Raw genomic sequence first — 56,568 nt, 5'->3', positions numbered from 1 at the left:
CCTCTTCCAGACGGGCGCGCACGAACATGCCCGGCAGCAGAGTCTGATCCGGGTTAGGGACGATAGCGCGCAGGGTAATGGAGCCGGTGGTTTCATCAACCGTGACGTCAGAGAACTCCAGCGTACCGGTCTGCGGGAAAGTTGCGCCGTCGTTGGTAAGCAGCTCAACTTTTGCTTTGCCGTTCTCTTGCTTCAGGGTGCCTTTCTCCAGCTCCTGCTTCAGACGCAGGTAATCATTGCTGGACTGGGTCACATCCACATAGATCGGATCGAGTTGTTGCACGGTTGCCAGAGCATTGGTCTGGCCGGTCTGCACCAGTGCGCCTTCCGTTACCGACGACTTACCAATGCGGCCGCTGATAGGGGAAATCACTTTGGTATAGGCCAGATTGATGCGTGCGGTCTCAACGGCGGCCTTCGCGGCCACGACTGAGGCATTCGCCTGCTGCGCTTCCGCCTGGGCGTTATCGAAATCTTGCTGACTGATATATTTAGTACCAATCAGGCTCTGGTAGCGCTTAAGGGTAACTTGAGCAATATTTGCCGCAGCCTGGGCGCGGGCTAAATCGCCTTTTGCGCTCTCATAGGAGGCTTGATAAGTGGCCGGATCGATTTGATAAAGCGAGACACCCGCTTCGACATCGCTACCCTCGGTGAAGTTACGTTTTAAGATGATGCCGCTAACCTGCGGTCTGACTTCAGCAACGCGATAGGCGCTGGTGCGGCCTGGCAGTTCAGTGGTCATCTGCAGAGGTTCGGATTTGAGTGTAACAACCCCAACTTCTGGCGCCTGCTGTGCTCCTTGTTGAGCCGGTTTATCATCACATCCTGTTAGCGCTAAGCTGCCCGAAAGCATCAGAACGGCCGCCAGAGGGGTAAATCCTCTGTTTTTGTTCATAGGTAAACCTCGAGTGTCCGATTTCAAATTAATCAGTGGATCAAACGCCCACAAACCCATTGCTGCGTTTATATTATCGTCATGCTATGGTACATACATTCATAAATGTATGTAAATCTGACTCCCTTAAAATCACCAACATATGGCACGAAAAACCAAACAACAGGCCCAGGAGACACGTCAGCATATTTTAGATGTCGCTATGCGGCTGTTTTCAGCGCACGGCGTCTCCAAAACGTCTCTGGCAGACATTGCGCAGGCTGCGGGTGTAACGCGTGGCGCAATTTATTGGCACTTCAAAAATAAGTCAGATTTATTTGGTGAAATTTGGGAGTTGTCAGAGTCCAGTATTGGCGATCTCGAGCTTGAGTATCAGGCAAAATTCCCTGATGATCCACTCTCCGTTTTACGCGAAATTTTGGTCTATATCCTTGAAGCAACAGTTGTCGAAGAGCGTCGCCGTTTAATGATGGAGATCATCTTCCACAAGTGTGAGTTTGTCGGTGAAATGGCCATAGTGCAACAGGCACAGCGTAATTTATGCCTCGAAAGTTACGATCGTATTGAACAGACTCTCAGCCACTGTATTAAAGCGAAAATGCTGCCTGCTAACCTCCTCACCCGCCGGGCGGCTATTCTGATGCGCAGCTACATCTCCGGCATTATGGAGAACTGGCTCTTTTCCCCACAAACGTTTGATCTCAAAAAAGAAGCCCGCGACTACGTTGCCATCCTGCTGGAGATGTTTCAGTTCTGCCCAACCATGCGTGCACAGCCTGGGCTACTCAGCGCCTGATTTTACTCCATGACGCCAGGAAATATCCTGGAGGCTATGCGCATTGCTATGTTGTCCCAGACGGGCGTGATATTCTCTGCGCGTGGCCAGTCCCGGCCCGCTTTCCCGTAAAGAAACCATTCATCTAAAAATTATGCTGCACTCCATACGCTCGCAAAATCCGCTATCCGCTTTTGCTCTGGTGCTGATGCTTGTCGCAAGCCTGTTTTCGACGGCTTCGCAGGCCCGTGCCAGTACCGATCTGCCTGTCCGGGCAGAGGTGCAAAGCCAGCTTGATGCGCTCAATAAGCAAAAAGATCACACCCCGCAGGATAAGCTCGTCATTGACGATCTGACGCAAACCCTGGATACCCTCGATAAGCTCGAGCGGGTCAAGCAGGAGACCACCCAGCTTCGCCAGAAGGTCGCCCAGGCACCGGATAAGATGCGCGAGGCGACGGACGGGCTTAACGCCCTGAACGATAAAGACAACGATGACGAAACGCGCAAAACGCTGGCGACGCTCTCGCTGCGCCAGCTGGAGTCGCGGGTCTCGCAGCTGCTGGACAATCTTCAGACCGCGCAGAACGATCTGGCAGCCTACAACAGCCAGCTAGTGGCGCTGCAAACCCAGCCGGAACGGGTGCAGAATGCCATGTACACCGCCTCGCAGCAGCTACAGCAGATCCGTAACCGCCTGAACGGTACTGGAGCAGGAGAGGGCGCCTTGCGTCCGACTCAGCAGACGCTGCTGCTGGCCCAGCAGGCGCTGCTAAATGCCGAGATCGACCAGCTGCGTAAAAGCCTGGAGGGTAACACCACCCTGCAGGATACCTTGCAGAAGCAACGCGACTACGTAACGGCTAACAGTAACCGTCTGGAGCATCAGCTCCAGCTCCTGCAGGAGGCGGTCAACAGTAAGCGCCTGACGCTGACCGAAAAAACTGCTCAGGAGGCGGTTACGCCGGATGAGACCGCGCGTATCCAGGCCAACCCGCTGGTGAAGCAAGAGCTGGATCTCAACCATCAGCTCAGCCAGCGGCTGATCGACGCCACGGAAAACGGCAACGCGCTGGTTCAGCAGAATATCAAAGTTAAAAACTGGCTCGATCGTGCCCTGCAGTCCGAGCGCAATATTAAAGAGCAGATCTCAGTGCTGAAGGGAAGCCTGCTGCTGTCGCGCATTCTCTATCAGCAGCAGCAGACGCTGCCCTCCGCTGACGAGCTGGAGGATATGACCAACCGCATCGCCGATCTGCGTCTCGAGCAGTTTGAGATTAACCAGCAGCGTGATGCTCTGTTCCAGAGTGACGCTTTCGTCGGCAAGCTGGAGGAGGGGCACGAGAGCGAGGTGAACGATGAGGTGCACGATGCGCTGTTACAGGTTGTTGATATGCGCCGCGAACTCCTCGATCAGCTCAACAAGCAGCTCGGCAATCAGCTGATGATGGCGATTAACCTACAGGTTAACCAGCAGCAGCTGATGAGCGTCTCTAAAAGCCTGCAGGAGGTGCTGACCCAGCAGATTTTCTGGGTAAACAGCAACAAGCCGATGGACTGGGAGTGGATCAAAGCTTTCCCGCAGGCGGTAAAAGAGCAGTTCCGCACCATGAAGATCACCGTGAACTGGGAGAAAGCATGGCCTGCGGTGGCGATTGCGTTTCTGGCCGGGCTGCCGCTGCTGCTGATTGCGGGCCTGATCCGCTGGCGTCTGGGCTGGCTGAAACAGTACCAGGCCCGGCTGGCGGATGAGGTGGGGCAACTGCGCAACGACAGCCAGGGCCATACGCCGAAGGCAATCCTTATTGACCTGATCCGTGCTCTGCCGGTCTGCCTGCTGATCCTCGCGGCAGGGCTGATCCTGCTCACCATGCAGCTTAATATTAGCGAGCTGCTGTGGGCCTTTAGTAAAAAGCTGGCGCTCTTCTGGCTGGTATTCGGCCTGTGCTGGAAGGTGCTGGAGAAAGACGGCGTCGCGGTGACCCACTTCTCTATGCCTGCGGAGCTGACCAGCCACTGGCGCCGGCAGATTGTACGCGTCAGTCTTGCATTACTGCCGCTGCACTTCTGGTCGGTAGTCTCTGAGCTATCGCCGCTGCACCTGATGGACGATGTCACCGGACAGATTGTGATCTTCCTGAACCTGCTGGTGATTAGCATTCTAATGTGGCCGATGTGCCGCGACAGCTGGCGCGATAAGGAGTCGCATGCCCTGCGGTTGCTGACGGTCACGGTGCTCTCCATTGTGCCGCTGGCGCTGATGGTCCTGACCGCCACTGGCTACTTCTATACCACGCTGCGCCTCTCTGGCCGCTGGATTGAGACCGTCTACCTGGTGATTATCTGGAATCTGCTCTACCAGACGGTGCTGCGCGGACTGAGCGTGGCGGCACGCCGTATTGCCTACCGCCGTGCGCTGGCCCGTCGGCAGAATCTGGTGAAAGAGGGCGCGGAGGGCGCGGAGCCGCAGGAAGAGCCAACCATCGCTCTCGAGCAGGTCAACCAGCAGACGCTGCGCATTACCATGCTGGTGATGGTGGCGCTGTTTGGCGTTGTCTTCTGGGCGATTTGGTCCGATCTGATCACCGTATTTGCCTACCTCGACAGCATTACGCTCTGGCACTACAACGGCATGGAAGCAGGGGCTAGCGTGGTGAAAAGCGTCACCATGGGCAGCCTGCTGTTTGCAATCATCGCGGCGATGGTGGCCTGGGCACTGATCCGCAACCTGCCGGGGCTACTGGAGGTGCTGGTGCTCTCGCGTTTGAAGATGCGCCAGGGGGCTTCCTACGCCATCACCACCATTCTTAACTATGTAATTATTGCCGCCGGGGCAATGACGGTGTTTGGTTCGCTGGGGGTATCGTGGGATAAACTCCAGTGGCTGGCGGCCGCGCTGTCGGTCGGTCTCGGTTTCGGCTTACAGGAGATTTTCGGTAACTTTGTTGCCGGTATTATCATCCTGTTCGAACGCCCGGTACGCATCGGCGATACGGTAACCATCGGTACCTTCTCCGGGACGGTCAACAAGATCCGCATCCGTGCCACTACCATTACCGACTTTGACCGTAAAGAGGTGATCATTCCGAACAAGGCCTTCGTAACCGAGCGCCTGATCAACTGGTCGCTCTCCGATACCATCACCCGCGTGGTGGTGCGACTTGGGGTGGCCTATGGCTCCGATCTGGACAAAGTGAAGGAAGTGCTGCTGAAGGCGGCAATGGATCATCCGAAAGTCATGCACGATCCGGAACCGGCAGTCTTCTTTACGACTTTCGGGCCGAGCACGCTGGATCACGAGCTGCGTCTCTACGTGCGTGAGCTGCGCGATCGCAGCTATACCGTAGATGAACTGAACCGTACCATCGATCGGCTGTGTCGGGAAAACGGTATCGATATTGCGTTTAACCAGCTGGAAGTGCACCTTCGCAATGCGAAAGGTGAGGAGCTGACCGAGGTGAAGCGCGACCTGAACGGCGACGATCCGGCGCGCTCCGTCGCCTGATGCGCTTTTAAGAACGCGTATCCTGAAGCGGGACTTTTTTCTCAAAGTCCCGCTTTACTATCTCCAGCGCCTTCAGTACCGTCTCCGGCGCGATTGCATGTTCCTCCAGCAGCATGATCAGATCCACCGCCAGCTTGATCTCTTCCGGCGCATTTTCCAGCGACATAGTTACTCCTGAAATTCATTACCGGGTTAACCGGGCGAGTACGTTTTCAATCCGCGCCAGCGCATGGCGACAGCGGGCCAGCCTACCCTCCAGCGCCACCACTTCTCGCTGTAAATTTTGCTGCTCCTCAAAACCGGTGGCCCTGGCGAGTAGCAGCTCGCGAGCCTGTTTCATCTCCTGCAGGCGACGCTCATACTGCTGGTGCTGTAGCCGCTGGCGCTGCCATTTGGTCACCGCTGGCGAGGCGCTGTCCCACTCCCTCAGCGACCATGTGGCCGTCTCCCGGGTAAGGGCGGCGAGCTGTGACGAAAGATGTTCCGCCAGCCAGGCCACCTGCGGCTGCTGTCCGGCATTAACCGCATGACGCAGGGCGGCCAGATTATGGTCGGCCTCGTCCAGGCAGGCACGCATTAAGGTGCTGCGGGTCTGGAACAGATGGCGGTCAAAGCGTGCGCTAACGGTGGCGTGGTGGGCCAGCGGCGCAGCCCGCTCGCGCAGGGAGGCGAGCTGTTTCTCCAGCGAATCTAAAAGCAAAACCGTTTTCAACAATCTTTCCCCTGTATTCATCGGGGCTATGTTACATTAGCCAAAAAAGCCCGATAACGATCCTATTATGCAACGTACTCTGTTAATTATCACCGGCTGGCTGGCGGTTGCGCTCGGCACGCTCGGCGTGGTACTGCCGGTACTGCCTACGACGCCTTTCATTCTTTTAGCCGCCTGGTGCTTTGCCCGCTCGTCACCGCGATTTCACGCCTGGTTGCTCTATCGCTCCTGGTTTGGCGGCTATCTTCGCCACTGGCAGCAGTATCGTGCCATGCCGCCGGGCGCAAAGCCCCGGGCCATCGCGGTTATCATATTGACGTTCGCGATCTCATTATGGCTGGTTAAGCTCATGTGGGTACGTTTTCTGCTGCTGGCGATCCTCGCCTGCCTGCTACTCTTTATGTGGCGCATCCCGGTGGTTGATGAAAAGCAACAAAAGCAGTGAAGCGCACTCAAGCTTATTGCATTTGTCCCGTTCTGCCAGTACATTCGACCGTTTTCGAGCACGGGCACGCTTGGTTAAATGTTAAACAATAGTTACATGGCCCCGTAAAGCGTGCAGTGAGTATGACCGTTTCTAGCAGGCAAAAAACCATGACAGCAACTGCTCAGCAGCTTGAGTATTTAAAAGACAGCATTAAAAGCATCCAGGACTATCCAAAACCGGGGATCCTGTTCCGGGATGTCACCAGTTTGCTGGAAGATCCGAAAGCGTATGCTCTCAGCATTGAACTGCTGGTCGCGCGTTTCAAAGACGCAGGCATTACCAAAGTCGTCGGGACAGAAGCCCGTGGCTTCCTGTTCGGTGCGCCGGTGGCCCTGGCGCTGGGTGTTGGCTTTGTGCCGGTGCGTAAGCCGCGCAAGCTGCCGCGTGAAACTATCGCCGAGAGCTACGAGCTGGAGTACGGCACCGACCAGTTAGAGATCCACGTTGATGCCATCAAGCCAGGCGATAAAGTGCTGGTGGTAGACGATCTGCTGGCAACCGGCGGCACTATTGAAGCTACCGTTAAGCTGATCCGCCGCCTGGGTGGGGAAGTCACCGACGCTGCCTTTATTATCAACCTGTTTGATATCGGTGGCGAAGAGCGTCTCGTGAAGCAGGGTATCACCTGCTACAGCCTGGTCCCGTTCCCGGGCCACTGATCGCCATCCGTCAGTACACAGTCTCGCTGTTAGGGCGAGGCTGTGGTAGCATTGCCCCTCGTATATCCACCTTCCAGCGTTCCAGAGCCTGCCCATGAGTTATCAGGTCTTAGCCCGTAAGTGGCGACCACAAACTTTTGCTGACGTCGTCGGTCAGGAGCATGTGCTGACTGCACTGGCGAACGGCTTATCGTTAGGACGCATTCACCATGCGTACCTCTTTTCCGGCACCCGCGGCGTCGGAAAAACCTCTATTGCCCGTTTGCTGGCGAAGGGGCTGAACTGCGAAACCGGCATCACCGCGACGCCGTGCGGCGTGTGCGACAACTGCCGCGAAATCGAGCAGGGACGCTTTGTCGATCTGATTGAGATCGATGCCGCCTCGCGTACTAAAGTTGAGGATACCCGCGATCTGCTGGATAACGTCCAGTATGCACCGGCCCGCGGCCGCTTCAAAGTCTACTTGATAGACGAAGTGCATATGCTGTCGCGCCACAGCTTCAACGCCCTGCTGAAGACCCTTGAGGAGCCGCCAGCACACGTGAAGTTCCTGCTGGCGACCACCGATCCGCAGAAGCTGCCGGTGACTATTCTCTCCCGTTGCCTGCAATTTCATCTTAAGGCGCTGGACGTGGATCAGATCCGCCAGCAGCTTGAGCATATTCTCGACGAAGAGAAGATCCATCACGAGCCGCGCGCTCTGCAGCTGCTGGCCCGCGCCGCCGACGGCAGCCTGCGCGACGCCCTTAGCCTGACCGATCAGGCGATTGCCAGCGGCGACGGTCAGCTCACTGCCCAGGCGGTGAGCCAGATGCTCGGCACGCTGGACGACGATCAGGCGCTGTCGCTGATTGAGGCGCTGGTGGAGGCCAACGGCGAACGCGTCATGTCGCTGGTCAACGAGGCTGCCGCCCGCGGCGTAGAGTGGGAGGCGCTGCTGGTTGAAATGCAGACTCTGCTGCACCGTATCGCCATGGTACAGCTCTCTCCCTCCGCGCTCGGCAGCGATATGGCCGCTATTGAGCAGCGCCTGCGCGAGCTGGCACGCACCGTGCCGCCGGGCGACGTTCAGCTCTACTACCAGACGATGCTGATTGGCCGTAAAGAGCTGCCGTTTGCGCCGGACAGGCGGATGGGCATCGAGATGACCCTGCTGCGTGCGCTGGCGTTCCATCCGCGTATGCCGCTGCCGGAGCCGAGCGTGCCGGCGCAGGACTTCTCCCCGGTCGCACCGACGGCGGTGCTGACCCCAGAGCAGGTGCCGCCATCGCCCCCCGCCGCGCCGCCGCGTAGCGATGCGCCTCTGTCGGACACCACCAGCCAGGTGCTGGCCGCCCGCAGCCAGCTGCAGCGTGCTCAGGGAGCGACCAAAGCAAAAAAGAGTGAACCGGCAGCGGCAACCCGCACGCGGCCGGTGAATAACGCCGCGCTTGAGCGGCTGGCATCGGTTACCGAACGCGTCCAGGCGCGCCCGGCTGCCGCTGCCAGCGAGCAGGCGCCGGTAAAAAAAGAGGCCTACCGCTGGAAGACCACCCTGGTTACCGAAGAGGTAAAAGAGGTGGTGGCTACGCCGAAGGCGCTGAAGAAAGCCCTTGAGCATGAGCGCACGCCGGAGCTGGCGCAAAAGCTGGCTGAAGAGGCTATAGCCCGCGATCCGTGGGCGGCAGAGGTGAGTCGGCTCAGCCTGCCTAAACTGGTTGAGCAGGTGGCGCTTAACGCGTGGAAGGAGCAGGACGGCAGCCGCATCTGTCTGCACCTGCGCACCACCCAGCGGCACCTTAATTCGGCTGGGACGTTAAAAGTTTTAGGTGAGGCGCTTAATACCCTGCACGGTTCGGCGGTTGAAGTGTCTATCATTGAAGATGATAATCCCGCGATGCGCACTCCGTTGGAGTGGCGTCAGGCGATTTACGAAGAGATGCTTGCGCAGGCGCGTGAGTCGATTATTGCGGATAGCAACATTCAGACCCTGCAGCGGTTTTTCGATGCGGATCTGGATGAAGAGAGCATTCGCCCTATTTGATCGTAAGTTTGACTTACGGTTGTCATTTTTAACGTGAATGAAGAGAGAAGCCTATGTTTGGTGGTAAAGGCGGTCTGGGTAACCTGATGAAGCAGGCCCAGCAGATGCAAGAGAAGATGCAGCAGATGCAGGAAGAGATTGCGAAGCTGGAAGTGACCGGTGAGTCCGGTGCCGGTCTGGTGAAGGTCACCATCAACGGTGCGCACAACTGCCGTCGCGTGGAGATCGACCCAAGCCTGCTGGAAGACGATAAAGATATGCTGGAAGATCTCGTTGCTGCGGCCTTCAACGATGCGGCGCGCCGTATCGAAGAGACCCAGAAAGAGAAGATGGCAGGCGTCTCCTCCGGTATGCAGCTGCCGCCGGGCTTTAAGATGCCATTCTAATGGCTTTGCGCAGCTAGCCATTATCAGCGCTACGCGATCTCAAACGATCCTGTCAGCAAGGCAGATCTTGAGAGTGAGCGTAGCGCATCATAAGTGAATCAAAATCAGTCAGTTTTAACTACCCTACCTCCACTCATTTCCGTTGTTCTCTTAGTCCCATAATGGGATATCATTTGCTAAAGTCCCATGATGGGACTAGAGTGGTGCTATGAAAATCATATCCGTTAAAACGCTGAAGGAGTTTTGGGCGGTACACCCTGATGCAGAGCAGTCGCTTAAAGCGTGGCATGATGAAGTTTTGCAGGCTGAATGGAAAACGCCAGCCGATATTAAGGCCCAGTACCGAAACGCCAGCATTCTTAAAAACAGGCGGGTAGTTTTTAACATTAAGGGAAACGATTACCGCTTAATCGTCTCCATTGCCTATCTGCGCGGATGGGTATACGTGAAATTTATCGGAACACATAAAGAGTACAATGCCATCAATGCTGAAAGTGTTGAACGGGGGTAAGTAAGATGCAAATTAAACTCATCAAAAATGAACAGGATTACGAAGCTGCTTTAAGAGCTGTGGCACCCATGTTCGATGACGAACCCTTGATGAATACACCGGAAGGGGATTTTTTTGAAGTGATGTGCCTTCTTATAGAAGAGTATGAGAAGAAGCATCACGCTATCGCTCCGCCCGATCCCATTGAAGCGATTAAATTCAGAATGGAACAGCAGGGGTTAAGCGTTGGCGATCTAGAGTCTGCAATAGGGAAATCTAATCGCGTCTATGAAATTCTTAATCGTAAACGTAATTTAACGTTGCCTATGATTAGAAAGCTTCATGCTCAATTTGGTATTCCTCTTGAAAGTCTGGTGGGTCAGTAAGCGTCGAGACTTTCCGTCAGCTCTCAGGCTCCATTAAGATTCAATATCGAATAAATTATTTTAAGTGATTGATATGTTTAATTTTAAATATTGTAAGGGGCCGTTCTAATGCAGACCAGTCCGCTGCTGACGCAGCTTATGGAAGCCCTGCGCTGCCTGCCGGGCGTTGGCCCGAAATCGGCGCAGCGCATGGCCTTTACGCTCCTGCAGCGCGATCGCAGCGGCGGAATGCGCCTTGCCCAGGCCCTGACGCGGGCGATGTCGGAGATTGGCCACTGTGCCGACTGCCGTACCTTCACCGAGCAGGAGGTGTGTAACATCTGCTCGAACCCGCGTCGTCAGGAGAACGGTCAGATCTGCGTGGTAGAGAGTCCAGCGGACATCTACGCCATTGAGCAGACCGGGCAGTTCTCCGGCCGCTACTTCGTGCTGATGGGGCACCTGTCACCCCTCGACGGCATCGGCCCGAACGATATCGGTCTCGACCGGCTGGAGCAGCGGCTGGAGCGTGAGCAGTTAAAAGAGGTGATCCTCGCCACCAACCCCACGGTGGAAGGGGAGGCGACCGCCAACTACATCGCCGAGCTGTGCGGGCAGTATGGCGTTGATGCCAGCCGCATCGCCCACGGTGTGCCGGTGGGCGGCGAGCTGGAGATGGTCGACGGCACAACGCTCTCCCACTCGCTGGCCGGACGCCACAAGATCCGCATTTCGTGAAAAAACGGGGGCATTTTTCTGCCCCCGCTTGAAATCCTTTCGCCATATCCCCATCTTCCCCTCAACACCAAATGGCATTGTTGAGGTATTTTTTCGATGAAAGGACAAGAAACACGCGGCTTCCAGTCAGAAGTAAAACAGCTTCTGCATCTGATGATCCATTCTCTCTACTCCAACAAAGAGATCTTCCTGCGTGAGCTTATCTCTAACGCCTCGGATGCGGCAGACAAGCTGCGTTTCCGTGCGTTGTCAAAACCCGAGCTGTACGAGGGTGACGGTGAGCTACGCGTGCGCGTCTCCTTTGATAAAGAGAAGCGTACTCTGACCATTGCCGACAACGGTATTGGTATGAACCGCGACGAAGTGATTGACCATCTGGGTACGATTGCTAAATCCGGTACTAAAGCATTTTTACAGTCGATGGGCTCCGACCAGGCGAAAGATAGCCAGCTGATCGGCCAGTTCGGCGTCGGCTTCTATTCGGCGTTTATCGTTGCCGATAAAGTCACCGTGCGCACCCGAGCCGCGGGCGACAGCGCAGAGAATGGCGTGTTCTGGGAATCCGCAGGCGAGGGCGACTACACCGTTGCCGATATCACCAAAGAGGATCGCGGAACCGAGATCACCCTGCACCTGCGCGAAGGCGAAGATGACTTCCTCAACGACTGGCGCGTTCGCTCCATCATCAGCAAATACTCCGATCATATCGCGCTGCCGGTAGAGATCGAGAAGCATGAAGAGCAGGATGGCGAAACCGTTATCAGCTGGGAGAAGATCAACAAGGCCCAGGCACTCTGGACCCGCAGCAAGTCTGAAATCAACGACGACGAATACAAAGAGTTCTATAAGCACATTGCCCATGACTTTACCGATCCGCTGGCCTGGAGCCACAACCGCGTAGAGGGCAAGCAGGAGTACACCAGCCTGCTCTACATTCCGGCCCAGGCACCGTGGGATATGTGGAACCGCGATCACAAGCATGGCCTGAAGCTCTACGTGCAGCGCGTCTTCATCATGGACGAGGCCGAGCAGTTCATGCCGAACTACCTGCGCTTTGTGCGTGGCCTGATTGATTCCAACGATCTGCCGCTGAACGTCTCCCGTGAGATCCTGCAGGACAGCTCCGTCACCCGTAACCTGCGTAGTGCCCTGACCAAGCGCGCATTGCAGATGCTCGACAAGCTGGCGAAGGATGATGCCGAGAAGTACCAGGGCTTCTGGAAACAGTTTGGCCTGGCGCTGAAAGAGGGTCCGGCGGAAGATAGCGCCAACATGGAAGCGATCGCCAAACTGCTGCGCTTCGCCTCTACCCACACCGACTCTTCCGAGCAGACGGTGGCGCTGGCAGACTACGTCTCCCGCATGAAAGAGGGCCAGGAGAAGATCTACTACATCACCGCCGACAGCTACGCCGCCGCGAAGAGCAGCCCGCATCTTGAACTGCTGCGTAAGAAAGGCATTGAAGTGCTGCTGCTCTCCGATCGCATCGACGAGTGGATGATGAGCTATCTCACCGAGTTCGACGGCAAATCTTTCCAGTCCGTGGCGAAAGCCGATGAGTCGCTGGATAAGCTGAACGACGAGGTAGACGAGAGCGCGAAAGAGGCTGAAAAAGCCCTGGAGCCGTTCGTTGAGCGCGTGAAAACCCTGCTGGGCGAGCGCGTGAAAGAGGTGCGCTTTACCCACCGCCTGACCGATACGCCGGCGATCGTCACTACCGACAACGACGAGATGAGCACCCAGATGGCGAAGCTGTTTGCCGCTGCGGGCCAGGCCGTGCCGGAAGTGAAGTACATCTTTGAGCTTAATCCGGACCACGTTCTGGTGAAACGCACTGCGGATATCCAGGACGAAGCGCAGTTCAAAGCATGGGTTGAGCTGCTGCTGGATCAGGCTCTGTTTGCCGAGCGCGGCACGCTGGAGGATCCTAACCAGTTTATCCGCCGCATGAACCAGCTGCTGGTTTCTTAACCTCTCTTCGCACCGTTCCCTCCTACCCCCTGGTAGGAGGGAACGATTCAGCTGCTCAACTTCCCGCCGAACCCGCCTGCATAAGCCTCGCTTCCTTGTGGTGATACTGACTTTAGTGGTATGGTTTTCGCTTCAAACAACGTTGTATACCTGTCATCAATTATCTGGGTATAAAAATTCAAAACGTAGAGGAATTACGCAATGCGTATCATTTTGCTCGGCGCTCCGGGCGCAGGTAAAGGCACTCAGGCTCAGTTCATCATGGAGAAATACGGTATTCCGCAGATCTCCACCGGTGACATGCTGCGCGCCGCGGTTAAATCTGGCAGCGAGCTGGGCAAACAGGCAAAAGACATCATGGATGCCGGTAAACTGGTGACTGATGAGCTGGTTATCGCGCTGGTAAAAGAGCGTATCGCCCAGGAAGATTGCCGCAACGGCTTCCTGCTGGACGGTTTCCCGCGCACCATTCCTCAGGCAGATGCGATGAAGGACGCGGGTATCAACGTTGACTACGTGCTGGAGTTTGATGTGCCGGACGATCTGATCGTCGATCGCATCGTGGGCCGTCGCGTGCACGCTGCCTCTGGCCGCGTCTACCACATCAAATACAACCCACCGAAGGTGGAAGGTAAAGACGACGTGACTGGCGAAGAGCTGAGCACCCGTAAGGACGATCAGGAAGAGACCGTGCGTAAGCGTCTGGTAGAGTACCATCAGCTGACCGCGCCGCTGATCGGCTACTACCAGAAAGAAGCCGAAGCCGGCAACACCAAATATGCGAAGGTTGATGGCACCCAGGCCGTCAGCGCCGTTCGCGCCGAGCTGGAGACGATCCTCGGCTAAGCGCTCTCGGTTAAAACGCGCATCCCCGGTGCCTGCGCCGGGGATGTTCTCCTCTTCTCCCTCTCCCCAAGATTTTCCCTTTCGCAGCAATGGGTTTCGTTTACGCCCGTTTCAGTTACAATTCTTACAGGCTTAAATGAATATGAGGCACGAATGAGTCAGGCTAAAACCGGCATCCTGCTGGCGAATCTGGGTACCCCCGATGCTCCCACCCCCGCAGCGGTAAAACGCTATCTTCGCCAGTTTTTAAGCGATCGTCGCGTAGTGGATACCCCGCGTCTGCTGTGGTGGCCGCTGCTGCGCGGCGTGATCCTGCCGATTCGTTCTCCGCGCGTGGCAAAACTCTACCAATCCGTCTGGATGGAAGAAGGCTCACCGCTGATGGTCTACAGCCGCCGCCAGCAGCAGGCGCTGGCCGCCCGACTGGACGACGTCCCGGTATCGCTGGGCATGAGCTATGGCTCGCCTTCACTGGAGAGCGCGGTTGACGATCTGATCTCCCAGGGCGTAGAGCATATTGTGATTCTGCCGCTCTACCCGCAGTACTCCTGCTCGACCGTGGCCGCCGTCTGGGACGAGCTGGGGCGTATTCTGCAACGCAAACGCAGCATTCCCGGTATCTCGTTGATCCGTGACTATGCCGATAACCCGGCGTATATCGACGCGCTGGCTAACAGCGTGCGTGCCTCCTTTGCCCGACACGGTGAGCCGGATCTGCTTCTGCTTTCCTATCACGGCATTCCCCAGCGCTATGCGGAAGAGGGTGATGTCTATCCCCAGCGCTGCCGTGATACCACTCGTGAGCTGGTCTCAGCCCTTGGCATGCCGCCGGAGAAGGTAATGATGACCTTCCAGTCACGCTTTGGCCGCGAGCCGTGGCTGACCCCTTACACCGATGAGACGCTGAAGATGCTCGGTGAGAAGGGCGTGAAGCACATTCAGGTCATCTGTCCGGGTTTTTCCGCCGACTGCCTGGAGACGCTGGAGGAGATTGCGGTGCAGAACCGGGAATTTTTCCTCGAAGCGGGTGGCGAGAAATATGAATACATTCCGGCGCTTAATGATTCCGCCGATCATATCGACATGATGCTGGACCTGACGGCCCCCTACCGCTAATCGCGCCCGGTGCCGGGAGTGTGCTACCATTCCCGGCCCAATAGGTTATTCGTAATAAGCGCGCATGAAATTTCCCGGTAAACGCAAATCCAAACACTATTTCCCCGTTAACGCCCGCGATCCGCTATTACAGCAGATCCAGCCGGAGAGCGATGCCAGCGCCTCCTGGGTAGTCGGTATCGATCAGACGCTGGTGGATATTGAAGCGAAGGTGGACGATGCGTTTATCGAGCGCTATGCCCTTAGCGCCGGGCACTCGCTGATTATCAGCGATGAGGCTGCCGATGCGCTCTATAAAGAGCTGGTTCGCGACAACCTTATTACTCACCAGTTTGCTGGCGGCACCATCGGCAACACTATGCACAACTACTCCGTGCTGGCGGATGACCGCTCGGTGCTGCTGGGCGTCATGTGCAGCAACGTGGAGATCGGCAGCTACGCCTACCGTTACCTCTGCAACACCTCCAGCCGTACCGATCTCAACTATTTGCAGGGCGTTGACGGGCCAATCGGCCGCTGCTTTACGCTGATTGGCGAGGCGGGCGAGCGTACCTTCGCCATCAGCCCTGGCTATATGAACCAGCTGCGCCCGGAGAGCATTCCTGAGTCGGTGATTTCCGGGGCCTCCGCGCTGGTGCTCTCCTCCTATCTGGTGCGCTGCAAGCCAGGTGAGCCGATGCGTGAGGCGACCATGAAGGCGGTGGAGTACGCTAAAAAGCACAACGTGCCGGTGGTGCTGACCCTCGGCACCAAGTACGTGATTGCTGATAACCCGGCGTGGTGGCGCGACTTCCTCAAGGAGAACGTCTCTATCCTGGCGATGAACGAGGAGGAGGCCGAGGCGCTGACCGGGCTGAGCGATCCGCTGCTGGCGTGTGATAAGGCGTTAGACTGGGTCGATCTGGTGCTCTGCACCGCCGGTCCGGTAGGGCTGTACATGGCAGGCTTTACCGAGGAGTCGGCGAAGCGCAAAACCCAGCATCCGCTGCTGCCGGGGGCCATCGCCGAATTTAACCAGTACGAGTTTAGCCGGGCGATGCGTCACCAGGACTGTGAGCAGCCGCTGCGTATCTTCTCCCATATTGCGCCGTACATGGGCGGGCCGGAGAAGATCATGAACACCAACGGCGCAGGCGATGGCGCCCTTGCCGCGCTGCTGCACGACATCACGGCCAATAACTTTCACCGCACTAACGTGCCGAACTCCAGTAAGCACAACTATACCTGGCTGAGCTACTCGTCGCTGGCCCAGGTGTGTAAATATGCTAACCGCGTCAGCTACCAGGTACTGAACCAACATTCGCCGCGCCTGACCCGTGGCCTTCCGGAGCGAGAAGATAGCCTGGAAGAGGCATACTGGGAGCGTTAATAGATAGCCCGCCAGCGGCGGGCTTGAATTTCTCTGTTAAACACGCACACCTTATTTTGAGCTAACGTAAAGAAATGAAAAAACCCGATAAATAAAATGGGGTTATGCCAAAATAAGGGCGTGTTTAACTACTGAGGACAATTTTTCATCCACACTGAGGAAAAGCAACAACGTGGATAAGTTGTAAAATTATGAACAAGATGTTCGCACCCATGATTATTATCCGCTCCTGCCTTCACACCTTATCCCACTGTTCGATCTGCGACCAGCACTGGCGCTCTGCGCTATAGCTCCGTTCTCTCCTTTACTCACAATTTAATTTCACTCTGCTGACACGCTTATTTTGCGTGGCGGATACCTATTTCTCATTAGGAGAGAAATGATGCGTTATTGGATCCTGTTAGTTCTGGCTATTGCGGCTGAAATAACCGGCACCCTTTCGATGAAATGGGCGAGCGTCAATAATGACACAGCTGGTTTTATTTTTATGCTAATGATGATTGCACTTTCGTACATTTTTTTATCTTTTGCTGTAAAACGTATTGCCCTGGGTGTGGCGTATGCCATCTGGGAAGGCCTTGGTATTTTGTTCATTACCTTGTTCAGCGTAATGCTGTTTGATGAAACCTTATCGACGATGAAAATCGTGGGCTTACTTACCCTGGTTACCGGCGTTGCGCTGATCAAATCCGGTACGCAGGCACGCAAGGAGCAGCAGCATGGCTACGTTTAATGCAGTGCATATTGCCTGGCTGGCCCTGGCGATTGGCCTTGAGATCGTCGCTAACATCTTTCTCAAATATTCTAACGGCTTTCGTCGGCCCCTATACGGCGTGCTGTCGCTGGTCGCCGTGCTAGGCGCGTTCAGCGCCTTGTCACAGGCGGTTAAAGGGATCGATCTGTCAGTGGCTTATGCGCTATGGGGTAGCTTCGGCCTGATTGCCACCGTCGCAGCAGGTTGGGTACTATTTGGTCAGCGGCTGAACAGCGTGGGCTGGGTGGGCGTGGCGCTACTAACGGCGGGCGTGGTGCTGATCAAACTTGCCTGAGAGAAATAAACTCACTTGCATCTCGATCATGAAGGTTCTTCATGTTGAATGAAATTATATCACTTTTACTCACGCAGTGACTCAGGCATAAAGTGATCATGTTTTTAACAATTGATCATACAGATGACGATGAATAAAGCGATTACATTTAACGTGAAGAGTCTCTGCTTTGACGAGAATTATAATCCCTCGGAGAGCACGCGTATCACTACCAATTTTGCTAATTTAGCGAGAGGTGAAAAGCGCCAGGAGAACCTGCGCAATGCTTTAACGATGATCGACAACCGGTTTAATTCGCTGGCGCACTGGGACAACCCTACAAGCGATCGCTACGCTGTTGAGCTGGAAATTATCTCTGTCGAGATGAATATTACAGCTGAAGGCAAGAGCGATGTTTTCCCGGTGATTGAGGTTTTAAAAACAGCAATTGTCGATCGTCAAACTGACGAGCGTATTGAGGGCATCGTCGGCAATAACTTCTCCTCATACGTTCGGGACTATGACTTTAGCGTGCTGCTGTCAGAGTATAATAAAAATAAAGCCGAGTTTGGCACGCCTGATGACTTTGGCGATCTGCACGGCAACATATTTAAGCGCTTTGTTGCATCAGACAGCTATAAAGAGAAGTTTAACAAAGCACCGGTTATCTGCCTGAGCGTATCAAGTAAAAACGTCTACCATCGGACAGGCAACGAGCATCCTGTATTGGGCATCGAATATCAGCAGGATAGCGCCTCCCTGACGGATCGCTATTTTGCAAAAATGGGATTGCAGGTTCGCTACTTTATGCCGCAGGGTAGCGTTGCACCGTTGGCCTTCTATTTTGCTGGCGATCTGCTGCGTGATTACAGCGATCTGGAGCTAATCGGCACCATCAGCACGATGGAGACATTCCAGAAGATCTACCGGCCTGAAATTTATAATGCTAATTCTGCCGCCGGAAAAGTCTACCAGCCAAGCCTCAATTATCAGGACTATTCACTAACGCAGATTGTTTACGATCGCGAGGAGCGTACCAGATTAGCTATTGAGCAGGGAAGGTTTACTGAAGAGTACTTTATCAAACCTTATCAGGCCATTCTTGAGCAATGGTCTACCCGCTCCGCTCTTTGATCAACAAAAAATAATAAGGTCACCTGCTATGAAAAAATTATTACCCACGTCCACCGCGGGCAGCTTGCCCAAACCGGCCTGGCTTGCACAACCTGAAACCCTGTGGTCCCCCTGGAAATTGCAGGACGGAGAGCTTATTGAGGGCAAACAGGATGCACTGCGTTTGTGCCTGCAAGAGCAGGAGCAGGCAGGTATTGATATCGTCAGCGATGGTGAGCAGACGCGCCAACACTTTGTTACCACGTTTATTGAGCACCTTAGCGGCGTGGACTTTGAGAACCGCCAGGTTGTTAAAATTCGCAATCGCTACGATGCAAGCGTACCGTCCGTAGTGGGAGAGGTGAGTCGCCAGAAGCCGGTGTTTGTTGAGGATGCCAAATTCTTACGCCAGCAAACCGATCGGCCAATTAAATGGGCCTTGCCGGGGCCGATGACGATGATCGATACGCTCTATGATAATCACTATAAAAGCCGTGAAAAGCTGGCCTGGGAATTTGCCAAAATTCTCAATCAGGAAGCAAAAGAGCTGGAGGCTGCGGGGGTCGATATTATCCAGTTTGATGAGCCAGCGTTTAATGTCTTTTTTGATGAGGTGAATGACTGGGGTATTGCTGCGTTAGAAAGAGCCATTGAAGGGCTTCAGTGTGAAACGGCAGTGCATATCTGTTATGGCTACGGCATCAAGGCCAATACGGACTGGAAAAAGACGCTGGGATCCGAGTGGCGTCAATATGAAGAGATCTTCCCCAAGCTGCAAAAATCTAACATCGATATTATCTCCCTGGAGTGTCAAAACTCTCGCGTGCCAATGGATCTCATTGAACTGATTCGCGGAAAGAAAGTGATGATTGGGGCTATTGATGTGGCAACCAATACCATTGAGACACCGGAAGAGGTCGCCGATACGTTACGTAAAGCGCTTCAGTTTGTTGACGCCGACAAGCTCTATCCCTGCACCAACTGCGGCATGACCCCGCTGTCACGCCGGGTGGCCAGAGGCAAGCTCAATGCGTTAAGCGCAGGCGCAGAGATTGTCCGCAGAGAGCTGCTGGGTAAATAACCTCGTCACTACGTGAAGACACCCTGGTCAAGGCGACCAGGGTTAAAATAATGACTTGTTCGTTACCAGCATCAGCGCCTCGCGCAAGATACTCTGCTGTACCTCTCCAGACGACAGCTTCATTCTGACAATCAGCACCAGCTGAATCTCTTTAAAGGTCAGGCATTTACCGGACTTAAGCAACTCCGCTGATATGGCTCCGATAGCTTCTTCCGGACTGGCATACTCTGGCTGTAAAACAATCGCTGAAGCGCTATGGTCCGCTTCAACCACGATTTGGCAATTGATAGTATTCCCTTCATTTTTGTGGATTATTTTATTCATGACGTGCCTTTACTGCATTGGCAAGCGGGCCATTCGTCCTCGAATAACGCTGCTTAGGTTTGATATCTGTACTGCCAATGCCGTGAGAAATCCTTGCGAACTATCGCACACCAGCGCTATCGAGCGCGCCGCATTAGGCTAGATGAAAATAGGTGGAAGCTGCTTAATCAGCTTATTGGGATGAGGTGCACCCGCATCGATTCGAGGGCATCAAACCTGCTAGAGGATGTGGTCTGGACGATCACCAGACAACACCATCTTAACACCTTTCCAGGCCCGCAGGGAACTCTTTACATATTGTTTAAAATGTATGCTATCGATGCGAGGCAAAGGCTGAGCTGTCACACCTCCGCTATATTTTTACTAACCAACGGGTGGGGAAACCTATGTTTGAGGGATTTACGCACACAACAATACGCGTGTCAGAGGCAGAGCTTAATGTACGCTATGGCGGAAATGGCCCTCCCGTTTTGCTGCTGCACGGACATCCTCGAACCCATGCAACCTGGTCAAAAGTGGCTCCAGAGCTTGCCAAATCATTTACCGTTGTATGCCCTGATTTGCGTGGTTTTGGCCGCTCATCAAAACCTGCTGACCAACCCGATCATGCTGGCTCTTCTAAAAGAGCGAAGGCAAAAGATTGTGTCGAGTTGATGAGCCAGCTGGGTTTCGAACAGTTTGCGCTTGTTGGTCACGACAGAGGGAGTTACACCGCTTACCGGGCTGCCCTTGATTACCCGGAGCGGATCACCCATCTCGCTGTCCTGGACTGCATCCCCATACTTGAGGCGCTCAATCGATGTAATGAGAAATTTGCCAGACAGTGGTACCACTGGTTCTTCTTTGCTCAACCGGAAAAACCAGAGCAGGCAATTCTGGCTGACCCGGACAAATGGTATGGCGGTCAGCCGGAATCAATGGGAGATGAAGAGTACGTTGAGTTCAGGCGAGCCATACACGATCCGCAAACGGTACATGGGATGATCGAAGACTACCGGGCGGGTTTATCCATAGATAAAGAGCATGAGCTTGAGGATCGTCGGCGCGGGCGGATAATTACATGTCCGACGCTCTGCCTGTGGTCGAAATACGACGATCTGGAAGATCTCTACGGCGACGTAGTCGGTATCTGGAAAAGCTGGGCAAACGATGTCCAGGGCAGAGCAATAGCCAGCGGCCACCATATGGCTGAAGAGGCACCCGAAGAAGTGGCAGCGGAGCTGCGGCGGTTTCTTTTACAAGGCCGTTAGCTGTTGGCCTGCTCCTGGTTTATTAACGCACCGGCATGTCAGATGTATTGTTTGTTGTTCAGAGCGACAGGCATACACGCCTTATACGTCAGCGATGAGCGAGAAGCGGACCTTGCAATGAGTGATTATCTTTTTACTTGATGCCATAATTAGTAGGTAGAGACCTGACGTAATCTGCAACTTCTCCATTGTAAAAAGCCGATATTCTCACAAAGGCATCCGCTATATCCTCTCGGTTAAGTTCATCAAGGGACTGAAGAGTTCCTGCAATACTTTCCTGCATCTCAATGGCTACATCTGGATTAATTAGAGACTCGTCAGTAAATTCGAGTGCGATAGCTATATCAGCTATGACTTTTACTAATTGTATAGATTGTGATGGCATATAAACTTCTTCTTAGTTATTGAGTAACTTCCTACGCATCAGCTTAGCATGAAGTTAGCAACGTCCGCTTCTGGCACAAAGCGGACGTACTGCCGGGGTCATAATTTATCCCGTGAACGCCTCTTGCGCCGGACGCTTTTCACTCAGCGCGGCGATATCCTTTGGCGTAGTCCGGCAGCATCCGCCAATGAGTCTCGCGCCTGCCTCTAACCACTGTGGTAGATAACCTAATAAGGATCCGCATGTATCGCTATGAGCATGCCACTCCTTCGTTGTCGCGTCATAGGTTTCACCGGAGTTAGGGTAGACAACCAGAGGCAGCGCAGTCAGGCTATGCAGATGTTTTAGCGCCGCCGTCGTTTTCTCCAGCGCAATACAGTTAATCCCCAGCGCAGCGATTTGCGGATATTTTGCCAGCGTCTCTACGACCTGGGCGAGAGGAGTACCATCACTTAAATGCTCGTCGTCACGTAAGGTAAATGAGAACCACGCCTGCGCCTGCGGATAATCCAACAGCAGGTCCGCTAATGCTTCTATTTCTGCAAAGGAGGGGAGGGTTTCACAGGCCAGCAAATCTGCCCCGGCATTAAGCAACGCTTCAATCCTCGGACGGTGGAACGCCTGAAACTCTTCGCTGCTGCGCACGTAGTCACCGCGGTACTCAGAACCATCGGCTAAAAATGCGCCGTATGGCCCGACAGAGCCAGCCACAAGCAGCGGACCCGCGCTGGCATTTTCTGCCTGGTAAATTTCACGCGCCTCCTGCGCCAGCGCCACGCTGTGCTCAATGAGTGTCCTTGATTGCGACTCGGTCAGCCCGCGAGCCGCAAAGCCGGCTGGCGTGGCCTGATAACTTGCGGTAATCGCTACTTGTGCGCCCGCGCGGAAGTAGTCCAGATGCACATCCCGGATGAGCTGTGGATTTTCCATTAATACTTTGGCGGACCAGAGATTATCGGCAAGGTTGCATCCGCGCGCTTCCAGCTCGGTGGCCAGGGCACCATCAAGGACAATAAAGGGATGGCTTTCAAGCAGAGCGGTAAGGGGATTAATCTGCGGCATACTCAGCCTCCTTCGATTTTGTTCTGTGAGTAAGAAAATAGGTCGCGTAGCAAAGGGCAACAAAAGGCAGTCCGCAGTAAAGCGCAATGCGCTGATCCGGATCGAATGCAAGGCCAACGCAGGCCAGCAGACAGAGCACGAATCCCAGGACGGGAACCAGCGGGTACCAGGGCGCTCTGTATTTCAAATCGGTCAACGGCTTGCCCAACTGGAGATGACGGCGACGAAAGATAAAGTGTGCCGCGCAGATACTGAGCCATACCGCTACAACGGCGAAACCAGAGATGGCGCTGAGGGCAACGAACACGGTATCAGGCGCGACCACGCTCGATAAAAGCGCCAGCAGGCCGCCAATCATAGAAACAGAGAGAGCGACCAGCGGCACGCCGTTCTTATTGACGCGGGCAAAACAGCTCGGCAGCGTTTTTTCATTGGACAGCGACCACAGCATGCGACCCGACGCATAGAGTCCGGAGTTTGCCGCTGAGAGAATGGCGGTAAGAATGACGAAGTTAAAAATATCCGCCGCATAGGGAATGCCTATTTTCTCAAAGACCAGCACAAACGGGCTTTTCTCAACCCCCGCCACCTGCATTGGAATAAGCGCTGCCAGGACAAAGACGGTGCCGATAAAGAATATAATCAGCCGGGCGATGGTGGTACGGATCGCGACCGGGATAGCGTGGTGCGGATTTTCCGTTTCGCCTGCCGCAATACCGATAAGCTCCGTGCCGGAAAAGGCAAAGTTAACTGCTACCATCGTCATCAAAATGGGCAAGCCGCCGTGTGGGAACCAGCCCTCGCTGGTCAGATTGGATAGCCCCGGCGCAGGTGAACCATCCTTCATCGCGATAAACCCGAAAATTGCCCCGCAGCCCAGGATGATGAACACGATAATGGTCGCGACTTTAACCAGTGAGAACCAAAATTCACCTTCGGCAAAAAAGCGCGTTGAAATCGCATTTAGGGAAAAAATCACCACACAAAAGAGGGCGCTCCATATCCAGACGGGAATATGCGGGAACCAGTACTGCATACAGAACCCGGCGGCGGTAAAACTGGACCCCAGCGCCACTGTCCAGGTGAGCCAGTATAGCCATGCCACGGTATATCCCGTTGCCGGGCCAAGATAGCGTGCCGCATAAACATGAAAAGCACCGGTGACCGGCATCGCTACGGAAAGCTCGCCAAGGCACTGCATCACCAGCCAGACGACCAGCGCCCCAATCAGATAAGCCAGCAGCGTTCCCGCTGCGCCTGTCGTAGAGATGATGTATCCGGTATTAAAAAATAACCCTGTGCCAATAACGCCGCCCAATGAAAGCATAATCAAATGGCGGGTTTTCATCGTGCGCTTAAGCTGCCCATTCTCTTGCTGCGTGTGCATGTTACCTTCTAAACGTATAGATGTCTAAATGTCTACATAGGGTGTCTTTATAACGTGATTGTTAACAAAATGCCAGCAGCAGGATAGATGCGCTTACGTAAGCAGAGAGAGATAGTGATGGGAAAAAGCACACCTGTAAGGAAATACCCCGGCAGGAGAGGATCTGCCGGGGCGAATGTTTATCCTGTAACTGCCTCTTCAACGGGGCGCTTCTCTATCAGCGTCAGCATGGTGTTGGCGATCTCCCGCTCGCCCATAACTACCTGATTCGCGCCGCGTTCGGTGATGTAATCCACTTCATCGTCATAGTGCGCCCGGGCAATAATCTCAATATTCGGGCACTTCTGGCGGGCGGTAGCGACCACTTCACCGGCCTCGTAGCCGTTAGGGATGGTCAGCAGCAGCCAGCGGGCGCAGTCAAGGTGCGCCAGATTCATAATCTCTTCGTTGGCAGCGTTGCCCAGTACCGCGCGGATCCCGCGCTCGCGCAGCTCGTCTACTCGGGTACGCGAAGTTTCGATCACCACCAGCGGAATGCCCTGGGCCATCAGCTTTTCACCCAGCAGGCTGCCTACGCGGCCAAAGCCCACCAGCAGGGCATGGTTGCAGATATCCACCGGGATCTGCTTCTCATCTTCGGTTGCCTCTTCCAGCGTCTGCTCCTCGAGGGTTTCGGTCTTGTCGAGGTACTTCTCCAGCAGGGCAAAGAGGATCGGGTTAAGCATAATCGACAGGATCGCCCCCGCCAGGACCAGGTTCTGCCCGGTCTGCGGCAGCAGATCCAGCGCCATGCCGAGGCCAGCCAGGATAAAGGCGAACTCACCAATCTGCGCCAGGCTAGCGGCGATGGTTAACGCAGTGCGCGGCGAGTGGCCGAACATGCGTACCAGGAAGAAGGCGGCAATGGATTTACCGAAGATAATGATCGCCAGCGTACCGGCCACCGCCAGCGGCTCATCGAGCAAAATTTTCGGATCGAACAGCATCCCGACGGAGACAAAGAAAAGGACCGCAAAGGCGTCGCGCAGGGGCAGGGTGTCGTGCGCGGCACGGTGGCTTAATTCGGATTCATTCAACACCATACCGGCAAAGAACGCGCCGAGGGCAAAGGAGACGTCGAACAGCTCGACTGCGCCGAAGGCGATGCCCAGCGCCAGGGCCAGTACCGAGAGGGTAAACAGCTCCCGTGAACCGGTGGCCGCGCTGCGAGCCATGATCCAGGGGACGAGACGGCGGCCCACCAGCATCATGATAGCGATAAAGGCTACCACCTTGCCGATAGTAATCCCCATATCCACCGACAGCGTCGCCAGCCCAACGTTACCTTTTTCGATCATGCCGGCGACAGCAGGCAACAGGACCAGCGTTAACACCATCACCAGATCTTCTACAATCAGCCAGCCGATGGCGATCTGCCCGCGCTGGCTGTCGATAAGCTGTCGCTCCTCAAGGGCGCGCAGCAGCACCACGGTACTGGCGGTAGAGAGACAAAGCCCAAAGACGATACCGGTCATGAGTGACCAGTCCATTACGGCGGAGAGCGCCATACCCAGCAGCGTCGCCACAGCTATCTGTGCGATCGCGCCGGGAATGGCGATGGACTTTACCGCCATCAAATCCTTCAGAGAAAAGTGGAGGCCCACACCAAACATCAGCAGGATCACCCCCAGCTCAGCCAGCTCGGGGGCCAGCTTGGTATCGGCTACGAAGCCGGGTGTAAAAGGACCGGAGAGCACGCCCGCTAACAGGTAACCCACCAGCGGAGAGATGCGCAGCTTGTTGGCAATCATGCCGAGGATAAAGGCGAGCACAAGGCCGCCAACAATGGTGGTGATAAGCGGTGTGGCGTGATGCATTCCGTCTCCTTTCGCAGTAGTGGATCCATTTCTGGCTAAAAAACCAGAAGCCCGAGTTACAGTCTATGACAATTTTAATGATTATGTTGATGAATAATTGTTGAATATTGAAGAAAAGCACGCTCTGGAACAAAAAAAGCGGTTGAGGGGGGATTAGCGCAGGGAATGTCTTATAAGTGCTATGGCATGGGCAACGTCGGCGGACAAAGTTTGCCTTTGTCCGCCCTGGAATCAGGCTTTATGGCGATTATCGGGCAGGAATATGGTTAACATCCCTAAAAGCGGCAGAAAAGCACAGATTTTATAGACTACGAATATATTAGTATGGTCGGCAACCAGCCCCAGCAAGGCTGCGCCAAGCCCGCCCATTCCAAAGGCGAAGCCAAAAAATAGCCCGGAAACCATGCCGATACGTCCCGGCAGCAGCTCCTGGGCATAGACCAGAATGGCAGAAAAGGCCGACGCAAGAATAAAGCCAATGATCGCCGTTAAAATCCCGGTCCAGTAGAGGGTTGCGTAGGGTAAAACCAGCGTAAAGGGGGCAACGCCGAGGATAGAGCCCCAAATAACATATTTACGGCCAATCTTATCCCCAACAGGGCCGCCAATTACGGTGCCCGCTGCAACGGCCAAGAGAAACGCAAACAGATGAAACTGGGCGTTTTGCACCGATAAGTGGAATTTTTCCATCAAATAAAAGGTGTAATAGCTGCTGATGCTCGCCATATAGAAGTATTTCGAGAAAATGAGCATCAGCAGGATGCTCACCGCCAGGATCACTTTATTACGCGGCAGCGGACTGCGCTCAATAACGGCTTTTTGCCCCTTATTCACCCGATGCTGGGCGGCATACCAGCGGCTGACCTGCGCCAGCACGACGATAGCCAGCAGGGCGGCCAGCACAAACCAGCCCACATTACCCTTGCCGTAGGGGGCGATAATCAGTGCCGCCAGCAGCGGCCCGAGAGAGCTACCAAAGTTGCCCCCCACCTGGAATATAGACTGCGCCAGACCGTGGCGACCGCCAGAGGCCATACGCGCCACGCGAGAGGACTCGGGATGGAACACGGAGGAGCCGGTTCCCACCAGCGCCGCCGCCAGCAGCACCATGCCGAAGCTGCCCGCCAGCGTTAACAGCACCAGCCCGCAGAGGGTAAAGCACATGCCGATAGGCAGCGACCACGGCATCGGGTGTTTATCCGTGTAGTAGCCCACCACCGGCTGCAGCAGAGAGGAGGCGAGCTGGAAGGTGAGGGTGATCATACCGATCTGCACAAAGCTCAGCGAGAAGTCAGCCTGCAGCAGCGGGTAGAGGGCAAGGATCAGCGACTGCAGCATATCGTTAAGCAGATGCGAGAGGCTGATTGCCCCCAAAATACCGAACGCAGTACGCGGCGGCGATGCGGCAGCGCCGGAAAGCGCGCCGGTGGATTGATTTATTGCCATAAAATGTCACTTCTTGTCTTTTATTGGAGTGCAGGAGTTGTGAAAGCGTCCTGATTATTAGCGGCCTAAGATACGCGTCCCGACTCTTTGAGGGAAGTCGCAGACATAAAATCCTATTTGTTTATTCTCTGTCCCCGCGCTACTTTTGCGTGTGTTATGTCATCAGGGAGAGAGAAATGAATATGTTAAAGCAGGGCGTTGCGCTGGCGCTTCTCGCCGCGTGGGGACTGACTAGTCTGCCTGCCCGAGCCTGGGAACAGGATAAAACTTATAAAATAACCATCCTGCATACTAACGATCATCACGGCCACTTCTGGCGCAGCGACGACCGTGAATATGGTCTGGCGGCGCAGAAAACGCTGGCGGACAGCGTCCGCAAAGAGGTAGCTGCCGAAGGGGGCAGCGTGCTGGTGCTCTCCGGCGGCGATATTAATACCGGCGTGCCGGAGTCCGATCTGCTGGATGCCGAGCCGGACTTCCGCGGTATGAACCTTATCGGCTACGACGCGATGGCGGTCGGCAACCATGAGTTTGATAACCCCATGGAGGTGCTGCGCCAGCAGGAGAAGTGGGCTAAATTTCCCTTCCTGTCGGCCAATATTTATCAGAAGAGCACCGGCGAGCGCCTCTTTAAGCCCTGGGCTATCTTCAAGCGCCAGGATCTAAAAATCGGCGTTATTGGCCTGACCACCGACGACACTGCCAAAATAGGCAATCCGGAATTTTTCACCGACATTGAGTTCCGCAAGCCCGCCGACGAGGCGAAGCTGGTCATTCAGGAGCTAAATGGTCTGGATGAGAAAGAGCGGCCGGACATCCTGATCGCCACCACTCATATGGGGCACTACGACAACGGCGAGCACGGATCCAACGCGCCGGGGGACGTCGAGATGGCACGCAGCCTGCCAGCGGGTTCGCTGGCGATGATTGTCGGCGGCCACTCCCAGAACCCAGTGTGTATGGCTGCGGAGAATAAAAAGCAGGTGGACTATGTCCCGGGCACGCCCTGCGCACCGGACCGGCAGAACGGTATCTGGATCGTTCAGGCTCACGAGTGGGGCAAATACGTTGGCCGCGCCGACTTTGAGTTCCGCAACGGTGAGATGAAGCTGGTGCACTATCAGCTGATCCCCATCAACCTGAAGAAAAAGATCGTCTACGACAACGGCGAGAGCGAGCGCGTGCTCTATGCGCCGGAGATCCCCGAAAATGCCCAGATGCTCTCTCTGCTGACGCCGTTCCAGAATAAGGGCAAGGCCCAGCTGGCGGTGAAGATTGGCTCGGTCAATGAGCCTCTTGAGGGCGATCGCAGCAAGGTGCGCTTTGTGCAGACCAATCTTGGACATCTGATCCTCGCCGCCCAGATGGCGCGCACCGGAGCCGACTTTGCAGTAATGAGCGGAGGCGGGATCCGCGACAGCATCGCCGCAGGGGATATCACCTACAAAGACGTGCTGAAGGTGCAGCCGTTCGGCAACATCGTGGTCTATGCCGACATGACCGGGAAAGAGGTGGTGGACTACCTCACCGCCGTGGCGCAGATGAAGCCGAACTCCGGGGCCTATCCGCAGTTCAGCCACGTCAGCTTTACCATGGCAAACGGTAAGCTTAACGATCTGAAGATCAACGGCGAACCGGTGGATCTCACTAAAACCTACCGTATGGCGACGCTCAGCTTTAACGCCACCGGTGGCGACGGCTACCCGCGTCTTGACGATAAGCCCGGCTACGTTAACACCGGCTTTATTGATGCCGAGGTGCTGAAGCAGTATATCCAGCAAAATTCACCGCTGGATGCAGCAACGCTTGAGCCGCAGGGTGAGGTGAACTGGCAGTAGCGTTAATCCCGGCGGGCGATATCGGCGAATTTTGCGTCCAGCATCTTCGCCAGGTCGCCTGCCGCCAGCTCAATATCCAGCCCGCGTTTGCCGCCGGAGATATAGATCGTGGCGAACGCCTGAGCAGGAGCGTCAATAAGCGTCGGCAGGCGCTTTTTTTGCCCCAGCGGGCTGATACCGCCCACCAGATAGCCGGTGGTGCGCTGGGCAATAGCGGGATCGGCCATATCAACCTTCTTCGCCCCCAGCGCCTTCGCGACCTTTTTCAGATCCAGCTGGCCTGCCACCGGTGTCACCGCAACCGCCAGCTGCTTCATATCGCCGTTTACCGCCACCAGCAGCGTTTTATAAACCTGGTCAGCGTTCAGGCCCAGCTTACGCACCACCTCGTCGCCAAAGTTAGTTTCATTGGGATCGTGATCGTAGCTATGCAGCTGAAAAGGGATCTTATTCTTTTCGAGTAACTTTACGGCGGGGGTCATAAAAATCCTTCTTACCACGGATGAGCGAGCTATCAGCATACGCCTGACGGCGCTCGCAAAAATAGTACCATCTTGCCGTTTAGGCGCTAATTTTCTGCCGCAGCAGAGTCGGTAAATTTCCTTCGCCGTAAAGATGCAGCGCGCCTGCTGCCACCACATAGTGGCCCGGCGGCAGCGCCAGCAGCCGCTTGCACCAGGCCTGGTTGCGCTGGTGCATCAGCACATCGTAAAGCGGCTGGCTAAAGGTCGAGGGCAGGGACTGCGACGCCTCGGCAGGCGGGCTATTGAGCCACCAGCTAAGCATCACCTGCAACAGCCGGGCGTTAGTGTGCCAGTGGGTCAGAGTATCCAGCAGTAGCGCTTTACCATCCTCCGGCAGCTGGCAGAGCAGGTTAACCTGATCCGCCGTCCCCTCCAGCTCAATCACCCGCAGCCGCCTGTCGTGAGCGGCCTGGAGCATCTGGTAGTCGATACCGTAGTCGGGGCGCAGGCCTAAGCGCTGGGCCTGGGTGGCCTGCAAGACTAGCGCGATCTTCCAGGCTGGCTGCTGGTCAAAGCTCTCCAGCGGCAGCGACAGCTCGTTCAGCACTCGGGAGAGATCGGCAAGCTGGGCGGGATCCAGCCGCTCGGCCAGCGGCGGGCGTGGGGGAAGTTCAGAAAAAGGCGAGCCGCTCACGGAGACGTCAGCTTCAACGATCAGAGCATCGGCCTGCTTAAGCTTGCGCAGCAGCCCCTCCGGCAGGGGAGACATATCGCGGGTGCCCATGTGAATACTGCCGACAAGGTGCAGGTAGCGCCCGCCTGGCAGGGTGATGTCCAGCGCGGGCCAGGAGTAAGTGCGGCTATACAGCGCGCCCAACAGCATTTTTAAACGGCTAAACAGGCCCATAGGCTCTCCCGGCTGAAAAGTTCATGCTAGCGCGAGCCGGGAGAAGGTGCAAATAGCTACTCTTTAGGGGTAAAGCGCAGCAGACGGTTGGCGTTGCTCACGACCGTAATGGAGGAGAGCGCCATTGCTGCACCCGCTACCACCGGATTAAGCAGCGTTCCGGTCAACGGCCACAGGATCCCAGCGGCAATCGGGATGCCCAGCGAGTTATAGATAAATGCTCCCACCAGGTTCTGCTTCATATTGCGCAGCGTGGCGCGAGAGATGGCCAGCGCATCGGCAACGCCCATCAGGCTGTGGCGCATCAGGGTGATGGCGGCGGTCTCAATCGCCACGTCGCTGCCGCCGCCCATGGCGATACCCACCTCGGCTTGGGCCAGCGCCGGAGCATCATTGATACCGTCCCCGACCATGGCCACCTGGCGACCCTGGCGTTGCAGATCCTGAATCGCGGCGGCTTTGCCATCCGGCAGTACGCCGGCAATCACCTCATCGATCCCGGCCTCTTTGGCGATAGCATTGGCGGTAACGGTATTGTCACCGGTCAGCATCACCAGCCGGTAGCCAGCTTGATGCAGGCGCTGTAGCGCCGCCACGCTATCTTCACGCAGCGGATCGCGAATAGCAATCAACGCTGCTGCCTTACCGTCTACTGCCAGCAGTACCGGCGTTGCGCCCGTGGCCGCCTGGGTGGCGATGTCGCTCTCCAGCGTGGCAGTATCAATTCCCTGTTCATTCAACAATGCCTGGTTGCCCAGCAACAGGCGTCGACCTTCGCTCTCACCGCTCAGGCCTAGCCCACGCAGGGTACGAAAGTTAATTACCTCTGCCAACGGTTCTGTTCCAGCCTTATCGATAATCGCCCGAGCCAGCGGATGGCTGGAACCCTGCTCCAGCCCGGCGGCCAGACGCAGCGCCTGCTGGCTGGTGAGATCGCCATAGGTCAGCACAGTAGTTACCTGCGGGCGACCCTCGGTAAGGGTGCCGGTCTTATCAAACACCAGCGTGTCGAGCTGGCTGGCGCGCTGGAGTGCATCGGCATCGCGTACCAGCACGCCAAACTCGGCGGCGCGGCCGACGCCAGAAATAATCGACATCGGCGTCGCCAGGCCGAGGGCACAAGGGCAGGCGATAATCAGCACCGTGGTGGCGATCACCAGGGTATAGACAATCTGCGGCGCGGGGCCAAAGACGTACCAGATCGCACCGCTAATCAGCGCGATGGCGACCACCACCGGCACGAAAACCGCGGAGATCCTGTCCGCCAGCTGACCGATCTCTGGCTTGCTGCTCTGGGCCTGACGCACCAGACGCACGATCCGCGAAAGAGTAGTGTGGCTGCCGGTGCGGCTGGCGCGGAACAGTACGCTACCGTCGGAGACAACCGTCCCCGCATGTATCGTGTCGTCACGCTGCTTCTGCTGCGGGACAGGTTCGCCGGTCAGCATCGCCTCATCAAGCCAGGCTTCGCCTTGAGTAATTTCCCCGTCCACCGGAACGCGATCGCCGGTTGTCAGGCGCAGCGTCATGCCCGGATGAACTTCGGCAAGGGGAACGGTCTCTTCCCCGGTATCAGTCACCACCCTGGCGGTGGGCGGCGTCAGATCGAGCAGGCGCTCCAGCGCTTTCGATGAACGTTGGCGGGCGCGAGCCTCCAGCATGTGGCCGAGGTTGATCAGGCCGATAATCATTGCGCTGGCTTCATAGTAAAGGTGGCGAGCCTCCATCGGGAACCACGCTGGCCAGAGGTTGACGCCCATCGAGTAAAGCCATGCGGCTCCAGTACCCAGCGCCACCAGGGTGTCCATGGTCGCGGTGCGGTTGAGCAGGCTCTTCCACGCGCTGCGGTAGAAGTGGCCCCCGGCGAAGATCATCACGCCAAGGGTAACCAGGCCAATGATCAACCAGAGGCTGCGGTTGGCATCGGTGACCATCATGTTGTCACCCATCATGCCCCAGACCATCACCGGGATGCCCACCAGCAGAGCAACAATCGCCTGCCAGCGGAAGCGTTTCATGGTGGCAACGGCGGTCTCCTGCTGACGTTCGCGGCGGGTGGCGTCATCGTCAATCGCCTCCGCGCCGTAGCCCGCGTTCTCTACCGCGCTCACTAATTCAGCGGCGGAGGCGCTGCCCATCACCAGCGCAGAGCGCTCCGCCAGATTGACCCGTGCCTGGGTTACGCCGGGTACCGCCTGCAAGGCTTTCTGCACTCGGGTAACGCAGCTGGCGCAGCTCATGCCACTCAACAACAGCTGCTGGCTGTCGTCGGTATCATCCGCTGCCGGAAGCTCTGGTTCGGCCGCTGTCAGTGCTTCCGACGGAGATGATGACTCTGCCAGCGGATCAGCCTTTGGGTGGCTAAGCGTCGCCCCGTATCCAGCCTGTTTAACGGTATCGATCAGTGCATCCGCACCGGCGCTGCCGGTGACTTCCGCCCGGTCGATAGTGACGTCGGCGCGCTCCACGTCGGGGCGCTGTTCAAGGCTCTCTTTCACCCGTTTGACGCAGTGGCCGCAGGAGAGACCCTCCAGCGCCAGTTCAATTGTTTGGGACATCATCATACTCCTGTGCATTTAGGATTGACTGAGCCGCTGTTTTGGCTAACTGTGAATAAGCTTAAACCTTCCATTAAGGGGAAGGTCAAGGGGGAACCATGAATATTAGCGACGTAGCAAAAAAGACAGGCCTAACCAGCAAGGCGATCCGCTTCTATGAGGAGAAGGGGCTGGTGACGCCGCCGCTGCGCAGCGAGAACGGCTATCGCAGCTACACGCAGCAGCATCTGGATGAGCTAACCCTGCTGCGCCAGGCGCGGCAGGTGGGCTTCAATCTGGAGGAGTGCGGCGAGCTGGTCACCCTGTTTAACGATCCGGCCCGGCACAGCGCCGACGTGAAGGCGTACACCCTGCAAAAGGTGGCGGAGATCGAGCGGCATATTGGGGAACTACAGGCGATGCGCGATCAGCTGTTGGCTCTGGCGAACGCCTGTCCGGGCGACGACGGTGCCGACTGCCCGATTATTGATAACCTCTCTGGCTGTTGCCACCGTCATTCGGCTAAAGAGAGCTAGCGCGCTTTAATGCGTAGGGTAATACCCTCAACCGCCACCACTTCCACCGGCGTACCGGCGGGCAGATCGTCATCGGCGCTCACCGGCCATGTGCTGTCACCCACGCGCATATGGCCGCGGCCATTGACGAGAGGGGTGTCGAGGGTAAAGTGCTTGCCCACAAGCTGCATGCCGCGCTGGTTAAGCGCCGCGTCGGCAGGCTTCTGCTCGCGCACGCGGCGGGCCAGCCAGCGCCACCACAGCCACGCCGCCAGCAGGGTGAGCAGGGCAAAAAGCGCCCCCTGCCACTCCCAGCCGAACGGCAGCAGCCAGACCAGCAGGCCCGTCACCACCGCCGCTACGCCGCTCCACAGCAGGTAGCCGTTGCCGCCCAGCATCTCGGCTGCCAGCAGCAGGCCGCCAAGGCTGAGCCAGAAGAGGTGCGGGTGCTGGAGTAGGGAGTCGATCATAAGCCTTTCCGTTCGCTGGCGCTCTCTTTCACCAGCTCGGCGATGCCGGCGATAGAGCCCATCAGGCTGCTAGCCTCCAGCGGCATCAGCACCACTTTGCTGTTGGTTGACGAGCCAATGTGCTGTAGCGCCTCGGTGTATTTCTGCGCCACAAAGTAGTTCACCGCCTGAATATCCCCGGCAGCAATCGCCTCGGAGACCATCTGGGTAGCGCGGGCCTCCGCCTCCGCCGAGCGTTCACGGGCTTCCGCCTGCAAAAACGCTGACTGTCGCTCGCCCTCGGCCTTGAGGATCTTCGACTGCTTCTCCCCCTCAGCTTTGACGATCTGCGCCTGACGGATCCCTTCCGCTTCCAGAATGTAGGCGCGCTTGGTTCGCTCAGCCTTCATCTGGGCGTTCATAGAGGAGATAAGCTCGGCGGGCGGACGCACGTCGCGGATCTCAATGCGCGTCACCTTAATGCCCCAGGGATTGGTCGCCTCATCAACAATGTGCAGCAGGCGGGTATTGATGTTATCGCGCTGGGAGAGCATCTCATCCAGCTCCATCGAACCCAGCACGGTACGGATGTTGGTCATCGTCAGGTTAATGATCGCCAACTCAAGGTTGCTCACCTCGTAGGCCGCCTTCGGGGCATCAATCACCTGAATAAAGCAGACCGCATCGATGGTGACGTTGGCGTTATCTTTAGAGATCACCTCCTGAGAGGGGATATCCAATACCTGCTCCATCATGTTGATTTTGCGGCCAATACGGTCCATAAACGGCACGACCAGGCTCAGGCCTGGCTGTAACGATTTGGTGTAACGCCCGAAGCGCTCGACGGTCCACTGGTAGCCCTGCGGCACAATCTTCACGCCCGCACCGACAATCACCAGTGCAACGAAGATCAGTACCGGGATGACGATTAGCATTGTACACCCTCCCTGCCGCGATAGCGGTTAATCAATAAAGCAGTGAATAGAGCTTACGGCGATAGGACGAAGCCAGCGCGTCGCCGGTTCCCAGTGCGGCGAGGATCTCCTGCAGCATTTTACGCGCTTCACCGTTTGCGGCAGTGAGATCCTTGCGTAGGTGGCTAAACAGTAGCTCCAGCGCCTCTTCGTTGCGCCCAACCTGATGCAGCTGCAACGCCAGCTGCGTTGCCAGCTCGGCGTTATCCGGCGACTGCTCAACCTGCTGCTGCAGAAGCTGGATTTCCGGGGTGTCGGCAGCTTTTTTCAGCAGCTCGATCTGCGCCACCAGGCCCTGGTAGCGCGTATCCTGATCCTGCAGCGGAATGGTTTTCAGCACCGCTTCGGCTTCATCGGCGCGGTTGAGAACGATCAGCGTTTCGGCCAGCAGCAGACCAAACTCGCCGTTCTGGTTTGAGAGCTGCCAGGCCTCTTTCGCCAGCGGCAGCGCCTCGGCATATTTGCCTTCCTGAGCCAGGGCCATCGCCTGCTGGGCTTTCAGCTCCTCTTCGCGAGGCAGCACTTTTTCCAGCAGGGCGCGGATCGCCTCTTCCGGCTGCGGCCCCTGGAAACCATCCACCGGCTGGCCGTTCTGGAACAGATAGACGGTAGGGATTGCCCGCAGGCCAAACTGCGATGCCACCATCTGCTCGGCGTCGCAGTCCACCTTCGCCAGAATAAACTGCCCGCTATACTGCGCGGCCAGCGACTCCAGCACCGGGGTCAGCTGCTGGCAGTGCTGGCTGCGTTCGGACCAGAAGTAGAAGAGTACCGGCGTGGCGACCGACTGCTCCAGCGTCTGTTGGAGGTTCGCTTCGGTAATAGTGACAATATTCTGTACGGACATAGCTAATTCTCTGTTTTCACGTTTATCTTTACATGGGGTTGAGAGGCGTGGCCTTCAACTCACCCGCGCAAAATTTTATCCATCGCCCGTCCCGGCAGCAGGCGCTTCAGCCAGCAGACGGCGTGGGTGACCAGCGTCACCGGATAGCGCAGCTTTGGACGCTTGCTCTCAAAAGCATGGCGCACTTTTGCCACCACCGCCTCCGGGCCAAGGGTAAACCGTGCGGCAATGCCAGGATTTTCCACCGGGTTATCCTGCTGGGTCTGGTTAACGTTTTTGGTAAAGCGCGTACGGATAGGGCCTGGCTCGATCAGGCTCACCTGAATGCCGCTGTGGCGCAGCTCCATGCGCAGGGCGTCAGACCATGCTTCAAGAGCATATTTACTCGCCGCGTAGGCCCCGCGTCCCGCCGTGGAGATCAGCCCCATTACCGAGGAGGTCATCACGATACGCCCCTCGCCGTGGGGAAGCATTGCCGGTAGCAGGCGCATGGTCAGTTGATGCGCGCCAAAGAAGTTGGCAGAAAACTGCTGCTCCATCTGCTCGCGGCTAATGGTGGCCAGCGGGCCGTAGACGCCGTAGCCCGCGTTGTTGAAGATGCCGTAGAGGCGATTGCCGGTGCGCGCGATAATCTCATCGGCGGCGCGATCGACGCTCTCCGGGGAGTCGAGATCCAGCAGAATGCCGGTAAAGCCCATCCCGTTCATGCGTGAGACGTCATCAGGCTTACGGCAGGCGGCGAGGATATGAAAACCCTGGCGCTTTAGCTCTACCGCCGCTTCCAGACCGATTCCGCTGGAACATCCTGTTATTAAAACCGATTTTTGCATAACTTTACCCGTAGGCGTCCCCGATTATTTATGAGTCATGGTTAACTATCATGGTTAACTAAGGGTGCAAGGCGCGTGGCCATCCAGTCGGCGATAAACGGCTGGGCATCCAGATTGGGGTGAATGCCATCCTCCTGCATCCATTGCGGCTTGAGGTAGACCTCCTCCATAAAAAAGGGGAGCAGCGGCACGTTAAACTCTTTCGCCAATGCGGGGTAGATGGCGCTGAAGGTCTCCGTATAGCGACGGCCATAGTTGGCCGGCAGGCGGATCTGCATCAACAGCGGCTGCGCGTTTGCATCCTTAATGGTCTGTAAAATTTTACGCAGGGTCTGCTCCGTCTGCTGTGGCGCGAAGCCGCGCAGGCCATCATTGCCCCCCAGCTCTACCAGCACCCAGCGCGGCTGATGCTGCTTCAGCAGCGCGGGCAGGCGAGAAAGCCCCTGCTGTGAGGTATCGCCGCTTATACTGGCATTAACCACCGGCGGCGTCTGCTGCCATTTATTATTCAGCAGCGCAGGCCAGGCCGAGCTGGCCGCCATGCGGTACCCGGCGCTCAGGCTGTCACCGAGAACCAACAGCGTGTCAGCGGCTGCGGCACGGAAGGTAAACAGAAGCATAAACAGGAAGGGCAAATGCCAGCGGAAAACATTGTTGAAGTTCATCATCTTAAGAAGTCCGTCGGTCAGGGGGAACATGAGCTTTCCATCCTCACCGGAGTTGAGCTGGTTGTCAAACCGGCGCAGACGATTGCCCTGATCGGTGAGTCGGGTTCCGGCAAGTCAACCCTGCTGGCGATCCTTGCCGGGCTTGACGACGGTAGTAGCGGCGAGGTTAACCTGCTGGGCCAGCCTCTGCATACCATGGATGAGGAGGCGCGGGCGGCGCTGCGGGCGCAAAACGTCGGCTTTGTTTTCCAGTCCTTTATGCTGATCCCCACCCTCAACGCGCTGGAGAACGTCGAGCTGCCGGCGCTGCTGCGCGGTGAAAATGGCCGCCAGAGCCGGGAGAACGCCAAAGCGCTGCTGACCGATCTCGGCCTTGGCAAGCGGCTGGATCATCTTCCCGCCCAGCTCTCAGGCGGCGAGCAGCAACGGGTGGCGCTGGCCCGCGCCTTCAATGGTCGTCCTGGCGTGCTCTTTGCCGATGAGCCGACCGGCAACCTCGACAGGCAGACCGGAGATAAAATCGCCGACCTGCTCTTCTCCATGAACCAGCAGTATGGCACCACGCTGATTCTGGTCACGCACGATCCGCAGCTGGCGGCCCGCTGCGATCGTCGCCTGCGGCTGGTCAACGGCGAACTGCGGGAGGAAGCATGATTGCCCGCTGGTTCTGGCGCGAATGGCGTTCGCCGTCGCTGCTGATCGTCTGGCTGGCCCTCAGCCTGGCCGTGGCCTGCGTGCTGGCGCTGGGCAACATCAGCGATCGCATGGAGAAGGGACTCAGCCAGCAGAGCCGCGACTTTATGGCGGGCGACCGGGCGCTGCGCAGCTCCCGCGAGATCCCCCCGGCGTGGCTGGAGGAGGCGCGTAAAAGAGGACTGAAGGTAGGCGAGCAGCTCACCTTCTCCACCATGACCTTTGCCGGGGATACACCGCAGCTGGCTAACGTCAAGGCCGTGGACGCTGTCTATCCCATGTATGGCGAGCTGCAAACCAATCCACCGGGCCTTAAGCCGCAGGCGGGGACGGTGCTGCTTGCCCCGCGCCTGATGGCGCTGCTGGAGCTGAAACCTGGCGACTATATCGACGTCGGTGACGCCCGGCTGCGCATTGCCGGGGAGGTGGTGCAGGAGCCGGACGCCGGATTTAACCCCTTCCAGATGGCTCCGCGCCTGATGATGAACATTGCCGACGTAGAGGCGACCGACGCGGTACAGCCCGGCAGCCGGATTATGTGGCGCATTAAGTTCGGCGGCACGCCGCAGCAGCTCGAAGAGTATGAGAAGTGGCTCCTGCCGCAGCTTAAGCCGGAGCAGCGCTGGTATGGCCTCGAGCAGGACGAAGGGGCGCTGGGCAAATCCCTTGAGCGCTCCCAGCAGTTCTTGCTGCTGTCGGCCCTGCTGACCCTGCTGCTGGCGATCGCCGCCGTAGCGGTGGCGATGAACCACTACTGCCGCAGCCGCTACGATCTGGTCGCCATTCTGAAAACGCTGGGGGCAGGGCGCGCCCAGCTGCAAAAGCTGATTGTCGGCCAGTGGCTGCTGGTGCTGGCCCTCGCCACCGTCACCGGGGGCGCTATCGGCCTGCTGTTTGAGCAGGTGCTGATGATCCTGCTCAAGCCGGTGCTGCCCGCTGCGCTGCCACCTGCCAGCCTCTGGCCGTGGCTGTGGGCCACCGGGGCGATGCTGGTGATCTCCCTGCTGGTGGGGCTGCGGCCGTATCGTCTGCTGCTGGCGACCGCGCCGATCCGCGTCCTGCGCCGCGATGCGGTGGCGAACGTCTGGCCGCTTAAGCTCTACCTGCCGATTGTCGCCGCCGTTGCGGTGGCGCTGCTGGCCTGGCTGATGGGCGGCAGCATGCTGCTGTGGGCGGTGTTGGCGGGTGCGGTGGTGCTGGCGCTGCTCTGCGGGCTGCTCGGCTGGATGCTGCTCAACGTCCTTAAGCGGCTGACCCTGAAGTCGCTGGCGATGCGGCTGGCGGTAAATCGGTTGCTGCGCCAGCCCTGGTCAACCCTGAGCCAGCTCTCGGCGTTCTCTCTGTCGTTCATGCTGCTGGCGATGCTGCTGGTGCTGCGCGGCGATCTGCTCGATCGCTGGCAGCAGCAGCTTCCGCCAGAAAGTCCTAACTACTTCCTGATCAACATTGCCCCCGAGCAGGTGACGCCGCTGAAGACGTTTCTTGCCGAGCACCAGATCGTTCCTGAATCGTTCTATCCCATCGTGCGGGCGCGCCTGACGCAGATCAACGGCCAGACTACCGAAGGGAATAGAGACGAAGCGTTGAACCGGGAGCTGAACCTCACCTGGCAAGCGAACCAACCGGATCACAACCCGCTCACCGCGGGCAGCTGGCCACCAAAGGCGGGGGAAGTCTCCATGGAGGAGGGGCTGGCGGAGCGGCTCAATATTCGCCTGGGGGACAGCGTGACCTTTATGGGGGATACCCAGGACTTCACCGCCAAAGTGACCAGCCTGCGTAAGGTGGACTGGGAGAGCCTGCGGCCAAACTTCTTCTTTATCTTCCCGACCGGAGCGCTGGATAACCAGCCTCAAAGCTGGCTGACCAGCTTCCGCTGGGAGAATGGCAACGGCATGCTGACCCAGCTTAACCGGGAGTTTCCAACCGTCAGCCTGCTGGATATCGGGGCGATCCTCAAGCAGGTCGGCCAGGTATTAGGGCAGGTGAGCCGGGCGCTGGAGGTGATGGTGGTGCTGGTCACCCTCTGTGGCATCCTGCTGCTGCTGGCTCAGGTGCAGGTCGGCATGCGCCAGCGTCATCAGGAGCTGGTGGTCTACCGCACGCTGGGAGCCGGCAAGCGCCTGCTGCGCACGACGTTGTGGTGTGAGTTCGCGCTGCTGGGCTTTGTCGCCGGGCTGGTAGCGGCCATCGGCGCAGAGACGGCGCTGGCGGTGCTCCAGACCCGGGTGTTTGATTTTCCGTGGCAGCCTGACTGGCGGCTGTGGATCATCCTACCGCTCTGCGGGGCGCTGCTGCTCTCCATCTGCGGCGGCTGGCTGGGTACCCGGTTACTGAAGGGCAAAGCGCTGTTCCGCCAGTTCGCAGGTTAATCTCACCTCTCATGCGCGCCGGGGATTGTCCCGGTGCGCAACTTTTCCCCTCGATGATTATTCAGCAAGTCCATGCTTTAGCAGCACAAAATAGTAAAAAAGTGCCACCACGGCCATATTAATAAAAGATATTATTTGCGCGCTAAATAGTTAGCTGTCTATTCATCAAGGAAATGGCTCCATGGCAATAAAAATAACAGCGCTGGCGATGACGATCGGCGCAGCAGTGGCAGTGACATCTTTTACTACTCACGCGGAAATTACGCTCTTAAAGCAGGATCCGGCCGCAGGCGATGCACTAAGCCGCCTCAACTTTGCAGTCGGCGGCAGTATTCGTCCGCAGTTCAACAATATGACCGGCGATGGTGATAAAGGCTCATACAAACGCAACGGTTTTGACGGCGGCACGCGTTTCCGTTTCGCGGCCGATTACTACCTGTTTGATGACATCAACTGGACCAACTACTATGAAGTTGGCGTCAATATTCCGGCAGTTTTTGACTGGGATAATCACTACGCCAAAGGCGCGAATGACACCAGCCGCCGAATGCTCTATACCGGCTTCAAAAGTAAAACCTGGGGCGTGCTGACCTTTGGCCAGCAAAACAGCGTCTACTACGACGTGATCGGGGCCAAAACCGATATCTGGGATTACGATATGATCGGCCAGGCACCGGGCAACGGTATTAACGGCGATTACGACGGCTCCTACCGTTCACGCAAAATGCTGAAGTATAAGAAGACCGTCGGGGATGCTGATATCTATGCCTCTTACCTGTTTAACGACAACTATAACCCGATGAACGGCCTGCGCTATGAGCGTACCGGCGGCGGCTCGCTGGGACTCGACTACCGTCTGACCTCCGATCTCACCTGGGGCACGGCGTGGAACTACACCCGGGCGAAAATCTACAACCCGCACAGTAACGACAGCAAAACCTGGGATCAAAACATTCTCGGTACGGCGCTAAGCTGGTCTCCAGACCAGTGGACAATCTCCGTCGGTGGCGGCTGGTATCAGAACTTTATGACCACTAAAAAGGTCTCCATCGACCACTACTTCGCCGGCGATGCGTGGGGGATTGAGTACTATGCGGGCTATAAAATTCCGGTAGGTCAGTACGCACTTAAATCCGTGCAGCCCTACGTAATGGGCGATCGTATTGAGTATCTGAACGGCCGCAGCTACCAGCGCACCGACAATGGAGTTGGGGTGACCTTCCAGCTCGATTATGGTTTCCGCGTTGATTATGAGCATGTCTTCACGTCCAGCACGGATAATCTGGGCGATATGAATCTGGTGCGTCTGCGCTACGATTTCTAATCCGACCGATCCCCGGCAGCGCATCCGTCTGCCGGGGCATCACTATCTATATGAAATATTTTCAATTACCGCCGCGTCGGGTTTATGCCATCTTAACGCTCTGCGTTATGCATAAATTGTCAAAAAAGCGCGCCGCTTAGTCCTGCGCGTCATACAGCAAACACAATACACTTTGGGAGAATCTATGGGACGTCGTCTCAGCTTTCGTGCCAGCGTTGCTGCACTACTTCTGGCCTGTGGCCTGCCGTTTGCCCACGCCAGCGATCCGCAAACCATTACCTTCGGCGTTGCGCCGGGTCCCTACGGCGATATGGTAAAGCAGGCTATTGCGCCTTCGCTGAAAGAGAAGGGCTATAAAGTGGTGGTGCGTGAGTTTAGCGACTACGTGCAGCCGAACATGGCGCTCTCTAACGGCAGCATCGACGCCAACCTGTTTCAGCACTCGCTCTACTTAGAGAAGTTCGCTGCTGATAAGGGGCTGAAGCTTACTAAGCTTATCGTCGTCCCGACGGCGGGCATGGGTCTCTACTCCCACAAAGTTACCAGCGTCGATCAGCTGAAGAAGGGCGATATCGTCACCCTGTCCAACGATCCCACTAACCTGGCGCGCGGCCTGCGTTTTCTCCAGGCCATGCAGCTGATCACCATCAAAGAGAATATCGATCCGACCAAAGCCTCCGAGCGCGATATCGCCACCAACCCGAAAGGACTGGTGTTTAAACCGCTGGAAGCGGCGCAGCTACCGCGTACGCTGGATAGCGCCAGCGCCGCGCTGGTAAACGGCAACTTTGCCATTGCCGCTGGCCTCAAGCTCTCCTCCGCGCTTAAGCAGGAGCAGCTGGATGAGAACCTGAAAAACGTCATCGCGGTGCGCACTGAAGATGCCGATAAGCCCTTCGCCAAAGACATTGTGGCTGCGGTGCAGTCTCCGGCCTACCGGGCGGTGATTGACGATCCGCAGAACATCTTCAACGCGTTCCAGAAACCAGAGTGGATGCATGATTGAGATAACTAACGTCTGCGTAGATTTTCCCGCAGGCAAGGGACCCACGACACGGGCGGTGGACGATGTCAGCCTGCATATTACGGCAGGGGAGATTTTTGGCATCGTTGGCACCAGTGGCGCGGGGAAAAGTACCCTGCTGCGCACCCTCAACGCCCTCCAGCGCCCGAGCGAGGGTGAGGTGAAGATCAACGGCGTGGCGATCTCCGCGCTGGAAGGGGTCACCCTGCGCAAAGCACGTCAGCGCATCGGCATGATCTTCCAGCACTTTAACCTGATGCACACCCGTACCGTGGCGCAGAACGTCGCCTTTAGCCTGAAGGCTGCGGGCTGGGCCAGCAACGAAATCGCGCCCCGGGTTAAAGAGATCCTTGAGCTGGTTGGTCTTACGGACAAAGCAGGCCGTTTCCCTGCACAGCTGAGCGGCGGGCAGAAGCAGCGGGTGGGGATCGCCCGTGCGATTGCTAACCATCCTGACGTGCTGCTCTGCGACGAGCCGACCTCGGCGCTGGATCTGGAGACCTCCGCAACGATCCTTGCCCTATTGAAAGAGATCAATGCTCGGCTGGGGATCACCATCGTGCTGATCACCCATGAGATGAACGTGATCAAGTCGATCTGCGATCGGGTGGCGGTGATGTCCGCAGGCAAGGTCGTTGAACTGGGCGAGGTGTTTGATATCTTTGCCCACCCGCAGCACCCGTTTACCCAGCAGCTGGTCTCGCATACCCTGAACCTGACCCTGCCGGAGCGGCTCCAGCAGGATCTGCCGGGGCGGCTGGTGAAGATCCTGTTTATCGGCGATTCAGCCGAGCAGCCGGTGCTCTCTGAGGTCGCGGTGATGTTTGGCGTGGCGGTCAATATTCTGCACGGCAAAATTGAGTATCTCGGCGAGCGAGCGCTAGGGATCCTGGTGGTGCGCTTAACCGCCGCCGATAATCCGGCAGCGGTCGAGGCCGCCGTCGATCACATCCGTCAGCGTACAGCCCAGGTGGAGGTGCTTCGTGGATGATTTACTGGCCGATCTGAGCCTGGCCTTTGGCGAAACCTTCCAGATGCTGAGCATCTCTACGGTGCTGGCTATCGTTGGCGGCCTGCCGCTCGGCTTTCTAATCTTCGTTACCGATCGGCATCTCTTCTGGCAGAACCGCGCGGTGTATCTCATCAGTTCCGTGCTGGTAAATATTATCCGCTCGGTCCCCTTTGTGATCCTGCTGGTGCTGCTTCTGCCGCTGACGCAGTTCCTGCTCGGCAACACTATCGGGCCAATCGCCGCCTCGGTACCGCTCTCGGTTGCCGCTATCGCCTTCTATGCCCGGCTGGTGGACAGCGCCCTACGCGAGGTAGATAAGGGGATCATCGAGGCCGCCGAAGCCTTTGGTGCCAGCCCGCTGCGTATCATCTGCACCGTGCTGCTGCCGGAAGCCAGCGCGGGCCTGCTACGCGGTCTGACCATCACCCTCGTGAGCCTGATCGGTTATTCAGCGATGGCGGGGATTGTCGGCGGCGGCGGGGTAGGGGATCTGGCGATCCGCTACGGTTACTACCGCTATGAGACGCAGGTGATGGTCGTCACCGTGGTGGCGCTGATTATTCTGGTGCAGGTGGTACAGATGCTGGGGGACTGGCTGGCGAAGCGCGCCGACAAGCGCGATCGCCGCTAACTAACCGTTTAGCAACCAGCCGTTGACCTCCTGCCATGAGCCGCGAAAGACAATCTTCGCGGCTCTCTTTTTCAACTGGTAGTGGTACATCGGATCGTAATACTCCTTCAGTAACGGCACCAGCCAGGCATCATGACCGCGGGTATCGCCGCGCTGCTGTTGGATCGCCAGGGCAGTATCCAGGTGTGCGCTGAGTTCGGCAAAACGCTGCAATCCCAGACGGCGACGAATGGCGAACAGCCCACGATGCAGGTATTCAGCATATGTCTGCCAGCCCGCTTCCTCGCCATGTGCAGCGGTAAAATCGCGCTGCATACGCACAAAGTAGTCGTGGTGCAGACGCGTCACGCGCAGATCGAACGGATCGTCCACCACCGCGATAGGCGACTGTGCCATGCGAGAGTACAGACACCCCGGCAGATGGTTGCCGCCAATCGTCCGCCCTTCATCTTCCAGCACCAGGCGCGCCGCGTCGTGTTTAAGCAGTTTTACCGCCAGCGCATTTTCAAAGCTCGCCTGCGAAAGCTGTGCCTTTAGCGTGCGGCCAAATGACGATCCGCGATGGTGAGCCAGGCCTTCCAGATCGATACCGTCAGGATGCTGGCGAACCAGATCGGTTTTACCGCTGCCGGTGCAGCCGCCAACCAGGATCAGAGGGCGCTGGACGCGCTGCTCCGTCGCGATGGTTGCTGCCTGGCGCAGCGCCTTATAGCCGCCGGGAATTAACGGATAATCAATACCCGTTTCGCGTAGCCACTGCTGCGTGATATGGGAACGCTGACCGCCACGAGCGCAGCATAGATAGCCGTTGGGATGACGCAGGCAGGCATTGCGCCATGATTGAATGCGCTGCTCGCGCGTGACGCCAGACACCAGCTGGTGTCCGAGCTTTAACGCGGCCTCAGGGCCATGGCGTTTATAACAGGTGCCGACCGCCGCGCGCTCTTCGTTGTTCATCAACGGGAGGTTGAGCGCCGATGGCATTGCGCCCTGGGCAAATTCAACCGGGGCGCGCACGTCCAGCAGGGGGGTATCAGCGGTGAGGATCGCACAATAATCCATGTCTTCGTTCATGAGACATCCTTCTGTACATCAAAGGGCGACGTTGTACGTCAGAGCGCACTATTTTACGCGCTCATTTGTGCGATGGGGGCAAAAAAATGATACGAAGGGCTGTGCTGTAAACCGGGTAGCGCTGACGCTTACCCGGTCCATATGACGAAAATTGCGCAAGCAGCTTAGCTGAGCTTTGACTGCGCCCATGCGATACCGCTGGCATACTCCGGCGGTAATAGCGGCACGATCGCTTCCAGCGTCGCGATCAGGCGGTCGGCGTCGCTGTCGTTGAGGTTCAGATGTCCCACCTTGCGACCAGCCCGCACCTCTTTGTCGTACCAGTGCAAATGGACCAGCGGCAGCTTCAGCCAGTCATAGTTCAAATCGCTGCCAATCAGGTTGATCATCACTGACGGGGCATTCACCACCGGCTGCGGCAGCGGCAGGCCGGTAATGGCGCGCAGGTGCAACTCAAACTGACTGATCGACGCGCCGTTTTGTGTCCAGTGGCCGCTATTGTGTACCCGCGGAGCCAGCTCGTTAATCAGCAGTCCATCAGGGGTCACAAAACACTCCATCGCCATCACGCCGACGTAGTTCAGCTCGCTCATGATCGCGCCCAGCATCGCTTCAGCCTGCGCCTGCTGGTCTGCATCAGCCTGCGGGAAAACCACGCTGGTACGCAGAATGCCGTCCTGATGCAGGTTATGGGTTAGCGGATAGAACACCGTGCTGCCGTCGTGTCCGCGCGCGCCCACCAGCGATACTTCGCCGCTAAAGTTAATGCCCTGCTCGACAATGCACTCGCCGTAGCACTCTGCGGGAAGCGTATCGGTCTCACCGGCGCGCAAACGCCACTGGCCGCGGCCATCGTAGCCGCCGACGCGACGCTTAACGATCGCCAGTTCACCCAGCGAGTCAAACACGGCAGGCCACTCGTCGGCGCTGACCAGCAGCTGCCATGGGGCGGTCGCCAGCGAGAGGCGGTCGAAGAGCTGCTTCTGCGTCAGACGGTCGGCAATAATGGGGAAAACGTCGCGGTTAACGAACGCCGGATGGCGCGCCAGCTCGCGGGTCAGGGCTGTCTCCGGCCAGCGCTCAATCTCGGCGGTGATCACGCTCTGTGCAAAGGGGACGGCTTCCGGCTCGGCATCCAGCCCCACTGGCCAGACAGCAATGCCCAGCGGCTCACCGGCCTGGCGCAGCATTCGACCCAGCTGGCCGTTGCCAAGAACGCATACCTGTTTCATGCCGCACCTCGCGGATCTGGGTTATCCAGCACCTCATCGGTCTGGGCTTTACGCCACTCCGCCAGACGCTGATGCAATTCGCTGTCGTGAGTAGCAAGGATCTGCGCCGCCAGCAGCGCCGCGTTGGCGGCCCCGGCTTTACCAATCGCCAGCGTTCCCACCGGAATACCGCGCGGCATCTGGACGATGGAGTAGAGGCTGTCAACGCCGCTCAGCGCCGCGCTTTGCACCGGTACGCCGAGCACCGGCACCAGGGTTTTGGCTGCGATCATGCCCGGCAGATGCGCCGCGCCGCCCGCGCCGGCAATAATCACCTGATAACCATTCTGCTCTGCGCCTTCGGCAAAGCTAAACAGTTTATCCGGGGTGCGGTGGGCAGAAACGACTTCAACATGGTGGGGAACGTGCAGGATATCGAGGACTTCAGCGGCAAACTGCATGGTTGCCCAGTCGCTTTTGGACCCCATCACGATGGCGATACGTACCGGATTATTGCTCGAAGACATGCGTCTGAAAACTCCTGTGGATGTGCGGCATAACGCGTAACAGGGCACAGAGAATAGCATGGAAATCGGGCAAGGAAAACGGTTGCGCAGCTAACCTTGCTGGCAATTTTCATAACGTACTAAAAAGGAAAAGCGATAAGTTCGACTTGTTCCTGAGTGACTTTTATCATTGAGCCTTCGCTATGCCAGGCACCCAGCACGCAGCGAAACGCCGGTTCGCCGTTAGCGGTAAGCTCATGCACTGCCGGGCGGTGGGTATGGCCATGGATAAGCCATTGCACGCGATGGCGTTCAAGCGCATCACTCACTGCCTGCTGGTTCACATCCATAATCGTGAGGGATTTACTGCTGTTGGCGGCTTTGCTGTCGGCGCGCATCTTTGCCGCCACCTTATGGCGGATAAACAGGGGCAGGGTGAGAAACAGTCTTTGTAGCCAGGGCTGATGAACCTTGGCGCGAAAGGCCTGATAGCCTGCGTCATCGGTACAGAGGGTATCGCCGTGCATAATCAGCACCCGACGACCGTAGAGGTCGAGCACCTGCTCTTCGGGTAGCAGGGTCATGCCGCTCTCACGGGCGAAGCGCTTGCCGAGCAGGAAGTCACGGTTGCCATGGATAAAGTAGCAGGGGATGCCGCTGTCGCTCAGTGCCTTTAGCGCGGCGGCAATCTGTTGATGCAGGGGATTGGGATCGTCATCGCCAATCCAGGCCTCAAAGAGATCGCCAAGGATATAGAGCGCGTCGGCTTCCCGCGCCGTACCGGCCAGAAAACGCAGAAAACCGGCGGTTATCGCCGGTTCTTCTGTACACAGATGCAGATCTGCGATGAAAAGCGTCGCCACGATTACTCGCTGACGGTCACGTTTTCGATGATCACGTCTTCTTTAGGAACGTCCTGGTGCATGCCGCTGCGGCCAGTAGAAACCGCTTTGATTTTATCGACCACGTCCATGCCTTCAACCACTTCGGCGAATACGCAGTAGCCCCAGCCCTGCATGTTTTCACCGCTGAAGTTCAGGAAGTCATTGTCTGCCACGTTGATGAAGAACTGCGCGGTTGCAGAGTGCGGTGCCTGGGTACGGGCCATCGCCAGCGTGCCACGGGTGTTTTTCAGACCGTTGTTCGCTTCGTTTTTGATCGCGTCTTTGGTCGCTTTCTGATTCATGCCCGGCTCAAAGCCGCCGCCCTGGATCATAAAGCCGTTGATAACACGGTGGAAAATGGTGTTGTTGTAGAAACCTTCGCGGCAGTAGTCCAGGAAGTTCTTAACAGTTTCAGGCGCTTTGTCATCAAAAGTTTTGATTACGATATCGCCGTGATTAGTGTGGAAAGTAACCATTTTTGCATCCTGTTCCGGTAGTGTAGAGCATCGACCCTGCTGTGGGTCACGTATAGTCGCCTGTTATAGCATAACCGCAAGGTTCGATCACCTTGCAAAGGGTGCTGCTTCGGTTATCAATTATGGGTATCATACTGAGTTCATTCTCCACACACGTCTTAACGGAACCTTTGATGCTAAAAATTTTTAATACGCTGACGCGACAAAAAGAGGAATTCAAACCTATTCATGCCGGGAAAGTGGGCATGTACGTGTGTGGTATCACCGTTTACGATCTCTGTCATATCGGCCACGGCCGGACCTTTGTCTCCTTTGACGTGGTAGCGCGCTATCTGCGTTTCCTCGGCTATGAGCTGAAGTATGTGCGTAACATTACCGATATCGACGATAAGATCATCAAACGCGCCAATGAAAATGGCGAAAGCTTTGTCGCGCTGGTGGATCGCATGATCGGTGAAATGCACGCTGACTTTGACGCCCTGAACATCCTGCGTCCAGACAGCGAGCCGCGTGCCACCCACCATATTCACGAAATCATCGAGATCACCGAGCGCCTGATCGCGCGCGGTCACGCCTACGTGGCTGATAACGGCGACGTGATGTTCTCCGTGCCCACCGATCCCAACTACGGCAAACTGTCGCGCCAGGATCTTGAGCAGCTGCAGGCCGGGGCACGCGTCGAAGTTGCCGAGATCAAGCGCAACCCGATGGATTTCGTGCTGTGGAAGATGTCCAAGCCGGGCGAACCGAGCTGGCCGTCGCCGTGGGGCGAGGGGCGTCCGGGCTGGCACATTGAGTGCTCGGCGATGAACTGCAAGCAGCTGGGCCACCACTTCGACATTCACGGCGGCGGATCGGACCTGATGTTCCCGCACCATGAAAACGAAATCGCTCAGTCTACCTGCGCCCACGACGGCGAGTACGTGAACTACTGGATGCACTCCGGTATGGTGATGGTTGATCGCGAGAAGATGTCGAAATCGCTGGGTAACTTCTTTACCGTGCGCGATGTGCTGAAGTATTACGATGCGGAGACCATCCGATACTTCCTGATGTCCGGCCACTACCGCAGCCAGCTCAACTACAGCGAAGAGAACCTTAAGCAGGCGCGTTCGGCGCTGGAGCGTCTCTACACCGCGCTGCGCGGAACGTCTAATTCAGATGTTGAGTTTATTCGTGGGGAGTATTACGAAGACCGCTTTAAAGAAGCCATGGATGATGACTTCAATACTCCTGAAGCGTATTCAGCGCTTTTCGATCTAGCTAAAGAAGTTAATCACGCTAAACAAACTAATAATCTTGAAGAGGCGAATGCCGCAGCTACGACCCTACGCAAACTTGCTAAGGTACTCGGCCTGCTGGAGCAGGAGCCGGAAACCTTCCTGCAGAGCGGTGCCCAGGCGAACGCTGGGGAAGTCGTGGAGATTGAAGCCCTGATCCAGCAGCGTCTGGACGCGCGTAAAGCCAAGGACTGGGCGGCGGCAGATGCGGCCCGTGACCGTCTGAACGAGATGGGGATCGTGCTGGAAGATGGCCCGCAGGGGACCACCTGGCGTCGTAAGTAAGCTGTTTTGCCTGGCGGCGTTCTGCTGCCGGGCGATTTTCATACTAAGCCGACTCTCGCGTCACCAGCTGTCCGGAAAGGGTGATGCGCTGGGTCAGCAGATCCGGCTCTTTGATTTTGCGGATCATCAGCGACGCCGCCTGGCGTCCGGTCTCTTCGCTTGCCGACGACACGTAGGTAAACGAAGGCGACGTTAAGTTCACGTGTAGCATATCCTCGAAGCCTACCAGCGCTACCTGCTGCGTCAGAAACACATCTTTACCCACCGTACGCCCCACCTGGTGAATGCCGGAGAGCGAGCCGATCATTGCATCGGGCGAGTGGCAGAGCAGGGCGGTGATGGTGTTGTTCTTCTCCAGCAGTTGTCGGGTAGCGTGGCTGGCCGCGTGGGTGCCCTCCATGCAGGCCGGGGTAGACTCATCCCGGGTCACCAGTCCGTACTGAGTCAGCGCGCTGCGGAATCCGGCTAGCCGCTGCTGGCGGATCAGGCTACTTTCCGTTCCGCCGATGTAGGCAATACTGCGGTGGCCGCGCTCGATCAGGTAGCGGGTGGCAAGGCTGGCGGCCTGGCGGTTGTCGCGCATTACCAGGTTGCACTCCTCCTCCAGCAGGGATTGCGAGACGACAACCAGCGGCAGGGGACAGGTGCGGATAAGCTTCGGCAAGTGCGGGGTGGTGGCATCGGAGGCAAGATAGATCACGCCGGCCACGCCCTGCTGCTTAAACGAGAGCAGGCAGCGTTCAAGGCTATCACTGTCGTTGAGGGGCTGGCTGAGAAAAACCATGTAGCCCTGCTTCTCCAGCTCCAGTACGGTGCTGGCCATGACCTTCACCGAGAAGCTATCGCTAAAGTCACGCAGGATCAGGCCAATAAGGTTAGAGGTGTTGGCGCGTAGATTTGCTGCCGCCACGTTGTGAACGTAGCCGAGCGTGTCGATCGCCTGCTGCACCTTTTCAATCGTGGCGGTCGATATTTTCCCTTTCTGGCGAAGCACCAGCGAAACGGTCGAGACAGAGACCCCCGCCAGCTTCGCGACATCAATAATGCTGACCTTCTTCAAATCCACTCCCTGAACTTAACGGCTATGCAGTCAACGATGAAAAGTCTCCTGTACGATACAGGAGACCTAATCACCTTAACAGCTTCAGGTTACTTGCCGATCATCCCCGACATGGTCTGGGCGATAAACTGCGCGCGTGCGCCGAAAATCACCTGGATGCCGTTATCGCCAACGAACACCACGCCACGCGCGCCGACGCCGTTGAGGCCATCTTTGTCCACCAAATCGCTCTTCGCCACTTCAAGACGCAGGCGGGTGATACATGAGCCTACCGAGCTGATATTCTGCGCGCCGCCCAGCAGGGCAACGATCTCGGTCGCCAGCTCGTCATCGGTTTTATCGTTAACGTTAGCGGTGACTTCCGTGCGGCCCGGCGTTTTCACGTCAAAGCGGCGGATCACAAAGCGGAAGGTGAAGTAGTAGATCAGCCCCATCGGGATGCCGACGATAATCGCATTCAGGAAGTTGGTCTGGTAGCCGTTAAACGACGGCAGAATACCGAACGAGATGTAGTCGATCAGGCCCGCCGAGAAGGATTTCGCGATGTGCGCATGCAGCAGATACATGCACATATACGACAGCCCGGCCATGATGGCGTTGAAGACGTAAAGCACCGGCGCAACGAAGATAAAGGTAAACTCAACCGGCTCGGTGATCCCGGTCAGGAAGCAGGTCAGCGCGGCGGAGAAGAGGATACCGGAAGCGATCTTTTTGTTCCGGGTATGCGCTTCATGATACATCGCCAGACAGGCGGCAGGCAGCGCAAACAGCATCAGCGGGAACTCACCCTGCATGAACTTTCCGGCGTTCTGGTAGGTGTCGCTGCTGAACGATTTAGCGCCTTCTTCCAGCATTTTGAACCAGATAGTCTGGTCGCCATGGATCACCTGGCCCGCCTGGGTGGTGTAGTCGCCAAATGAGTACCAGAACGATGGATACCAGATGTGGTGCAGACCGAGCGGGATCAGCGCGCGCTCTACCAGCCCGAAGATAAAGGTCGAGGCGGCCTGGTTATCGCCGTTCACGACCACCGAGAGCGCATCGATTCCCGCCTGGATATGCTGCCAGACGTAGGGCAGGAGCAGGCCGAGCAGGAACGACAGGAACGCAGTAGCAATCGCCACAAAACGTTTACCGGAGAAGAAGCCGAGAAATTCTGGCAGCTGCATGGTGTGGAAGCGGTTATAGCACCATGCGGCCAGGATGCCACAGATCAGGCCGCCAAAAACGCCCATCTGCAGCGTCGGAATACCGACCACCATAGCGTATTTCCCGCCCTGAGAGGCCATCTCTGGGGTAATCGACAGTACCGTGCCGATGGTCATATTGGTAATAAATACCGAGACCGCCGCCGAAAGCGCGGCGATGCCGGACTCTGAGGCCAGCCCCACCGCAGAGCCGATAGCAAACAGCAGCGGCAGGTTATCAAAGATAACCCCACCGGCGTTCATCATCAGCGGCAGGTGAAACTTATCACCAAACGCCAGCAGCAGGCCAGCAGCAGGCAACAGTGAAATTGGCAGCATTAATGCGCGGCCAATCATAGATAACTTCGATAGCGATTTTACGAACCCCGACAGCAGACTCATGCGGTTTTCCCCCGATTATAGAAACCCTGGTGATGGCATTATTATTTTAGTATTTACGACACATAGAACGTTTTAGTAGAACGTTCTACTTATCGTGATTTAAGCCGTAGAGAGCCGCAACAGAAATCTGCTGGCGAGACAGACGAATTTGTTATTCTTTGATGTTGATCGAGCAATGGCCCTTATGAATAAAGGGCCATTAAGGCGGGATTAATCAGTTACAGTGATACTTTGGCCGTCAAACGTGACCGTTTGTCCGGCGACGATCTTACAGCGCTTGCGGGTTTCCACCGCGCCATCGACGCTGACCAGGCCATCGGCAATAAAATTCTTCGCCTGCGCGCCGCTTTCGCTCCAGCCTTCCAGCTTCAGCAGATCGCACAGCTCAACGTGCGGATGTTTACCTAACGAGAACGTTGCCATCTTATGCTTCCTCTACGTCGTGATACTCTTCGCACGCCTGCAATGTATTCTGAATCAGGGTTGCGACGGTCATCGGGCCTACGCCGCCCGGTACAGGGGTAATATAAGCGGCACGCGAGGCGGCGTCTTCGTACACTACGTCGCCGACCACTTTGCCACTCTCGAGGCGGTTGATGCCAACGTCAATGACGATCGCCCCCTCTTTGATCCACTCCCCGGGAATAAAGCCCGGCTTGCCCACGGCGACGATCAGCAGATCGGCGTTCTCAACGTGCTGGCGCAGGTTTTTGGTGAAGCGGTGGGTGACGGTGGTGGTGCAGCCAGCCAGCAGCAGCTCCATGCTCATCGGACGGCCCACGATGTTGGATGCGCCGATCACTACGGCGTTCAACCCGTAGGTATCGATGTTGTAGCGCTCCAGCAGAGTAACGATCCCGCGTGGCGTGCAGGGGCGCAGGCGCGGCGCACGCTGGCACAGGCGGCCCACGTTGTAGGGGTGGAAGCCATCAACGTCTTTATCCGGCGCGATACGCTCCAGCACCTTCACGTTGTCGATGCCCGCCGGCAGCGGCAGCTGTACCAGAATGCCGTCAATCTCACGATCGGCGTTGAGCGTGTCGATCAGGGTCAGCAGTTCGGCTTCGCTGGTGGTTTCCGGCAGATCGTAAGAGCGAGAGATAAAGCCTACCTCTTCACACGCTTTGCGTTTGCTGCCGACGTAGATCTGCGACGCAGGGTTGCTACCGACCAGCACAACGGCCAGACCAGGGGCGCGAAACCCTGCCGCAACGCGAGCCTTCACTTTTTCCGCAACCTCAGAGCGCACCTGCTGCGCAATCGTTTTACCATCAATAATCTTTGCTACCATCAGAGAGAAGATTCCATCTGTAAATTGAAGTAGAGGGGATGGTGTATAGTGTGTCAGAAGCGCGCCGTGCTGTCAGTTAACGTTTGCATTATTCACGCGTGAGAGGAACCTAAAGTGCGGCCCGATGCTCATTTCAACAGCATCTGACCGTAAAGGCATTGACTCACCGGGCATTGACCGTATAATCCCAGGCGTTTCCATCGTTTAGGTGGAGCATCCCGCGCAATGCGCCCTTAGCTCAGCTGGATAGAGCAACGGCCTTCTAAGCCGTAGGTCACAGGTTCGAATCCTGTAGGGCGTGCCAAATAAGCTCAATCGTTAGCATAAATATCTTAACGGCTTGATATATCTTGCAAAGCTGATAACTAAGAAAGAGATTATAAATACAATGCAGGTATTTATGGTCGGATCAACAATAGCTCCTCCATGAAAAGCGAAGCCATAACTATCCAGTAATCCGTATACCAGCCAGGAAAGAAAAATCAATTGACATTATGCTGTTAAACAATACAAACGATGAAATAAATACGAGTGGGGTAGCATAGCTATAGAAGTATTCAAATGCAAAGATCAATAATCCCGGTAGGGTAAACCCAAAATTTCCCAATCCATAAAGAAAATCATAGCCGCCATAAAAATAATTAAGAAGAACAATGGCAGAGGGCGTTAAGATAGAAAATATAAAAAGCAGCACAAACACATGTTTGAATTGCTTATTGTCATCATCAGTTTTAAATATCTTCTTTATGGCTGGTAAAAGTATTACAAAACCCAGAAATGGAGGGAGAAACCAAAGGTGAAAAGAGGGGTTGCTAGTGAATATTTTATTTATAAGCTCTACTATGCTAGTGCCACCCTGTTAATAGTAATAGATCCCTGACCATACAACACGTAGTTACACGCATTATGAAAGCCCTCTAAAGAGGGCTTTAAGTTTAGTTGCAATTACCGAGCGAAAAAGAGATAACCAAGTCTCCATCTTTAAAGTAGGTTTTATAGACCCCACCGTTAGATATCTCTTGCATATTGCACATGTTTTTAATCAGTTCCTGCTGTCGTTCTGGCGTCGGTCGAGAGAATCCAACGTAGAACTCAGTCATTTTTACCACTCCCCAGTCAAGCTGCCCATCAAAATAGACTGGGATCAACTGACGCATCAACGGGTATTTATCTACTGCTTTTTGCACCACTGGCGTGTCAAGCATTTTACCGTCTACAGTTATCGTTTTTACGTTTTTAAAACCAACCTTGAAAATATCAAGGGATATTTCATTGATAACTTTTTCTGTAAACTTGTCCTGAGATTTTGATGCATTAGCAAATGTAGCTATAAATGAAAATGACAGTACGCAGACAATAATGCTCAAGAAATTTAAGCGATGCGCTCTTTCGTTAAAAATGAATGAGGATAGCGCTAAAATTCCAGCAATAAAAAAACCAAACCCTATAAACACCCTTGGGCCAATAGGTATGTTTTTAAGAACGAGACCCGGTCCCGGTATACAAAAAAGCAAAACAATCAGCGATAGGGATAATAATCCAATATTAACAATCTTTATTTTCGCACTATCCTGCCGCTTTAGCATCCGAACCGCAAGGGTCACTGCTCCCGCGAAGGCAAAGATAAAGACTATCAGGAAAATCTTGCCCGTAAAGCCGGTGAAAAGCGATCTTAATACCTTTTCAGTGAGACGGATGTTTGCATAAAGGTCATCTGTTCCACCTATTAACTGGTTGTACCCGTTGGCATAATCGCTAGTGACAAAAAAAGGAACGACTGCTTTTGAGTAAAGCACATAGCCGACTGCCAGACCTGCTACGGCCGCGCTAACATTGAACGCCAGGTTTAATGGATTAGCTCGCTTATTTAGCTCAAAAAGAACGTAGATGCACATTACTGCGATAAACGCGCTTAGAGCAGCCTGATAAAAACAGAGTGATACAGCAACACCAGCAGCGGAGCTTAAAAACAGCTTTAACCAGCCTCTCCCGGTCGCGAAAACGGGGGCGCAGGCAAATGCAACAGATAATGCCATCGTCAGCGAGTCAAACTGAAACGCCAGGTTCTGTACAAAAAATGGGCTAAGGAAAATTGGGGTGAAAATTAGCCATCCCATCTTATGCTCAGCGTTAAATTTCAGATGAAGTAAGTAACAGAGCGAAGTTAAGATGAGGATACAGGCTATTTGCGGAAAGGGTGCAATATTGGTTGCAGGCGCACCCATATCCAGCAAGGAAAATACCAAATCTGAAAACGGCCTTCCATCGATTCCCCAGGAAAAATAACCATAAACAGACCTTCCAATATCATCGAAATAAGGGCTGTTGTTAATTATTAAAGGCAGTATATAGAATATGCCGATAATCCATAGCGGTACTATTTTTTTATAGTTAAACTCGCTTACCATTTTCTTTTCCCTTCAATAAAAATTTAGGTCTTTGCTTAACCTCTATGTAAATTCGACCTACGTATTCACCCAAAACACCTATACCTATTAGCTGTACGCCGCCCAAAAAGAGTATAGAGACTAAAAGCGATGGATAGCCACTCACAG

At 56.2% G+C, this 56,568-nt stretch carries 55 protein-coding genes, 1 tRNA gene and 1 other annotated feature (2 of these 57 cut by a window edge); of the genes, 28 read left to right on the top strand and 28 right to left on the bottom strand.

Features of this window, described 5'->3' with window-relative positions:
* On the bottom strand, positions 1 to 898 hold the 5' portion of the coding sequence (gene acrA, locus RTN40_RS04820; protein WP_312227471.1) for a multidrug efflux RND transporter periplasmic adaptor subunit AcrA. It extends 308 nt beyond the left edge of the window; 898 of the gene's 1,206 nt are visible here — the first part of the coding sequence; its start codon is at positions 896 to 898; its stop codon lies beyond the left edge, outside the window.
* A 142-nt stretch (positions 899 to 1,040) separates the two neighbouring features.
* On the opposite strand from acrA, the gene acrR reads away from it, so the two are divergent.
* Positions 1,041 to 1,694: a multidrug efflux transporter transcriptional repressor AcrR gene (gene acrR / locus RTN40_RS04815; protein WP_312227470.1), complete on the top strand. Its 654-nt coding sequence runs from the start codon at positions 1,041 to 1,043 to the stop codon at positions 1,692 to 1,694.
* Positions 1,695 to 1,827: 133 nt separating this feature from the next.
* The gene (gene mscK / locus RTN40_RS04810; RefSeq protein WP_312227469.1) at positions 1,828 to 5,178 is read left to right on the top strand and encodes a mechanosensitive channel MscK; all 3,351 of its coding nucleotides are present in this window, start codon (positions 1,828 to 1,830) and stop codon (positions 5,176 to 5,178) included.
* Positions 5,179 to 5,185: 7 nt separating this feature from the next.
* Here mscK and rsmS read toward each other — a convergent pair whose 3' ends face one another.
* Positions 5,186 to 5,344 (bottom strand): pleiotropic regulatory protein RsmS, encoded by a 159-nt coding sequence (gene rsmS / locus RTN40_RS04805; RefSeq protein WP_312227468.1) that lies wholly within the window; start codon positions 5,342 to 5,344, stop codon positions 5,186 to 5,188.
* 18 nt (positions 5,345 to 5,362) lie between these two features.
* A complete protein-coding gene (gene priC / locus RTN40_RS04800) occupies positions 5,363 to 5,890 on the bottom strand; it encodes a primosomal replication protein N'' (protein ID WP_312227467.1) in 528 nt (175 codons plus the stop codon).
* A gap of 67 nt (positions 5,891 to 5,957) precedes the next feature.
* Here priC and RTN40_RS04795 point away from each other — a divergent pair, with 67 nt between their 5' ends.
* The 15 genes from RTN40_RS04795 (at position 5,958) to RTN40_RS04725 (ending at position 19,562) form a co-directional block, all read left to right on the top strand.
* A complete protein-coding gene (locus RTN40_RS04795; protein ID WP_312227466.1) occupies positions 5,958 to 6,335 on the top strand; it encodes a DUF454 family protein in 378 nt (125 codons plus the stop codon).
* Positions 6,336 to 6,484: 149 nt separating this feature from the next.
* Positions 6,485 to 7,036, top strand: a complete 552-nt coding sequence (apt, locus tag RTN40_RS04790; protein ID WP_312227465.1) for an adenine phosphoribosyltransferase — start codon at positions 6,485 to 6,487, stop codon at positions 7,034 to 7,036.
* Positions 7,037 to 7,130: 94 nt separating this feature from the next.
* Positions 7,131 to 9,059: a DNA polymerase III subunit gamma/tau gene (gene dnaX, locus RTN40_RS04785; protein WP_312227464.1), complete on the top strand. Its 1,929-nt coding sequence runs from the start codon at positions 7,131 to 7,133 to the stop codon at positions 9,057 to 9,059.
* Positions 8,392 to 8,456 (top strand) — a sequence feature (DnaX frameshifting element). Its footprint overlaps the gene before it by 65 nt.
* Positions 9,060 to 9,112: 53 nt before the next feature.
* The gene (locus RTN40_RS04780; protein WP_042391656.1) at positions 9,113 to 9,445 is read left to right on the top strand and encodes a YbaB/EbfC family nucleoid-associated protein; all 333 of its coding nucleotides are present in this window, start codon (positions 9,113 to 9,115) and stop codon (positions 9,443 to 9,445) included.
* Positions 9,446 to 9,653: 208 nt separating this feature from the next.
* Entirely contained in the window at positions 9,654 to 9,956 is a 303-nt protein-coding gene (locus RTN40_RS04775; RefSeq protein ID WP_312227463.1) for a type II toxin-antitoxin system HigB family toxin, read from the top strand.
* Between the two features lie 5 nt (positions 9,957 to 9,961).
* On the top strand, positions 9,962 to 10,321 hold the full coding sequence (locus tag RTN40_RS04770; protein WP_312227462.1) for a transcriptional regulator: 360 nt from the start codon (positions 9,962 to 9,964) through the stop codon (positions 10,319 to 10,321).
* A 108-nt stretch (positions 10,322 to 10,429) separates the two neighbouring features.
* Complete coding sequence (recR, locus tag RTN40_RS04765; protein ID WP_042391660.1) at positions 10,430 to 11,038, top strand: recombination mediator RecR; 609 nt, start codon at positions 10,430 to 10,432, stop codon at positions 11,036 to 11,038.
* Between the two features lie 96 nt (positions 11,039 to 11,134).
* Positions 11,135 to 13,009, top strand: a complete 1,875-nt coding sequence (htpG, locus tag RTN40_RS04760) for a molecular chaperone HtpG (protein ID WP_312227461.1) — start codon at positions 11,135 to 11,137, stop codon at positions 13,007 to 13,009.
* A gap of 201 nt (positions 13,010 to 13,210) precedes the next feature.
* Positions 13,211 to 13,855, top strand: coding sequence for an adenylate kinase (gene adk / locus RTN40_RS04755; protein ID WP_312227460.1), 645 nt, complete (start codon positions 13,211 to 13,213; stop codon positions 13,853 to 13,855).
* A 153-nt stretch (positions 13,856 to 14,008) separates the two neighbouring features.
* A complete protein-coding gene (gene hemH, locus RTN40_RS04750) occupies positions 14,009 to 14,971 on the top strand; it encodes a ferrochelatase (RefSeq protein WP_312227459.1) in 963 nt (320 codons plus the stop codon).
* Between the two features lie 64 nt (positions 14,972 to 15,035).
* Positions 15,036 to 16,340, top strand: coding sequence for an inosine/guanosine kinase (locus RTN40_RS04745; protein WP_312227458.1), 1,305 nt, complete (start codon positions 15,036 to 15,038; stop codon positions 16,338 to 16,340).
* Between the two features lie 379 nt (positions 16,341 to 16,719).
* Positions 16,720 to 17,073 carry a multidrug/spermidine efflux SMR transporter subunit MdtJ gene (mdtJ, locus tag RTN40_RS04740; protein ID WP_312227457.1) on the top strand — a complete coding sequence of 118 codons (354 nt, stop codon included), beginning with the start codon at positions 16,720 to 16,722 and terminating at the stop codon, positions 17,071 to 17,073.
* Positions 17,060 to 17,389 carry a multidrug/spermidine efflux SMR transporter subunit MdtI gene (gene mdtI, locus RTN40_RS04735; protein ID WP_312227456.1) on the top strand — a complete coding sequence of 110 codons (330 nt, stop codon included), beginning with the start codon at positions 17,060 to 17,062 and terminating at the stop codon, positions 17,387 to 17,389. Before mdtJ ends, mdtI begins: the two co-directional genes overlap by 14 nt.
* Positions 17,390 to 17,518: 129 nt before the next feature.
* A complete protein-coding gene (locus tag RTN40_RS04730; protein ID WP_312227641.1) occupies positions 17,519 to 18,502 on the top strand; it encodes a DUF1852 domain-containing protein in 984 nt (327 codons plus the stop codon).
* A 28-nt stretch (positions 18,503 to 18,530) separates the two neighbouring features.
* The gene (locus RTN40_RS04725; protein WP_312227455.1) at positions 18,531 to 19,562 is read left to right on the top strand and encodes a methionine synthase; all 1,032 of its coding nucleotides are present in this window, start codon (positions 18,531 to 18,533) and stop codon (positions 19,560 to 19,562) included.
* Between the two features lie 42 nt (positions 19,563 to 19,604).
* Here RTN40_RS04725 and RTN40_RS04720 read toward each other — a convergent pair whose 3' ends face one another.
* Positions 19,605 to 19,886, bottom strand: coding sequence for a biofilm development regulator YmgB/AriR family protein (locus tag RTN40_RS04720; RefSeq protein ID WP_312227454.1), 282 nt, complete (start codon positions 19,884 to 19,886; stop codon positions 19,605 to 19,607).
* Between the two features lie 386 nt (positions 19,887 to 20,272).
* On the opposite strand from RTN40_RS04720, the gene RTN40_RS04715 reads away from it, so the two are divergent.
* Positions 20,273 to 21,136 carry an alpha/beta hydrolase gene (locus tag RTN40_RS04715; RefSeq protein WP_312227453.1) on the top strand — a complete coding sequence of 288 codons (864 nt, stop codon included), beginning with the start codon at positions 20,273 to 20,275 and terminating at the stop codon, positions 21,134 to 21,136.
* Between the two features lie 133 nt (positions 21,137 to 21,269).
* Here the strand turns inward: RTN40_RS04715 and RTN40_RS04710 are convergent, their stop codons facing one another.
* The 5 genes from RTN40_RS04710 to RTN40_RS04690 form a co-directional block, all read right to left on the bottom strand.
* On the bottom strand, positions 21,270 to 21,521 hold the full coding sequence (locus tag RTN40_RS04710; protein WP_312227452.1) for a hypothetical protein: 252 nt from the start codon (positions 21,519 to 21,521) through the stop codon (positions 21,270 to 21,272).
* Positions 21,522 to 21,626: 105 nt separating this feature from the next.
* Positions 21,627 to 22,583, bottom strand: a complete 957-nt coding sequence (mmuM, locus tag RTN40_RS04705) for a homocysteine S-methyltransferase (protein WP_312227451.1) — start codon at positions 22,581 to 22,583, stop codon at positions 21,627 to 21,629.
* Positions 22,570 to 23,970 (bottom strand): S-methylmethionine permease, encoded by a 1,401-nt coding sequence (gene mmuP / locus RTN40_RS04700; protein ID WP_312227450.1) that lies wholly within the window; start codon positions 23,968 to 23,970, stop codon positions 22,570 to 22,572. Before mmuP ends, mmuM begins: the two co-directional genes overlap by 14 nt.
* A gap of 179 nt (positions 23,971 to 24,149) precedes the next feature.
* Positions 24,150 to 25,826, bottom strand: a complete 1,677-nt coding sequence (gene ybaL, locus RTN40_RS04695) for a YbaL family putative K(+) efflux transporter (protein WP_312227449.1) — start codon at positions 25,824 to 25,826, stop codon at positions 24,150 to 24,152.
* A gap of 231 nt (positions 25,827 to 26,057) precedes the next feature.
* Positions 26,058 to 27,272 carry an MFS transporter gene (locus RTN40_RS04690; protein WP_312227448.1) on the bottom strand — a complete coding sequence of 405 codons (1,215 nt, stop codon included), beginning with the start codon at positions 27,270 to 27,272 and terminating at the stop codon, positions 26,058 to 26,060.
* Between the two features lie 176 nt (positions 27,273 to 27,448).
* On the opposite strand from RTN40_RS04690, the gene ushA reads away from it, so the two are divergent.
* Positions 27,449 to 29,110: a bifunctional UDP-sugar hydrolase/5'-nucleotidase UshA gene (gene ushA, locus RTN40_RS04685; RefSeq protein WP_312227447.1), complete on the top strand. Its 1,662-nt coding sequence runs from the start codon at positions 27,449 to 27,451 to the stop codon at positions 29,108 to 29,110.
* A 2-nt stretch (positions 29,111 to 29,112) separates the two neighbouring features.
* On the opposite strand, the gene ybaK is transcribed toward ushA, so the two are convergent.
* From ybaK to copA, 3 genes are all read right to left on the bottom strand, one after another.
* Positions 29,113 to 29,592: a Cys-tRNA(Pro)/Cys-tRNA(Cys) deacylase YbaK gene (gene ybaK, locus RTN40_RS04680; RefSeq protein ID WP_312227446.1), complete on the bottom strand. Its 480-nt coding sequence runs from the start codon at positions 29,590 to 29,592 to the stop codon at positions 29,113 to 29,115.
* A 79-nt stretch (positions 29,593 to 29,671) separates the two neighbouring features.
* Positions 29,672 to 30,481, bottom strand: a complete 810-nt coding sequence (locus RTN40_RS04675; RefSeq protein WP_312227445.1) for a TraB/GumN family protein — start codon at positions 30,479 to 30,481, stop codon at positions 29,672 to 29,674.
* A gap of 56 nt (positions 30,482 to 30,537) precedes the next feature.
* Positions 30,538 to 33,039: a copper-exporting P-type ATPase CopA gene (gene copA / locus RTN40_RS04670; protein WP_312227444.1), complete on the bottom strand. Its 2,502-nt coding sequence runs from the start codon at positions 33,037 to 33,039 to the stop codon at positions 30,538 to 30,540.
* Positions 33,040 to 33,137: 98 nt separating this feature from the next.
* On the opposite strand from copA, the gene cueR reads away from it, so the two are divergent.
* Positions 33,138 to 33,554: a Cu(I)-responsive transcriptional regulator gene (gene cueR / locus RTN40_RS04665; protein ID WP_312227443.1), complete on the top strand. Its 417-nt coding sequence runs from the start codon at positions 33,138 to 33,140 to the stop codon at positions 33,552 to 33,554.
* On the opposite strand, the gene RTN40_RS04660 is transcribed toward cueR, so the two are convergent.
* Genes RTN40_RS04660 through tesA form a run of 5 tightly spaced genes read right to left on the bottom strand, consistent with a single transcriptional unit; the run spans position 33,551 to position 37,298 of the window.
* Complete coding sequence (locus tag RTN40_RS04660; RefSeq protein WP_312227442.1) at positions 33,551 to 34,003, bottom strand: NfeD family protein; 453 nt, start codon at positions 34,001 to 34,003, stop codon at positions 33,551 to 33,553. The two genes, cueR and RTN40_RS04660, sit on opposite strands and share 4 nt — an antisense overlap.
* Positions 34,000 to 34,917, bottom strand: a complete 918-nt coding sequence (locus tag RTN40_RS04655) for an SPFH domain-containing protein (protein WP_312211269.1) — start codon at positions 34,915 to 34,917, stop codon at positions 34,000 to 34,002. Before RTN40_RS04655 ends, RTN40_RS04660 begins: the two co-directional genes overlap by 4 nt.
* Before the next feature lie 31 nt (positions 34,918 to 34,948).
* Positions 34,949 to 35,803, bottom strand: a complete 855-nt coding sequence (locus RTN40_RS04650; RefSeq protein ID WP_312227441.1) for a co-chaperone YbbN — start codon at positions 35,801 to 35,803, stop codon at positions 34,949 to 34,951.
* Positions 35,804 to 35,862: 59 nt separating this feature from the next.
* Positions 35,863 to 36,633 carry an SDR family oxidoreductase gene (locus RTN40_RS04645; protein WP_312227440.1) on the bottom strand — a complete coding sequence of 257 codons (771 nt, stop codon included), beginning with the start codon at positions 36,631 to 36,633 and terminating at the stop codon, positions 35,863 to 35,865.
* Positions 36,634 to 36,674: 41 nt separating this feature from the next.
* Entirely contained in the window at positions 36,675 to 37,298 is a 624-nt protein-coding gene (gene tesA, locus RTN40_RS04640) for a multifunctional acyl-CoA thioesterase I/protease I/lysophospholipase L1 (protein WP_312227640.1), read from the bottom strand.
* Between tesA and ybbA the strand changes: the two genes are divergently transcribed.
* The 6 genes from ybbA (at position 37,269) to RTN40_RS04610 (ending at position 44,357) form a co-directional block, all read left to right on the top strand.
* Positions 37,269 to 37,955 (top strand): putative ABC transporter ATP-binding protein YbbA, encoded by a 687-nt coding sequence (ybbA, locus tag RTN40_RS04635; protein WP_312227439.1) that lies wholly within the window; start codon positions 37,269 to 37,271, stop codon positions 37,953 to 37,955. The two genes, tesA and ybbA, sit on opposite strands and share 30 nt — an antisense overlap.
* The gene (gene ybbP, locus RTN40_RS04630; protein WP_312227438.1) at positions 37,952 to 40,366 is read left to right on the top strand and encodes a putative ABC transporter permease subunit YbbP; all 2,415 of its coding nucleotides are present in this window, start codon (positions 37,952 to 37,954) and stop codon (positions 40,364 to 40,366) included. Before ybbA ends, ybbP begins: the two co-directional genes overlap by 4 nt.
* A 181-nt stretch (positions 40,367 to 40,547) precedes the next feature.
* Complete coding sequence (locus tag RTN40_RS04625; RefSeq protein ID WP_312227437.1) at positions 40,548 to 41,690, top strand: autotransporter domain-containing protein; 1,143 nt, start codon at positions 40,548 to 40,550, stop codon at positions 41,688 to 41,690.
* 184 nt (positions 41,691 to 41,874) lie between these two features.
* Positions 41,875 to 42,696, top strand: a complete 822-nt coding sequence (locus RTN40_RS04620) for a MetQ/NlpA family ABC transporter substrate-binding protein (RefSeq protein WP_312227436.1) — start codon at positions 41,875 to 41,877, stop codon at positions 42,694 to 42,696.
* A complete protein-coding gene (gene sfbB / locus RTN40_RS04615; protein ID WP_312227435.1) occupies positions 42,689 to 43,705 on the top strand; it encodes a virulence-associated ABC transporter ATP-binding protein SfbB in 1,017 nt (338 codons plus the stop codon). The genes RTN40_RS04620 and sfbB overlap by 8 nt, the downstream gene beginning before the upstream one ends.
* Positions 43,698 to 44,357 (top strand): methionine ABC transporter permease, encoded by a 660-nt coding sequence (locus RTN40_RS04610; RefSeq protein WP_312227434.1) that lies wholly within the window; start codon positions 43,698 to 43,700, stop codon positions 44,355 to 44,357. Before sfbB ends, RTN40_RS04610 begins: the two co-directional genes overlap by 8 nt.
* On the opposite strand, the gene mnmH is transcribed toward RTN40_RS04610, so the two are convergent.
* From mnmH to ppiB, 5 genes are all read right to left on the bottom strand, one after another.
* Positions 44,358 to 45,431 (bottom strand): tRNA 2-selenouridine(34) synthase MnmH, encoded by a 1,074-nt coding sequence (gene mnmH / locus RTN40_RS04605; RefSeq protein WP_312227433.1) that lies wholly within the window; start codon positions 45,429 to 45,431, stop codon positions 44,358 to 44,360.
* Between the two features lie 164 nt (positions 45,432 to 45,595).
* The gene (purK, locus tag RTN40_RS04600; RefSeq protein WP_312227432.1) at positions 45,596 to 46,663 is read right to left on the bottom strand and encodes a 5-(carboxyamino)imidazole ribonucleotide synthase; all 1,068 of its coding nucleotides are present in this window, start codon (positions 46,661 to 46,663) and stop codon (positions 45,596 to 45,598) included.
* Positions 46,660 to 47,169 (bottom strand): 5-(carboxyamino)imidazole ribonucleotide mutase, encoded by a 510-nt coding sequence (gene purE, locus RTN40_RS04595; RefSeq protein WP_312227431.1) that lies wholly within the window; start codon positions 47,167 to 47,169, stop codon positions 46,660 to 46,662. Before purE ends, purK begins: the two co-directional genes overlap by 4 nt.
* Before the next feature lie 119 nt (positions 47,170 to 47,288).
* Positions 47,289 to 48,011 carry a UDP-2,3-diacylglucosamine diphosphatase gene (gene lpxH, locus RTN40_RS04590; protein ID WP_312227430.1) on the bottom strand — a complete coding sequence of 241 codons (723 nt, stop codon included), beginning with the start codon at positions 48,009 to 48,011 and terminating at the stop codon, positions 47,289 to 47,291.
* A 2-nt stretch (positions 48,012 to 48,013) separates the two neighbouring features.
* A complete protein-coding gene (ppiB, locus tag RTN40_RS04585) occupies positions 48,014 to 48,508 on the bottom strand; it encodes a peptidylprolyl isomerase B (RefSeq protein WP_042391734.1) in 495 nt (164 codons plus the stop codon).
* A 173-nt stretch (positions 48,509 to 48,681) separates the two neighbouring features.
* Here ppiB and cysS point away from each other — a divergent pair, with 173 nt between their 5' ends.
* A complete protein-coding gene (gene cysS / locus RTN40_RS04580; protein WP_312227429.1) occupies positions 48,682 to 50,073 on the top strand; it encodes a cysteine--tRNA ligase in 1,392 nt (463 codons plus the stop codon).
* Between the two features lie 43 nt (positions 50,074 to 50,116).
* Here cysS and malI read toward each other — a convergent pair whose 3' ends face one another.
* The 4 genes from malI to folD form a co-directional block, all read right to left on the bottom strand.
* Complete coding sequence (malI, locus tag RTN40_RS04575) at positions 50,117 to 51,133, bottom strand: Mal regulon transcriptional regulator MalI (RefSeq protein ID WP_312227428.1); 1,017 nt, start codon at positions 51,131 to 51,133, stop codon at positions 50,117 to 50,119.
* An 89-nt stretch (positions 51,134 to 51,222) separates the two neighbouring features.
* Positions 51,223 to 52,722: a PTS transporter subunit EIIC gene (locus tag RTN40_RS04570; protein WP_312227427.1), complete on the bottom strand. Its 1,500-nt coding sequence runs from the start codon at positions 52,720 to 52,722 to the stop codon at positions 51,223 to 51,225.
* Between the two features lie 210 nt (positions 52,723 to 52,932).
* Entirely contained in the window at positions 52,933 to 53,145 is a 213-nt protein-coding gene (ybcJ, locus tag RTN40_RS04565) for a ribosome-associated protein YbcJ (protein ID WP_238083487.1), read from the bottom strand.
* A gap of 1 nt (position 53,146) precedes the next feature.
* Positions 53,147 to 54,013 carry a bifunctional methylenetetrahydrofolate dehydrogenase/methenyltetrahydrofolate cyclohydrolase FolD gene (folD, locus tag RTN40_RS04560; protein WP_312227426.1) on the bottom strand — a complete coding sequence of 289 codons (867 nt, stop codon included), beginning with the start codon at positions 54,011 to 54,013 and terminating at the stop codon, positions 53,147 to 53,149.
* Between the two features lie 227 nt (positions 54,014 to 54,240).
* Between folD and RTN40_RS04555 the strand changes: the two genes are divergently transcribed.
* Positions 54,241 to 54,317: transfer RNA gene (locus tag RTN40_RS04555), tRNA-Arg, on the top strand.
* A 631-nt stretch (positions 54,318 to 54,948) separates the two neighbouring features.
* Here the strand turns inward: RTN40_RS04555 and RTN40_RS04550 are convergent.
* Positions 54,949 to 56,421: a glucosyltransferase domain-containing protein gene (locus tag RTN40_RS04550; protein ID WP_312227425.1), complete on the bottom strand. Its 1,473-nt coding sequence runs from the start codon at positions 56,419 to 56,421 to the stop codon at positions 54,949 to 54,951.
* Positions 56,405 to 56,568 carry the 3' portion of a glycosyltransferase family 2 protein gene (locus RTN40_RS04545; protein WP_312227424.1) on the bottom strand. It continues 769 nt past the right edge of the window, so only the last 164 of its 933 coding nucleotides appear in the window; the start codon falls outside the window, past its right edge — the gene reads right to left on this strand; its stop codon occupies positions 56,405 to 56,407. The genes RTN40_RS04550 and RTN40_RS04545 overlap by 17 nt, the downstream gene beginning before the upstream one ends.

The organism is Pseudescherichia sp. (assembly GCF_031987975.1).
In the GTDB taxonomy this organism is placed as follows: domain Bacteria; phylum Pseudomonadota; class Gammaproteobacteria; order Enterobacterales; family Enterobacteriaceae; genus Pseudescherichia.
This window is presented reverse-complemented; position numbering and strand designations above follow the sequence as displayed.

Bases quoted from the DNA above. Each gene is read 5' to 3' on its own strand.
- RTN40_RS04675 (WP_312227445.1), bottom strand. From the start codon at position 30,481: ATGGGCCTGTTTAGCCGTTTAAAAATGCTGTTGGGCGCGCTGTATAGC.
- ppiB (WP_042391734.1), bottom strand. From the start codon at position 48,508: ATGGTTACTTTCCACACTAATCACGGCGATATCGTAATCAAAACTTTT.
- mmuP (WP_312227450.1), bottom strand. From the start codon at position 23,970: ATGCACACGCAGCAAGAGAATGGGCAGCTTAAGCGCACGATGAAAACC.
- RTN40_RS04620 (WP_312227436.1), top strand. From the start codon at position 41,875: ATGGGACGTCGTCTCAGCTTTCGTGCCAGCGTTGCTGCACTACTTCTG.
- purE (WP_312227431.1), bottom strand. From the start codon at position 47,169: ATGTCTTCGAGCAATAATCCGGTACGTATCGCCATCGTGATGGGGTCC.
- copA (WP_312227444.1), bottom strand. From the start codon at position 33,039: ATGTCCCAAACAATTGAACTGGCGCTGGAGGGTCTCTCCTGCGGCCAC.
- mmuM (WP_312227451.1), bottom strand. From the start codon at position 22,583: ATGCCGCAGATTAATCCCCTTACCGCTCTGCTTGAAAGCCATCCCTTT.
- ybbA (WP_312227439.1), top strand. From the start codon at position 37,269: ATGCCAGCGGAAAACATTGTTGAAGTTCATCATCTTAAGAAGTCCGTC.
- RTN40_RS04625 (WP_312227437.1), top strand. From the start codon at position 40,548: ATGGCAATAAAAATAACAGCGCTGGCGATGACGATCGGCGCAGCAGTG.
- purK (WP_312227432.1), bottom strand. From the start codon at position 46,663: ATGAAACAGGTATGCGTTCTTGGCAACGGCCAGCTGGGTCGAATGCTG.
- RTN40_RS04660 (WP_312227442.1), bottom strand. From the start codon at position 34,003: ATGATCGACTCCCTACTCCAGCACCCGCACCTCTTCTGGCTCAGCCTT.
- RTN40_RS04715 (WP_312227453.1), top strand. From the start codon at position 20,273: ATGTTTGAGGGATTTACGCACACAACAATACGCGTGTCAGAGGCAGAG.
- htpG (WP_312227461.1), top strand. From the start codon at position 11,135: ATGAAAGGACAAGAAACACGCGGCTTCCAGTCAGAAGTAAAACAGCTT.
- folD (WP_312227426.1), bottom strand. From the start codon at position 54,013: ATGGTAGCAAAGATTATTGATGGTAAAACGATTGCGCAGCAGGTGCGC.
- RTN40_RS04650 (WP_312227441.1), bottom strand. From the start codon at position 35,803: ATGTCCGTACAGAATATTGTCACTATTACCGAAGCGAACCTCCAACAG.
- dnaX (WP_312227464.1), top strand. From the start codon at position 7,131: ATGAGTTATCAGGTCTTAGCCCGTAAGTGGCGACCACAAACTTTTGCT.
- mdtI (WP_312227456.1), top strand. From the start codon at position 17,060: ATGGCTACGTTTAATGCAGTGCATATTGCCTGGCTGGCCCTGGCGATT.
- rsmS (WP_312227468.1), bottom strand. From the start codon at position 5,344: ATGTCGCTGGAAAATGCGCCGGAAGAGATCAAGCTGGCGGTGGATCTG.
- RTN40_RS04690 (WP_312227448.1), bottom strand. From the start codon at position 27,272: ATGGCAATAAATCAATCCACCGGCGCGCTTTCCGGCGCTGCCGCATCG.
- acrR (WP_312227470.1), top strand. From the start codon at position 1,041: ATGGCACGAAAAACCAAACAACAGGCCCAGGAGACACGTCAGCATATT.
- RTN40_RS04645 (WP_312227440.1), bottom strand. From the start codon at position 36,633: ATGCAAAAATCGGTTTTAATAACAGGATGTTCCAGCGGAATCGGTCTG.
- RTN40_RS04710 (WP_312227452.1), bottom strand. From the start codon at position 21,521: ATGCCATCACAATCTATACAATTAGTAAAAGTCATAGCTGATATAGCT.
- RTN40_RS04720 (WP_312227454.1), bottom strand. From the start codon at position 19,886: ATGAATAAAATAATCCACAAAAATGAAGGGAATACTATCAATTGCCAA.
- cysS (WP_312227429.1), top strand. From the start codon at position 48,682: ATGCTAAAAATTTTTAATACGCTGACGCGACAAAAAGAGGAATTCAAA.
- RTN40_RS04550 (WP_312227425.1), bottom strand. From the start codon at position 56,421: ATGGTAAGCGAGTTTAACTATAAAAAAATAGTACCGCTATGGATTATC.
- RTN40_RS04745 (WP_312227458.1), top strand. From the start codon at position 15,036: ATGAAATTTCCCGGTAAACGCAAATCCAAACACTATTTCCCCGTTAAC.
- RTN40_RS04655 (WP_312211269.1), bottom strand. From the start codon at position 34,917: ATGCTAATCGTCATCCCGGTACTGATCTTCGTTGCACTGGTGATTGTC.
- mscK (WP_312227469.1), top strand. From the start codon at position 1,828: ATGCTGCACTCCATACGCTCGCAAAATCCGCTATCCGCTTTTGCTCTG.
- ybaL (WP_312227449.1), bottom strand. From the start codon at position 25,826: ATGCATCACGCCACACCGCTTATCACCACCATTGTTGGCGGCCTTGTG.
- tesA (WP_312227640.1), bottom strand. From the start codon at position 37,298: ATGAACTTCAACAATGTTTTCCGCTGGCATTTGCCCTTCCTGTTTATG.
- mnmH (WP_312227433.1), bottom strand. From the start codon at position 45,431: ATGAACGAAGACATGGATTATTGTGCGATCCTCACCGCTGATACCCCC.
- adk (WP_312227460.1), top strand. From the start codon at position 13,211: ATGCGTATCATTTTGCTCGGCGCTCCGGGCGCAGGTAAAGGCACTCAG.
- hemH (WP_312227459.1), top strand. From the start codon at position 14,009: ATGAGTCAGGCTAAAACCGGCATCCTGCTGGCGAATCTGGGTACCCCC.
- ybbP (WP_312227438.1), top strand. From the start codon at position 37,952: ATGATTGCCCGCTGGTTCTGGCGCGAATGGCGTTCGCCGTCGCTGCTG.
- ybaK (WP_312227446.1), bottom strand. From the start codon at position 29,592: ATGACCCCCGCCGTAAAGTTACTCGAAAAGAATAAGATCCCTTTTCAG.
- apt (WP_312227465.1), top strand. From the start codon at position 6,485: ATGACAGCAACTGCTCAGCAGCTTGAGTATTTAAAAGACAGCATTAAA.
- ybcJ (WP_238083487.1), bottom strand. From the start codon at position 53,145: ATGGCAACGTTCTCGTTAGGTAAACATCCGCACGTTGAGCTGTGCGAT.
- RTN40_RS04770 (WP_312227462.1), top strand. From the start codon at position 9,962: ATGCAAATTAAACTCATCAAAAATGAACAGGATTACGAAGCTGCTTTA.
- RTN40_RS04795 (WP_312227466.1), top strand. From the start codon at position 5,958: ATGCAACGTACTCTGTTAATTATCACCGGCTGGCTGGCGGTTGCGCTC.
- RTN40_RS04725 (WP_312227455.1), top strand. From the start codon at position 18,531: ATGAAAAAATTATTACCCACGTCCACCGCGGGCAGCTTGCCCAAACCG.
- ushA (WP_312227447.1), top strand. From the start codon at position 27,449: ATGAATATGTTAAAGCAGGGCGTTGCGCTGGCGCTTCTCGCCGCGTGG.
- recR (WP_042391660.1), top strand. From the start codon at position 10,430: ATGCAGACCAGTCCGCTGCTGACGCAGCTTATGGAAGCCCTGCGCTGC.
- RTN40_RS04775 (WP_312227463.1), top strand. From the start codon at position 9,654: ATGAAAATCATATCCGTTAAAACGCTGAAGGAGTTTTGGGCGGTACAC.
- cueR (WP_312227443.1), top strand. From the start codon at position 33,138: ATGAATATTAGCGACGTAGCAAAAAAGACAGGCCTAACCAGCAAGGCG.
- sfbB (WP_312227435.1), top strand. From the start codon at position 42,689: ATGATTGAGATAACTAACGTCTGCGTAGATTTTCCCGCAGGCAAGGGA.
- RTN40_RS04780 (WP_042391656.1), top strand. From the start codon at position 9,113: ATGTTTGGTGGTAAAGGCGGTCTGGGTAACCTGATGAAGCAGGCCCAG.
- RTN40_RS04570 (WP_312227427.1), bottom strand. From the start codon at position 52,722: ATGAGTCTGCTGTCGGGGTTCGTAAAATCGCTATCGAAGTTATCTATG.
- RTN40_RS04730 (WP_312227641.1), top strand. From the start codon at position 17,519: ATGAATAAAGCGATTACATTTAACGTGAAGAGTCTCTGCTTTGACGAG.
- mdtJ (WP_312227457.1), top strand. From the start codon at position 16,720: ATGATGCGTTATTGGATCCTGTTAGTTCTGGCTATTGCGGCTGAAATA.